At 68.3% G+C, this 57,671-nt stretch carries 49 protein-coding genes (2 of these 49 running past the window's edge); 31 read left to right on the forward strand and 18 right to left on the reverse strand.

Annotated features, from left to right (window positions below; translation table 11 throughout):
- The 4 genes in view from ING98_16595 to ING98_16610 are tightly spaced (at most 35 nt apart) and all read left to right on the forward strand, a layout consistent with a single transcriptional unit that may run on beyond the window.
- A protein-coding gene (locus tag ING98_16595) for an MdtA/MuxA family multidrug efflux RND transporter periplasmic adaptor subunit (GenBank protein ID MCA3103487.1) crosses the window boundary here: on the forward strand, positions 1–59 show its 3' portion. 1,363 nt of this gene lie to the left of the window's left edge; only the last 59 of its 1,422 coding nucleotides appear in the window; the start codon falls outside the window, past its left edge; the stop codon is at positions 57–59.
- A complete protein-coding gene (locus tag ING98_16600; GenBank protein MCA3103488.1) occupies positions 56–3,142 on the forward strand; it encodes an MdtB/MuxB family multidrug efflux RND transporter permease subunit in 3,087 nt (1,028 codons plus the stop codon). Before ING98_16595 ends, ING98_16600 begins: the two co-directional genes overlap by 4 nt.
- Before the next feature lie 11 nt (positions 3,143–3,153).
- The gene (locus ING98_16605; GenBank protein ID MCA3103489.1) at positions 3,154–6,285 is read left to right on the forward strand and encodes a multidrug efflux RND transporter permease subunit; all 3,132 of its coding nucleotides are present in this window, start codon (positions 3,154–3,156) and stop codon (positions 6,283–6,285) included.
- A 35-nt stretch (positions 6,286–6,320) separates the two neighbouring features.
- On the forward strand, positions 6,321–7,784 hold the full coding sequence (locus ING98_16610; protein ID MCA3103490.1) for an efflux transporter outer membrane subunit: 1,464 nt from the start codon (positions 6,321–6,323) through the stop codon (positions 7,782–7,784).
- On the opposite strand, the gene ING98_16615 is transcribed toward ING98_16610, so the two are convergent.
- The gene (locus tag ING98_16615) at positions 7,781–9,079 is read right to left on the reverse strand and encodes an Hsp70 family protein (protein ID MCA3103491.1); all 1,299 of its coding nucleotides are present in this window, start codon (positions 9,077–9,079) and stop codon (positions 7,781–7,783) included. The two genes, ING98_16610 and ING98_16615, sit on opposite strands and share 4 nt — an antisense overlap.
- Before the next feature lie 208 nt (positions 9,080–9,287).
- Here ING98_16615 and ING98_16620 point away from each other — a divergent pair, with 208 nt between their 5' ends.
- Both ING98_16620 and ING98_16625 read left to right on the forward strand, forming a co-directional pair.
- On the forward strand, positions 9,288–9,659 hold the full coding sequence (locus tag ING98_16620) for a TraR/DksA C4-type zinc finger protein (protein MCA3103492.1): 372 nt from the start codon (positions 9,288–9,290) through the stop codon (positions 9,657–9,659).
- Entirely contained in the window at positions 9,656–10,525 is an 870-nt protein-coding gene (locus tag ING98_16625; protein MCA3103493.1) for an alpha/beta hydrolase, read from the forward strand. Before ING98_16620 ends, ING98_16625 begins: the two co-directional genes overlap by 4 nt.
- Before the next feature lie 10 nt (positions 10,526–10,535).
- Here the strand turns inward: ING98_16625 and ING98_16630 are convergent, their stop codons facing one another.
- Both ING98_16630 and ING98_16635 read right to left on the reverse strand, forming a co-directional pair.
- Positions 10,536–11,324, reverse strand: a complete 789-nt coding sequence (locus ING98_16630) for a phosphosulfolactate synthase (protein ID MCA3103494.1) — start codon at positions 11,322–11,324, stop codon at positions 10,536–10,538.
- Positions 11,321–12,715 (reverse strand): arylsulfatase, encoded by a 1,395-nt coding sequence (locus ING98_16635; protein MCA3103495.1) that lies wholly within the window; start codon positions 12,713–12,715, stop codon positions 11,321–11,323. The genes ING98_16630 and ING98_16635 overlap by 4 nt, the downstream gene beginning before the upstream one ends.
- A gap of 81 nt (positions 12,716–12,796) precedes the next feature.
- Here ING98_16635 and ING98_16640 point away from each other — a divergent pair, with 81 nt between their 5' ends.
- The gene (locus ING98_16640; GenBank protein ID MCA3103496.1) at positions 12,797–13,783 is read left to right on the forward strand and encodes a tripartite tricarboxylate transporter substrate binding protein; all 987 of its coding nucleotides are present in this window, start codon (positions 12,797–12,799) and stop codon (positions 13,781–13,783) included.
- Here the strand turns inward: ING98_16640 and ING98_16645 are convergent.
- From ING98_16645 to ING98_16670, 6 genes are all read right to left on the reverse strand, one after another.
- Positions 13,770–14,390 carry a restriction endonuclease gene (locus ING98_16645; GenBank protein ID MCA3103497.1) on the reverse strand — a complete coding sequence of 207 codons (621 nt, stop codon included), beginning with the start codon at positions 14,388–14,390 and terminating at the stop codon, positions 13,770–13,772. The genes ING98_16640 and ING98_16645 overlap by 14 nt on opposite strands.
- Positions 14,391–14,496: 106 nt before the next feature.
- The gene (locus ING98_16650; protein ID MCA3103498.1) at positions 14,497–15,876 is read right to left on the reverse strand and encodes an acetyl-CoA carboxylase biotin carboxylase subunit; all 1,380 of its coding nucleotides are present in this window, start codon (positions 15,874–15,876) and stop codon (positions 14,497–14,499) included.
- Between the two features lie 14 nt (positions 15,877–15,890).
- On the reverse strand, positions 15,891–16,112 hold the full coding sequence (locus ING98_16655; protein MCA3103499.1) for an acetyl-CoA carboxylase biotin carboxyl carrier protein subunit: 222 nt from the start codon (positions 16,110–16,112) through the stop codon (positions 15,891–15,893).
- A 103-nt stretch (positions 16,113–16,215) separates the two neighbouring features.
- The gene (locus tag ING98_16660) at positions 16,216–18,396 is read right to left on the reverse strand and encodes an acetate--CoA ligase family protein (GenBank protein ID MCA3103500.1); all 2,181 of its coding nucleotides are present in this window, start codon (positions 18,394–18,396) and stop codon (positions 16,216–16,218) included.
- A 4-nt stretch (positions 18,397–18,400) separates the two neighbouring features.
- Positions 18,401–19,939: a methylmalonyl-CoA carboxyltransferase gene (locus tag ING98_16665; protein ID MCA3103501.1), complete on the reverse strand. Its 1,539-nt coding sequence runs from the start codon at positions 19,937–19,939 to the stop codon at positions 18,401–18,403.
- Positions 19,940–19,974: 35 nt separating this feature from the next.
- Complete coding sequence (locus ING98_16670) at positions 19,975–21,132, reverse strand: dipeptide epimerase (GenBank protein MCA3103502.1); 1,158 nt, start codon at positions 21,130–21,132, stop codon at positions 19,975–19,977.
- A 364-nt stretch (positions 21,133–21,496) separates the two neighbouring features.
- On the opposite strand from ING98_16670, the gene ING98_16675 reads away from it, so the two are divergent.
- Positions 21,497–22,495 (forward strand): LysR family transcriptional regulator, encoded by a 999-nt coding sequence (locus ING98_16675; protein MCA3103503.1) that lies wholly within the window; start codon positions 21,497–21,499, stop codon positions 22,493–22,495.
- Here ING98_16675 and ING98_16680 read toward each other — a convergent pair.
- The gene (locus tag ING98_16680) at positions 22,492–24,105 is read right to left on the reverse strand and encodes a gamma-glutamyltransferase (GenBank protein ID MCA3103504.1); all 1,614 of its coding nucleotides are present in this window, start codon (positions 24,103–24,105) and stop codon (positions 22,492–22,494) included. The two genes, ING98_16675 and ING98_16680, sit on opposite strands and share 4 nt — an antisense overlap.
- 169 nt (positions 24,106–24,274) lie before the next feature.
- Here ING98_16680 and ING98_16685 point away from each other — a divergent pair, with 169 nt between their 5' ends.
- Both ING98_16685 and msrA read left to right on the forward strand, forming a co-directional pair.
- A complete protein-coding gene (locus ING98_16685; GenBank protein ID MCA3103505.1) occupies positions 24,275–25,051 on the forward strand; it encodes an aspartate/glutamate racemase family protein in 777 nt (258 codons plus the stop codon).
- Positions 25,052–25,088: 37 nt separating this feature from the next.
- Positions 25,089–25,637: a peptide-methionine (S)-S-oxide reductase MsrA gene (gene msrA, locus ING98_16690; protein ID MCA3103506.1), complete on the forward strand. Its 549-nt coding sequence runs from the start codon at positions 25,089–25,091 to the stop codon at positions 25,635–25,637.
- A gap of 73 nt (positions 25,638–25,710) precedes the next feature.
- Here the strand turns inward: msrA and ING98_16695 are convergent, their stop codons facing one another.
- From ING98_16695 to ING98_16705, 3 genes are read right to left on the reverse strand one after another with little or no spacing between them, the layout of a single operon-like run.
- Positions 25,711–26,766, reverse strand: a complete 1,056-nt coding sequence (locus ING98_16695; protein MCA3103507.1) for a 2-oxoacid:ferredoxin oxidoreductase subunit beta — start codon at positions 26,764–26,766, stop codon at positions 25,711–25,713.
- Positions 26,767–26,776: 10 nt separating this feature from the next.
- Positions 26,777–28,672, reverse strand: a complete 1,896-nt coding sequence (locus tag ING98_16700; protein MCA3103508.1) for a 2-oxoacid:acceptor oxidoreductase subunit alpha — start codon at positions 28,670–28,672, stop codon at positions 26,777–26,779.
- Positions 28,672–30,519, reverse strand: coding sequence for an FAD-dependent oxidoreductase (locus tag ING98_16705; protein ID MCA3103509.1), 1,848 nt, complete (start codon positions 30,517–30,519; stop codon positions 28,672–28,674). Before ING98_16705 ends, ING98_16700 begins: the two co-directional genes overlap by 1 nt.
- On the opposite strand from ING98_16705, the gene ING98_16710 reads away from it, so the two are divergent.
- The 8 genes from ING98_16710 to ING98_16745 all read left to right on the forward strand — a co-directional run bounded on the left by ING98_16710 (position 30,425) and on the right by ING98_16745 (position 39,041).
- Complete coding sequence (locus ING98_16710) at positions 30,425–31,747, forward strand: transporter substrate-binding domain-containing protein (protein MCA3103510.1); 1,323 nt, start codon at positions 30,425–30,427, stop codon at positions 31,745–31,747. The genes ING98_16705 and ING98_16710 overlap by 95 nt on opposite strands.
- A 32-nt stretch (positions 31,748–31,779) precedes the next feature.
- Positions 31,780–32,517 carry an amino acid ABC transporter permease gene (locus ING98_16715; GenBank protein ID MCA3103511.1) on the forward strand — a complete coding sequence of 246 codons (738 nt, stop codon included), beginning with the start codon at positions 31,780–31,782 and terminating at the stop codon, positions 32,515–32,517.
- A 9-nt stretch (positions 32,518–32,526) separates the two neighbouring features.
- Positions 32,527–33,210, forward strand: a complete 684-nt coding sequence (locus ING98_16720) for an ABC transporter permease subunit (protein ID MCA3103512.1) — start codon at positions 32,527–32,529, stop codon at positions 33,208–33,210.
- 40 nt (positions 33,211–33,250) lie between these two features.
- Entirely contained in the window at positions 33,251–33,979 is a 729-nt protein-coding gene (locus tag ING98_16725; GenBank protein ID MCA3103513.1) for an amino acid ABC transporter ATP-binding protein, read from the forward strand.
- The gene (locus ING98_16730; protein ID MCA3103514.1) at positions 33,976–34,632 is read left to right on the forward strand and encodes a hypothetical protein; all 657 of its coding nucleotides are present in this window, start codon (positions 33,976–33,978) and stop codon (positions 34,630–34,632) included. Before ING98_16725 ends, ING98_16730 begins: the two co-directional genes overlap by 4 nt.
- Entirely contained in the window at positions 34,629–35,702 is a 1,074-nt protein-coding gene (locus ING98_16735; protein MCA3103515.1) for a hypothetical protein, read from the forward strand. Before ING98_16730 ends, ING98_16735 begins: the two co-directional genes overlap by 4 nt.
- A 13-nt stretch (positions 35,703–35,715) precedes the next feature.
- Positions 35,716–36,801, forward strand: a complete 1,086-nt coding sequence (locus tag ING98_16740; GenBank protein ID MCA3103516.1) for a trypsin-like peptidase domain-containing protein — start codon at positions 35,716–35,718, stop codon at positions 36,799–36,801.
- A 170-nt stretch (positions 36,802–36,971) separates the two neighbouring features.
- Positions 36,972–39,041 carry a fused MFS/spermidine synthase gene (locus ING98_16745; GenBank protein MCA3103517.1) on the forward strand — a complete coding sequence of 690 codons (2,070 nt, stop codon included), beginning with the start codon at positions 36,972–36,974 and terminating at the stop codon, positions 39,039–39,041.
- A 259-nt stretch (positions 39,042–39,300) separates the two neighbouring features.
- Here ING98_16745 and ING98_16750 read toward each other — a convergent pair whose 3' ends face one another.
- From ING98_16750 to argE, 5 genes are all read right to left on the reverse strand, one after another.
- Positions 39,301–40,029 (reverse strand): phosphoribosyltransferase, encoded by a 729-nt coding sequence (locus tag ING98_16750; protein MCA3103518.1) that lies wholly within the window; start codon positions 40,027–40,029, stop codon positions 39,301–39,303.
- Positions 40,026–40,901 carry an ABC transporter ATP-binding protein gene (locus ING98_16755; protein MCA3103519.1) on the reverse strand — a complete coding sequence of 292 codons (876 nt, stop codon included), beginning with the start codon at positions 40,899–40,901 and terminating at the stop codon, positions 40,026–40,028. The genes ING98_16750 and ING98_16755 overlap by 4 nt, the downstream gene beginning before the upstream one ends.
- Before the next feature lie 11 nt (positions 40,902–40,912).
- On the reverse strand, positions 40,913–41,767 hold the full coding sequence (locus ING98_16760; protein MCA3103520.1) for an ABC transporter permease: 855 nt from the start codon (positions 41,765–41,767) through the stop codon (positions 40,913–40,915).
- A 7-nt stretch (positions 41,768–41,774) separates the two neighbouring features.
- Entirely contained in the window at positions 41,775–42,896 is a 1,122-nt protein-coding gene (locus tag ING98_16765; GenBank protein MCA3103521.1) for an ABC transporter substrate-binding protein, read from the reverse strand.
- Positions 42,897–43,114: 218 nt separating this feature from the next.
- A complete protein-coding gene (gene argE, locus ING98_16770) occupies positions 43,115–44,341 on the reverse strand; it encodes an acetylornithine deacetylase (GenBank protein MCA3103522.1) in 1,227 nt (408 codons plus the stop codon).
- Between the two features lie 160 nt (positions 44,342–44,501).
- Between argE and ING98_16775 the strand changes: the two genes are divergently transcribed.
- From ING98_16775 to ING98_16835, 13 genes are all read left to right on the forward strand, one after another.
- Positions 44,502–46,088 (forward strand): ABC transporter substrate-binding protein, encoded by a 1,587-nt coding sequence (locus ING98_16775; protein MCA3103523.1) that lies wholly within the window; start codon positions 44,502–44,504, stop codon positions 46,086–46,088.
- Between the two features lie 31 nt (positions 46,089–46,119).
- The gene (locus ING98_16780) at positions 46,120–47,103 is read left to right on the forward strand and encodes an ABC transporter permease (protein MCA3103524.1); all 984 of its coding nucleotides are present in this window, start codon (positions 46,120–46,122) and stop codon (positions 47,101–47,103) included.
- Positions 47,100–47,999, forward strand: coding sequence for an ABC transporter permease (locus tag ING98_16785; protein MCA3103525.1), 900 nt, complete (start codon positions 47,100–47,102; stop codon positions 47,997–47,999). Before ING98_16780 ends, ING98_16785 begins: the two co-directional genes overlap by 4 nt.
- A 17-nt stretch (positions 48,000–48,016) precedes the next feature.
- Positions 48,017–49,015, forward strand: a complete 999-nt coding sequence (locus tag ING98_16790; protein MCA3103526.1) for an ABC transporter ATP-binding protein — start codon at positions 48,017–48,019, stop codon at positions 49,013–49,015.
- Positions 49,012–50,013 (forward strand): ABC transporter ATP-binding protein, encoded by a 1,002-nt coding sequence (locus ING98_16795; protein MCA3103527.1) that lies wholly within the window; start codon positions 49,012–49,014, stop codon positions 50,011–50,013. Before ING98_16790 ends, ING98_16795 begins: the two co-directional genes overlap by 4 nt.
- Positions 50,003–50,389, forward strand: coding sequence for a hypothetical protein (locus tag ING98_16800; GenBank protein ID MCA3103528.1), 387 nt, complete (start codon positions 50,003–50,005; stop codon positions 50,387–50,389). The genes ING98_16795 and ING98_16800 overlap by 11 nt, the downstream gene beginning before the upstream one ends.
- 129 nt (positions 50,390–50,518) lie before the next feature.
- The gene (locus tag ING98_16805; protein ID MCA3103529.1) at positions 50,519–52,063 is read left to right on the forward strand and encodes an altronate dehydratase; all 1,545 of its coding nucleotides are present in this window, start codon (positions 50,519–50,521) and stop codon (positions 52,061–52,063) included.
- A gap of 40 nt (positions 52,064–52,103) precedes the next feature.
- Positions 52,104–52,946 carry a 23S rRNA (adenine(2030)-N(6))-methyltransferase RlmJ gene (locus ING98_16810; protein ID MCA3103530.1) on the forward strand — a complete coding sequence of 281 codons (843 nt, stop codon included), beginning with the start codon at positions 52,104–52,106 and terminating at the stop codon, positions 52,944–52,946.
- A gap of 232 nt (positions 52,947–53,178) precedes the next feature.
- Positions 53,179–54,183: a tripartite tricarboxylate transporter substrate binding protein gene (locus ING98_16815; protein ID MCA3103531.1), complete on the forward strand. Its 1,005-nt coding sequence runs from the start codon at positions 53,179–53,181 to the stop codon at positions 54,181–54,183.
- A 40-nt stretch (positions 54,184–54,223) separates the two neighbouring features.
- A complete protein-coding gene (locus ING98_16820) occupies positions 54,224–55,108 on the forward strand; it encodes an isocitrate lyase/PEP mutase family protein (GenBank protein MCA3103532.1) in 885 nt (294 codons plus the stop codon).
- A 66-nt stretch (positions 55,109–55,174) separates the two neighbouring features.
- Entirely contained in the window at positions 55,175–56,173 is a 999-nt protein-coding gene (locus ING98_16825) for a Gfo/Idh/MocA family oxidoreductase (GenBank protein ID MCA3103533.1), read from the forward strand.
- Between the two features lie 120 nt (positions 56,174–56,293).
- Positions 56,294–57,313, forward strand: a complete 1,020-nt coding sequence (locus ING98_16830) for an amidohydrolase (GenBank protein ID MCA3103534.1) — start codon at positions 56,294–56,296, stop codon at positions 57,311–57,313.
- Positions 57,313–57,671 carry the 5' portion of an FAD-dependent monooxygenase gene (locus tag ING98_16835; GenBank protein ID MCA3103535.1) on the forward strand. Its footprint extends 895 nt past the window's final position, so 359 of the gene's 1,254 nt are visible here — the first part of the coding sequence; it begins with the start codon at positions 57,313–57,315; the stop codon falls past the right edge of the window. The genes ING98_16830 and ING98_16835 overlap by 1 nt, the downstream gene beginning before the upstream one ends.

Here is a 57,671-nt window from a genome sequence, read left to right on the forward strand (position 1 = left end):
GCACCGCCGCAACCGCGCCTGCCGCCGGCACCGGAGCCGCCCCCGGCGCCGCGAAGTGAATCCGTCGCGGCTGTTCATCCAGCGCCCGGTCGCGACCTCGCTCGCGATGCTGGCGATCCTGCTGTGCGGGCTGGTCGCCTGGCGGCTGCTGCCGCTGTCGGCGCTGCCGCAGGTCGACTATCCGACGATCCAGGTGGTCACGCTCTATCCGGGGGCCAGCCCGGACATCGTCGCCTCGGTCATCACCGCGCCGCTGGAGCGGCAGTTCGGGCAGATGCCGGGGCTGGACGAGATGTCATCCAGCAGCTCCGGCGGAGCGTCGGTGATCACGCTGCGCTTCTCGCTCGGGCTGGATCTGTCCATCGGCGAACAGCAGGTGCAGGCGGCGATCAACGCCGCATCGAACCTGCTGCCGCAGGACCTCCCCGCCCCGCCCATCTACAACAAGGTGAACCCGGCCGACACGCCGATCCTGACCCTCGCGGTGACCTCGCCGACGCTGCCGCTGCCTCGGGTGCGCGACCTGATCGAGACACGTATCGCCCAGCGCATCGCGCAGGTGCCAGGCGTGGGCCTGGTGTCGATCGCCGGCGGGCAGCGACCGGCGGTGCGCGTGCGCCTGAACCCGGCGGCGCTCGCCGCCTACGGCCTGAACCTGGACGACGTGCGCACCGCGATCGCCGCGTGGAACGTCAACCAGCCGAAAGGCAGCTTCGACGGACCGCTCGAAGCCTCGACGATCGACGCCAACGACCAGTTGCGCAGCGCAGACGAGTACCGAAACCTGACGCTCGCCTTCCGCAACGGAGCGCCGATACGCCTGCGCGAGGTCGCGGACGTGGTCGACGGTGCCGAGAACACCCGGCTCGCGGCGTGGAGCGGCTCGGCGCCGGCGATCATCCTGTCGGTGCAGCGCCAGCCCGGCGCAAACGTGATCCAGGTGGTGGACGCGGTGAAGGCGATGCTGCCGCAGGTCAGCGCCGGATTGCCCGGGGCGGTCGAGGTGACGGTGTTGACCGACCGTACCGTGACCATCCGCGCCGCGATCGCCGACACCGAGTTCGAACTGATCCTGGCGATCGTGCTGGTGATCCTGGTGATATTCCTGTTCCTGCGCAGCCTGCCGGCCACGCTGATCCCCGGCCTCGCGGTGCCGCTCTCGCTGGTCGGTACCTTCGGCGTGATGTACCTCGCCGGCTTCTCGATCAACAACCTCACCCTGATGGCGCTGACCATCGCCACCGGCTTCGTGGTCGACGATGCGATCGTGATGATCGAGAACATCGCGCGCCATGTCGAGGAAGGCAAGTCACCGATGGAAGCGGCACTGATCGGTGCAGGCGAGATCGGCTTCACGATCATCTCGCTCACGTTCTCGCTGATCGCGGTGCTGATCCCGCTGCTGTTCATGGGCGACGTCGTCGGCCGGCTGTTCCGCGAATTCGCGATAACGCTGGCGGTCGCCATCCTAATCTCTGCCGTGGTTTCGTTGACGCTCACGCCGATGATGTGCGCACGGCTGCTCAAGGAAAAGGCCGGGCAGACGCCGGGCAGGCTGTTCCGGGCGAGCGAACGATTCCTCGATGCCATCGTCGCCGGCTATGGCCGGGCACTGACCCGCGTGCTGGAACACCAGGCGCTGACCCTGCTGGTCGCCGCGATCACGCTCGTGCTCACGGTACTGCTGTGGATCGCGGTGCCGAAAGGCTTCTTCCCGGCACAGGACACCGGCCTGCTGCAGGGGATCACCCAGGCACCCGCATCGGTGTCGTTCCAGGCGATGTCCGACCGGTCGCAGCGCCTGGCGGCGGTAATCGAAAAGGACCCGGCGGTAGCCAGCCTGACCAGCTTCATCGGAGTCGACGGTACCAACGCCACCCTGAACACCGGCCGCCTGCTGATCAACCTGAAGCCACTCGAGGAACGCGGCGAGCGGGCGCCAGCCGTGATGGCGCGGCTGCTCGCGCGCGCGCGCGAAGTCGATGGCATCGAGCTGTCGCTGCAGCCGGTTCAGGACCTGTCGATCGAAGACCGCGTCAGCAAGGCGCCCTACCAGTTCACGCTGCAGGACAGCGATCCGGCCAAGGTCGCCGAATGGGTGCCCAGGCTCACCGAGCGGCTGCGCGCGCTGCCCCAGCTCGCGACGGTCGGCAACGACCTGCAGGACGGCGGCCTGCAGGCCTATGTCGACATCGATCGCGACACCGCCGGACGGCTCGGGATCTCGGTGCAGCAGGTGGGCAATGCGTTGTACAACGCGTTCGGCCAGCGGCTGGTCTCCACCATATTCACCCAGTCCAACCAGTACCGCGTCGTGATCGAGGTCGATCCGGCGCTGGCACGCGGCCCGCGCGGCATCGACGCGATCCACCTGGTGCAGCCCGGCGGCGGTGCGCTGCCACTGTCGGCGATCGCACGCGTGTACGAGCGGCAGACGCCGCTGGTGATCTCGCGCCTGTCGCAGTTTCCGTCATCGACGATCTCGTTCGCCGTGGCACCCGGCCATTCGCTCGGCGAAGCCGTCGAGGCGATCCGGGCGGCACAGGCCGGAATGGGCCTGCCCGCCAGCATGACCAGTGCCTTCCAGGGTGCCGCGCGCGCGTTCGAGGCCTCGCTCTCGAACACCCTGCTGCTGGTGCTGGCGGCGATCGTCACGATGTACATCGTGCTGGGCGTGCTCTACGAGAGCTTCATCCATCCGGTGACCATCCTGTCGACGCTGCCCTCGGCGGCGATCGGCGCGCTGGCAGCGCTGATCCTCGCCGGCTCGGAGCTGTCGATCGTCGCGATCATCGGCGTGATCCTGCTGATCGGCATCGTCAAGAAGAACGCGATCCTGATGATCGACTTCGCGCTCGACGCCGAACGCCGGCATGGCATGGCGCCCCGCGAGGCCATCTACCAGGCCTGCCTGCTGCGCTTCCGACCGATCATGATGACCACCCTCGCAGCGCTGTTCGCGGCGCTGCCGCTGATGCTCGGCAGCGGCACCGGCTCAGAACTGCGCAACCCGCTCGGCATCGTGCTGGTCGGCGGCCTGCTGGTGAGCCAGGTACTCACGCTGTTCACCACGCCGGTGATCTACCTGGCGTTCGACCGGCTGTCCTCAGGGCGGCGCGGCGACGTGCACCAGCCCGCATGAAGCCGGTCGGGCTGAACCTGAGCGCGCCGTTCATCGCGCGGCCGATCGCCACCACCCTGCTGACGCTGGCGATCCTGCTGTCGGGCCTGGCCGCCTTCACGCAATTGCCGGTGTCGCCGCTGCCGCAGGTGGACTTCCCGACCATCGTGGTCAACGCGGGGCTGCCCGGCGCGAGCCCCGAGACGATGGCAGCCACCATCGCCACCCCGCTGGAGCGTACGCTCGGACGGATCGCCGGGGTCACCGAGATCACCTCCTCGAGCTCGCTCGGTTCGACCCGGATCACGATCCAGTTCGACCTGTCGCGCAACATCCACGATGCCGGCAACGACGTGCAGGCGGGCATCAATGCCGCACGCCCGCTGCTGCCAACCGGCATGCCGAGCAACCCGACCTGGCGCAAGGTGAACCCGGCCGACGCGCCGATCGTGATCCTCGCGCTGACCTCGCCGACGCTGTCGCGGGGCCAGATGTACGACGCGGCCTCGACCGTGCTGGCGCAACGGCTGGCGCAGGTCGATGGCGTCGGCCAGGTCACCGTCGGTGGCAGCGCGCTGCCGGCGGTACGCATCGGGCTGAACCCCGATGCGCTGGCGCGCCAGGGCATGGGTACCGAGGAGATCCGCGCGGCGATCGCCGCGGCCAACGCGAACCGCCCCAAAGGATCGGTCGACGACGGCGAGCGAACCTGGCAGATCGGCGCAAACGACCAGGCGCGCACTGCGGCCGACTATGTTCCGCTGATCGTCGGCTACCGCAACGGCAACCCGATCCGGCTCGGCGACATCGCGAAGATCGAGGATTCGGTACAGGACCTGCGCAACGCCGGGCTCGCCAACGGCAGGCCGGCGGTGCTGCTGGTCGTCAACCGCCAGCCCAATGCGAACATCATCGACACGGTCGACCGGATCTACGCGCTGATGCCCCTGCTGCGCGCGTCGATCCCGGACAGCATCCAGCTCGACATCGTGCAGGACCGCACCCCCAGCATCCGCGCATCGCTGCGCGAGGTGTGGCACACGCTGCTGATCGCGATTGCGCTGGTCATCGGCGTCACCTTCGTATTCCTGGGGCAGTGGCGTTCCGCGCTGATCCCGGCCGTCGCGGTCCCGGTGTCGCTGGTGGGGACGCTGGGCTTCATGTACCTCGCCGGCTTCTCGCTGAACAACCTGTCGCTGATGGCGCTGACCATCGCCACCGGCTTCGTTGTCGATGACGCGATCATCGTGCTGGAGAACACCACACGGCACATCGAGCAAGGGATGGCGCCCATGCGTGCCGCGCTGGTCGGCGCGGGCGAAGTCGCCTTCACGGTGCTGTCGATGACCCTGTCGCTGATCGCGGTGTTCATCCCGATCCTCTTCATGGGCGGGCTGATCGGGCGCCTGTTCCGGGAATTCGCGATCACGCTGTCGGCCGCGGTGCTGGTCTCGCTGGTGGTGTCGCTGACCGTGACGCCGATGATGTGCGCCCGGCTGCTGAAGGCGCGCGTCGCCGGCACGGGCCTCGCCGGCCTGCCGCGCCGCCCCGGCATTCTGCTGCGCGGCGTATCCCGCGCCTGGCGCGGCGTGGTCGACGGCTACGCGTCGAGCCTGTCCTGGGTGCTCGACCACGCATGGCTGATGCTGCTGATCCTGTTCGCGACCATCGGCCTGAACGTGTGGCTGTACACGATCGTGCCCAAGGGCTTCTTCCCGCAGCAGGACACCGGCCGGCTGGCCGGCGGGCTGCGCGCCGACCAGAGCAGTTCGTTCCAGTCGATGCAGGGCAAGCTCGAGGCCTTCGTCGCTATCGTCGGCAAGGACCCGGCGGTCGAGACCGTCGTCGGCTTCACCGGTGGCGGCGCGCGCAACTCGGGGTTCCTGTTCATCACGCTGAAGCCACTGTCCGAGCGACACCTGTCCACCGACCAGGTGATCGCCCGACTGCGGCCGCAGCTCACCCAGGTACCGGGGGCACAACTGTTCCTGTCGGCCGTGCAGGAACTGCGCGCAGGCGCGCGCGAATCGAACGCCCAGTTCCAGTACACGATCCTGGCCGAGGAACTGTCGGCGCTCCGGACCTGGGAGCCGAGGTTGCGCAATGCGCTTGCCGCGCTGCCGGAACTGGTCGACGTCAGCACCGACATCCAGGACCGCGGCGAACAGACGACGATCACCTTCGACCGAGACGCCGCCGCGCGTCTGGGCCTGGATATGCGCCGGATCAGCGCGTCGCTCAACAATGCGTTCGGGCAGCGCCAGGTGTCGACCATCTACAACCCGTTGAACCAGTACCGGGTGGTGATGGAAGTCGAGCCGCGCTACTGGCAGAGCCCGGAGATCCTGCGCGATTTCAACTTCGTCACCGCCGATGGCCGCACGGTGCCATTGACCCGTATCGCAACCTTCGGCCCGGCCAACACCCCGCTGTCGATCTTCCACCAGGGCGGCTTCGCGGCTGCCACCGCTTCGTTCAACCTGCCACCGGGCGTATCCCTGTCGACCGCACAGGCCGCGATCGACCGCACGTTCGCCACCATCGGTGCGCCGAGCAGCCTCTACGGCGGCTTCCAGGGCACCGCGCGACTGTTCACGCAATCGCTCGACAGCCAGCCGCTGCTGATCCTCGCGGCCTTCATCGCGATGTACATCGTGCTCGGCATGCTCTACGAAAGCACCCTGCATCCGGTCACGATCCTGTCCACGCTGCCGTCGGCTGGCGTCGGCGCGCTGCTCGCGCTGATGATCGCGCAGAGCGATTTCAACCTGATCGCCATGATCGGCGTGCTGCTGCTGATCGGCATCGTGAAAAAGAACGCAATCATGATGGTCGACTTCGCGCTCGCCGCAGAGCGCGATCGCGGCGCAGGCCCGCGCGAGGCCATCGAGGAGGCCTGCCGCCTGCGACTGCGGCCGATCCTGATGACCACGCTCGCGGCGCTGTTCGGTGCGCTGCCGCTTGCGCTGGGCCAGGGCGACGGCGCGGAGCTGCGCCAGCCGCTCGGCATCGCGATCGTCGGCGGCCTGCTGGTCAGCCAGGTGCTGACGCTCTACACCACGCCGGTCGTCTACCTGCACCTCGACCGCCTTCGTCACTTCTTCATCCGCCGCCGCGCCAGCCGCAGCGGTGGCGGGCACCCGGACCGGGAGGTCCCTGCATGACGAGACCCGATCGCGCCGCGCCGCCCGGCGCTGCCCTGACGCGCACGACGACCGCGTGGGTGCGCCCGTGTCTGGCCGCGCCGGCCCTGGCGCTGCTGCTCGGCGGATGCATCGCGGTGGGACCGGACTACCGCCGCCCGGAAGCCCCCGTGTCGGCGGACTGGAAACAGGCCGGCCTCTGGAAGCCGGCGACGCCGCAGGACCTGTCGCGCAACGATGCCTGGTGGACTGTGTTCGGCGACCCCCGGCTCGACACGCTGATCGCCGCGATCGAACCGTCGAACCAGAACATCCGCGCCGCGGAAGCGCAGTACCGGCAGGCGCTGGCGCTGATCACCCAGGCGCGCGCCGGCCTGTTCCCGACGATCACGGCCAACGCGCAGGCCACGCGCAGCCAGTCGCCGGCGACGACCAACCCGCGCACCGGCATCACCACCGCGGGCGGTAACGCGACCGTACAGGACGGCGGGGTCAGCGTCAGCTGGGAGGTCGATCTGTGGGGCCGCATCGCGCGCACCCTGGAAGCCGGCGAGGCGAGCGCCCAGGCGAGCGCAGCCGATCTCGCGGCCGCACGGCTGTCCGCGCGCGCCGCGCTGGCGCAGGCCTACTTCCAGTTGCGCGTGGCCGAACGTCGGGCGCAACTGCTGGCCGAGACCGTCGAGGCGAACCGCCGCGCATTGCTGATCGCCGAGAACCGCTACGCCGCCGGCGTCGTGCCGCGCTCCGACGTGATCCAGGCCCGGAGCCAGCTCGCTTCGGTCGAGGCGCAGCTCATCGACACCCAGGTGCCGCAGGCGCAGTTGCAGCATGCGATCGCACTGCTGATCGGTCGACCACCGGCCGCGCTGACGATAGCGCCAGGGACACTGCCACCGCTGCCGTCGCCACTGCCGCTGGTCCTGCCCTCGGCACTGCTCGAGCGGCGCCCGGACATCGCGGCTGCCGAGCGGCGGGTCGCCGCAGCCAATGCGCAGATCGGCGTGGCCGCCGCCGCCTGGTTCCCTTCGCTCACGCTGTCCGGCGCAGCCGGGTTCCGGTCGACCGACCTGTCCACCTGGATCACGGCTCCGGCCCGCTACTGGTCGCTCGGCCCGTCGCTCGCGCTGCCCCTGTTCGATGCGGGCCGCCGCCGCGGCGTGGTCGAGCAGAACGTGGCGGTCTACGATCAGCGCGTCGCGCAGTACCGGCAGACGGTGCTGGCTGCGCTGGTCGAGGTGGAGGATAACCTGGTCGCATTGCGGGTACTGTCCGACGAAGCGGCAGTACAGGCGCGCGCCGTCGACCTCGCACGCCAGACGCTGCAGATCACGCTGAACCAGTACAAGGCCGGGCTGGTCGGCTTCAGCAGCGTGGTGATCGCGCAGACGTCGCTGCTGTCGGCCGAACAGGCCGCACTCTCGGTGCTGGGGCGCCAGTTCGACGCATCGGTGGTGCTGGTGCGGGCGCTGGGCGGAGGATGGTCCGGCGGCGAGTCCGAGCCTGCGACCGGCGGGCGCTAGCCGAATCGCCTCGATGCATCCAGCGCAAGGCCGCTCACCACGCTGGTGAAGCGGTCACCCTCGACCTGCGCCGCATCGGGCACTACCGCGGCGATCGCCGTGGCGAGCGAGGCGAGCGCTGTCGAGCCGCCGGTGAAGTACAGTGCATCGATCTGCGACGGCGACAGCCCCGCCTGCTCGATGGCCTGCCGCGCGGCGCCGGCGATCCGGCCGATGGACTCCGACAGCGCGGCCTGCTGGCGTCCGGCGTCGAAGCTGCCCGCCAGTGCGTCCTCGACCATAGACAGGTCGATCTGCGCATGGCCGTGCATCGAGACGTCGATCTTCGCGGCTTCGGCCATCGCGGCCAGCCCATGCCCGAGCCGGCATTCGAGCACCGTCATCAGCCGCCGGTGCAGGCGCTGGTCGACATAGAGGCTCGCCATCTGGCGCAGCTCGATCAGCCGGTTCGGCAGGTATACCGTGTTGATCAGGTGCCAGGTCGACAGCGCATGGTAGATCGCATTCGGCACGCGGATGGACGCGCCCGACTCGCTGCGTCCCTCGGAACCGAGGCCGAGCAGCGGCATGATCGCCGCCAGGTTCACCTCGCGGTCGAAGTCGGTGCCGGCCACGTGCACGCCATGGTTCGCCAGCACGTCGGCGCTGCGGTCGACCCGTCTGCGCAGCTTCGGACCCACGCGCACCACCGAGAAGTCGGAGGTTCCGCCACCGATATCCGCGACGAGCACCAGCGTCTCGCGCGAGACGGTGCGCTCGAAGTCGAGCGCAGCGGCGATCGGCTCGAACTGGAACGCGACCTCGGTGAAACCCGCCGTGCGGGCAGCGGCAGCCAGCGTGCGCTCGGCCGCTGCGTCGCGCGCCGGGTCGTCGTCGACGAAGAACACCGGACGCCCGATCACCGCACGATCCACCGACTTGCCGGCGGCCTGCGTGGCGCGCTGGCGCAGGTGGCGCAGGAACGCGACCACCACGTCCAGGTACTTCACCATGAAGCCGGGACCGACCTCGGTGGTACGGTCGATCAGGTCGGAGCCGAGGATGCTCTTGATCGAGCGCATCAGCCGGCCTTCATGGCCCTCGACGTGCGCCTGCACCGCCGCACGCCCGAACGCGCGCGATCCGTCCTCGCCGCTGAAGAACACCGCGGTCGGGATCGCTGTTTGCGTATCTTCCAGCGAGACCAGCCTGAAGGCTTCATGCGCCGTGATGCCCCCAACGGCACCCAGCAGAGCCACGGAGGAATTGGAGGTACCGAAATCGATAGCACACCCTGCCGTTGACACCCTGACCACTCCACTCGAAACAGGCGCCACGCAGCGCAGACAACGCGAGTCTAGCAGCCACCGGGCGCGTGGCGGCGTGCATCCGCTTGCGGACGGCAGGATCGGAAACGACTCGAAGCAGTCAACGGAGCGACTCGGTATTGCGCTACAGTCGCGGGTTTTCCGAATCCAGGCAACGACGGAGTACCGATACGTGTCAGAACTCACCGATCAGCAGATGGACCAGTTGCGCGCCGCACTCGAGAAGCGGCATGCCGAGCTCGCCCGCGACATCCGCGAAGACCTCAAGGCGACCGGCTCGGAGCGTTACGCCGATCTCGCCGGCGAGGTGAACGACTCCGGCGACGAATCGGTCGCCGACCAGATGGTCGACATCAATGCAGCGATGATCGAACGCGAACTGGTCGAGCTCAAGGCGGTGGAAGGTGCGCGCAAGCGCATGGAAGAAGGCGACTACGGCGACTGCATCGACTGCGGCGTCGACATCCCGTTCGCCCGCCTGTTCGCCTATCCGGCAGCCACGCGCTGCATCGCCTGCCAGAGCCAGCGCGAGAAGACCTACGCCCAGGGACGCAGCGCACCAGCATGACCAGAAGGCAAGACCGGTCGCGCTGGCTGGCAGTCCACGGGCTCGACCTGCATGTGCGCGAGTGGGGTACCGAAGGCGCGCCGAAGCTGTTCCTCCTGCACGGCTGGATGGATGTTTCGGCGTCCTTTGCCTTCCTGGTCGACGCGCTGCAGCGCGACTGGCATGTGATCGCTCCCGACTGGCGCGGCTTCGGCCTGTCCTCGTGGGCTTCACACGGCTACGAGTTCCCGGATTACTTCGCAGATCTCGATGCATTGCTCGATCGGCTGTCGCCCGATGAACCAGCGCGGGTGGTCGGCCATTCGATGGGCGGCAACGTGCTGATGTCCTATGCCGGCCTGCGCCCGGTACGCCTGTCGCGGATCGTGTCCCTCGAAGGTTTCGGCGGACACCGCTACGATGCCACGCGCGCCCCGGAGCATTTCGTCCGCTGGCTCGACCAGCAGCGCAAGCCGGCGACGTTCCGGCCCTACCCGTCGCTCGACGACGTCGCGCGACGGCTGCGCAAGAACAACCCGCGCCTGACAGCGGAACGCGCAGCCTTCCTGGCGCCCCACTGGGCCCGGCCGGCCGTCGGCGGCGGTTTCGTGCTGCGTGCCGACCCCCGGCACAAGCAACTGCATGCACAGCAGACCCGCCTCGACGAGGTCTACGCCTGCTGGAACCGGATCGCCTGCCCGGTGCTGTGGGTGATGGCCAGCGACCCTGCGAAGCAGGGTTTCCGGCTCGACACGCCCGAGCAGTTCGCGCAGCGCTGCGCCGCGGTCCCCGGCATGCGGCTGGAACGGCTCGAGGAATGCGGGCACATGCTGCACCACGACCAGCCGGCGGCCGTCGCGCAGCTGCTGGAGTCGTTCTTCGCCTGAGCGGCCGCGGTCAGCGCTGGATGATCGAGTAGTCCACCGCCCGCCCGATGCCGAGGCGGAACCCTTCCAGCCGCAGCACCTGCCCGGGCGTGATGTTCGCGAGGTTCACTTCGGGCCCGAACGTCTGCACCAGTTCCGCACACTGCTTCGGGAAGCGGTAGGGATCGGCCTCGATCAGCAGGCGGTCGAACCACGGCTGTTCCTGCAGTCGGTCGATCGCATCGGCGCGCGCGGCCACCAGCATGTCGAAGTCGGACTGTTCGACGATCACATGCTCGATGCCCTGTCGGCCCACCGCCTCTACCACCGAGCCGAGTTCGTCCAGCGACAGCGGCTCGGTCGGCGACTTGCGACCGAATTCATACTTGATGTAGATGCCGCGCTTCTGGAAGCGCTCGATCATCCGCGCCCGCTCGTCCGGCGTGAGCTGGACGTAGTTCTCGGAGATCTCGAGCCCGCCGATCTCGAGGTCGGCCAGCAGTGCCTCCAGGCCGTCGAGCTCGTTGCGCTGCCAGGCGTACTCGAAAAGGATGCCGCCGGCGAACGGCACGACGTCGTGCTCCCGGTAGCAGCGCGCCGCCGCCTTCACCACGTCGCGCGGCAGCAGCAGCGCATTCATCGCATAGATCTTCGCGAAGTCGATGTAGTCGCCGCAGGCCTGCAACAGCGGCTCGATGCCGCCGACCGCTCCGGTCCAGCCGAAGGTGTCCGGCCCGAAATCGATCATCGAGGTCAGGCCGCGCGTACGCGGCTTGCGGCTGCGCGGCGGCAGCGCGAGCGGCTTCACGGGTTCATTCATGGCGCATCCTTCTTCGGCGCGGGCCGATAGTCGTCGGGAGAACCGGGCGGGATCGGAGGGTTGGCCTTCAGGCCCTGCTGGAATGCGACGACCATCCGGCGGATCGGCCCGCGTGCCCAGCCGTCGCCGGTGCTGTTCAGGTCGGTCTCTTCCTTCGGGTCACGTACCAGGTTGAACAGGTACGGTGCTTCGAGGTGGTTGGTGCCGGTGTTGGGCTCGGGTTCCCAGACGAAGTGCATCTTCCAGTCGCGCCACTTGGCGGCACGCAGTTCGTCCTTGATGAAATAGACGAAACCTTCGCGATTCGACCCGGTGGACGGGTCCAGCAGGAAGGCCAGCTGGTCGATGCCGTCGATCGGGCGATCGTCGGGCACGGTGGCGCCGGCCACCCGCGACAGCGTCGGGAACAGGTCGGTCACATGCACGATGGCATCGCTGACCGCCCCCGGGGGCACATGGCCCGGCCAGCGCACGATGAACGGGACGCGCAGCGACCCTTCCATGGACGTGTGGTACGTGCCGGTCCACGGGCCGGCGGTGCCACGCCACGGGCGGCGGAACTCGGGGCCGTTGTCGCTGGCGAAGATCACGACAGTGTCGTCCGCGATGCCCAGGCGGTCGAGCGCATCGAGCATCTGCCCGGTACGGAAGTCCATCTCGACCATCGAATCGGCGAAGTCTCCCGCGCCGGTGCGGCCGGAGAACTCGGGATGCGGCAGCGTCGGATAGTGCAGGTGGGTCAGCGGCACGTAGGCGAAGAACGGCTTGCCGGCGGCCACCTGCCTCGACATGAAGTCGATCGCATGGTCGGCCAGTTCGCTGTCGATCCGGCGCCGCGCATCGAGGTCGTATACATGGTGTTCGATGGCGGCCTCACCCGCACGCCCGGCCATCACGTACGGCATCGGCACCACCGAGGGATCGAAGCCCGGCGTGCTGGTGAACAGACTCTCGTTCGTCGTACGCGGGATGCCGTACCACTCGTCGAAGCCGCGGTCGTGCGGATGGCGCCCGGCGCGATCGCCGAGATGCCACTTGCCGAAGCAGCCAGTGGCATAACCCTGGCGGCCGAACTGCTGGCCCAGCGTCACCTCCCACGGGATCAGCCCCTGCGGGAGCCCTGCCGGCACCGACTGCAGCGCACCGGTGCGGATCGGATGGCGGCCGGTCATCAGCGCAGAGCGGGTCGGCACGCAGTCGCTCTCGACGTTGAAATTGGTCAGGCGCAGGCCCTGCGCGGCCAGCGCGTCGATGCGCGGGGTCGGTGCGCCACGCAGCACGCCCCCGCCGTAGCAGCCGAGCTCGCCCCAGCCGAGGTTGTCGGCGAGGATCAACAGCACGTTCGGTGTCGCCGGTCGGGCTCCGGTCCTCGCGTTTCCTGAAACAGCCATGCGGTGTGTCCTCCGGGTTGCGGCAATGGTCAGGATACTTCACGATGCCCGACTCGACATTGCAAGACCGGAGTCCTGCTGATGCGCGCATCCCGCTTCTTCCTGCCCGTGCTCGGGGCCTTGTCCGTGGGCCTGCTCACGGGCCCGTTCGCGCCGCCCGAAGCGGCGGCGCAAGCGTGGCCGGCCCGGCCCGTCCGCATGATCGTCCCGTTCGCACCCGGCGGCGCGGCCGACCTGGTCTCGCGCGTGGTGGCCGAGCGCCTCAGCGCCTCCTATGGGCAGCAGTTCATCGCAGACAACCGGTCCGGCGCCGGCGGCACCATCGGCTACGAACTGCTGGCACGCGCAGCCCCCGATGGCTATACGCTGGGCACCGCCAGCGATTCGTCCACGCTGCTGCCGTTCACCTACCGCAACCTGCCCTGGGATCCGCGCAATTTCACCGGCATCAGCCTGCTGACCACCCAGCCGCTGGTGCTGGCCGTGCACACCGCGGTGCCGGCCACCAGCCTGAAGGAACTGGTCGCCCATGCCCGTACCGTGCCGGGCAAGCTGTCCTTCGGCTCGTCCGGGCACGGCCATCCGCAGCACCTGGCGGGCGAGATGATCAAGCTCGCCACCGGCATCGACATGACCCACATCCCCTACAAGGGCGGTGGCGCGGCGATCATCGACCTGGTGGGCGGCCAGATCCCGATCGTGGTGCTCGGCTCCTCGCCGGTGATCCCGCACCACCGCGCCGGCAAGGTACGCATCCTGGCGGTGGTCTCACCGGCGCGTTCCAGCGCATTGCCGGATATCCCGACCCTCGACGAGGCCGGCGTCAAGGGCGTCGACCTCGCGCAGTGGATGGGCCTGGCGGGCCCGCCGAAGCTGCCGCGCGACCTGGTGAAGAAGCTCAATGCCGAGGTGGCGGCCATCCTTGCCAATCCGGGCAGCCGCAAGACGCTGGAAGGCGCCGGTTTCGATCCGTCGCCGAGCACACCCGAGGCGTTCGAAGCGAAGATGCGCGAAGGCGTGGCGCGCTGGGAGAAGCTGCTCCCGAAGCTGAAGATCAGGTTCGACTGAGGCCAGGCGTGGCGCCGCCGCTAGCGCCCCCCATCGGCAACCCGTGCAGCGCATGCGCGACCTCGCCCGCCTGCCAGATCGTGATGCCCTTCTCGTCGGCGAAACGGCGCGCACCCTCGGACACTTCGTTGATGCAGACGTAGATCGCGCCCGTAGCCCCGCGCGCCTCGCGCACGGCCTGCAGCGCACGCAGCGGTTCGATGCCGGTACGCGCGGCCTTCCAGCGCCGTGCACTGACCAGCACCTTGCGCCCGGCATGCTCGGTGCCGGGACGTTCCAGTTCGAAATCGAAGGCGTCGGTATTGGACCGGGCGATGGTGCAACCATCGCGCCGGAACGACGACTCGAGCAGCGCGGCGAACGCCGGCCAGGCCATCGCGCCTGCCGCCTCGGTGATGCGCGCCACCTGCGCCGCGCCGGGACGCCCCCATTGCCTGCGCAGCGCGATCGCCCCGATTACGGCGAACGGAAGCCCGGCGACGATGCCCATCAGCCGGAAGGTATCGGGCAGCAGCACGAACGACAGCAGCACCAGTGCGGCTGCGATCGCAAAGCTGATCCACCAGCGCGCGCGCAGCAGGATCGCGAACAACGAATTCTCGGCCATCTTCACCGTCGGGCTACTCCCTTGCACTTGCGGCATCTGCGCAGAGGGTAGCGACTCTACCCGAACGGAGCTCGACCGCGACCGGAAGGCCAGGACTGCCGCACGCTCACTTCGCCAGCAGCACCGCCTTGTGTACATCGATGAAGCCGGTGAACACCTCGCCCGCCCGGAACGATGGATGGTCGAGCGTGCGCTGCAGGAACAGCAGGTTGGTCTCGACGCCTTCGATACGCACCTCGCCGAGCGCGACGAGCAGGCGGTCGATCGCCTCCCCGCGACTGGCCCCGTGGGCGATCACCTTCGCGATCATCGGGTCGTACCAGTGGCTGATCGCATCGCCGGCGCGCACGCCGGCATCGACGCGCAGGCCATCCCCGGCCGCTGGCATCTCGAAGGTCGCCAGCGTGCCGGTTGAAGGCAGGAAGCCCTTCAGCGGACGCTCCGCGTACAAACGTACTTCGATCGCGTGGCCGTTCGCGGCAATGCCAGCCTGTTCCTGCACCGGCAACGCGGCACCGCCGGCCAACAGCAACTGCATCGCCACCAGGTCGGTGCCAGTGTTCATCTCGGTCACCGGATGCTCCACCTGGATGCGGGTGTTCATCTCGAGGAAGAAGAACTCGCCGGTGTCGGCGTCGACGACGAACTCGACCGTACCGGCGCCGCGATAGCGCTGCTCGCACGCGAGCGCCGTCGCCGCTTCGCACATCGCCAGGCGGGTCGCCTCGGACAGGCCCGGCGCGGGGCTTTCCTCGATCACCTTCTGGAAGCGACGCTGCGTCGAACAGTCACGCTCGTACAGGTGCACGGCGCGGCCATCGCCGAAGCCGAACACCTGCACTTCGACATGGCGAGCGCGCGGCACGTAACGCTCTAGGTAGACGGACCCGTCCTTGAATGCGCGTGCGGCGAGTGCCTGGGTCGACGCGACGGCAGCGGCGACGCCGGACGCATCGTCGACCCGGCGCATGCCGATGCCGCCCCCGCCGGCCGCTGCCTTGACCAGCAGCGGATAGCCGACCGCCGCGGCCGCGGCTTCGAGCCTCGCTGCATCGGGCGGCGCATCGCCCGGCGCGAAGCGCTCGCTGCCCGGCAGCACCGGCACGCCGGCGGCGCGGGCGATCGCGCGGGCGCGTTCCTTGTCGCCCATGTCGTCGATCGACTGCGGCGTCGGCCCGACCCAGATGAGGCCAGCCGCCTCGACCGCCGCGGCGAAGGTCGCGTTCTCGGCCAGGAAACCGTAACCGGGATGGATCGCATCGGCCCCCGTCGCGACGGCTGCGGCGAGCACCCGGTCGGCGAGCAGGTAGCTCTCGGTGGCGGCGGCAGGTCCGATCGCCACCGACTGCCCGGCCAGCGCGACATGGAGCGCGTCCGCGTCGGCCTCGGAATGCACCGCGACGGTGTCGATGCCGAGCGCCTTCGCGCTGCGGATCACGCGGCAGGCGATCTCTCCGCGGTTGGCGACCAGCAGCTTGCGGATCATCGCGTCACCGTCGCTCAGACCTGCAGGCGGGCGACGACCGCGCCTTCGCTGCAGGTACTGCCTTCGGTCACGCAGATCTCGACCAGCGTGCCGGTCTCCGGCGCGGTGACCGGGATTTCCATCTTCATCGACTCGAGGATCATGATCGGCGCCTCTTCCTCGACGACGTCGCCGACCTGGGCCACGATCTTCCACACGTTGCCGGTGATTTCACTCTTCACATCGATGATCGGCATCTGCTGCACTCCTGAGCGGGTTCGTGTTGCGATTGTCGCCTATCCGGCCGGCCCCGGTCCGCGGGCAGACCCTGGGGTCTGACCCCGGGGTCTGACCCCGGGGTCAGACCCGACCGCGCGCGGCGAGGCGATGTTCGAGCTTCGACACTGCGGCCAGTGCATGGCCAGCGTCGGCGATCTCGTCGAACACCGCGATGCCTGCAGCGAGCGCGCGGCGACGGTACTCGCGGCGCGCATCGTCGAGTTCGCGCGAGCCGTCGGAGCGCAGCACCAGCATGAAATGCAGCTGGCCCGGGCGCGCCCGCCCGACCTGCTCGGCGATGCCGATCAGCGTCTCGACCGGGTCGCCGGCGCTGCGGCCGACGAACGCGGCGAGGTTCAGGTGCATCACCAGCGCATCGGCGCCGCTCGACACGTAGACGATGTCGAGGATCTTCCCCGCCACCGCGCCGCCGCTCTGCAGCAGCGTGCCGACCGGCGTGTCGATCGGGTTGACGATGCCGGTGCCTGGCGGCAGCTTCAGCGCGCGCATCGCCTCCACCGCCGTCTCGTCCATCGGCAGGATGTCCAGGCCGACCGACGAGAAGCAGTCGGCGGCCAGCACGCTGGTGCCACCCCCGTTGCCGAACAGCACGACGCGCCGGGTCGGCCGGGACGGGCGCAATTCCAGTACCTGCAGCGCGAGCAGCCCATCGACGAAGCGGTCGACGGTGTCGACCATCACGCACGGCGTCTGTTCGCACAACGCCTCCCAGGCGCGCAGGTCGCCGGCGAGCGAGCCGGTATGCGAGGCCGCCGCCAGGTGGCCCTGGCGGGTGCGGCCACCCTTGAGCAGCACCACCGGTTTGGCACGCGGCGAGCGCAGCAGGTCGAACAGCGCCCGGCCGTCCTTGGCCGACTCCAGGTACAGGCCGAGCGCCCGCGTACGGTCATCGGCCATGTAGAAGCCAGCCAGTTCGGCCGCGCCGACATCGGCGCTGTTGCCGATGGTCACCAGCCCCGAGAAGCGCACGCCGCGCGCCTGGCCGCGCTTGACGATGTCGGTCGACAGCCCGCCGGATTGCGCCAGCACGCCAATGCTGCCAGTCTCGCGCGGCGCGTCGTCCGGGAAGGTGACCCCGCCGCGCGGAGAATACAGCCCGAGGCAGTTCGGCCCGATCACACGGAAGCCGCCGTTGCGCGCGACCTCGACCAGCCCGTGCTCCAGGTCGCGGCCCTCCTCGACCTCGCCGAAGCCGCTCGAGATCACCTGTGCGAAACCGAGCCGGCCGGCACCGGCCGCGAGCGCATCGGCCACCCTTGCGGCGCTGATCGCGACATACGCATAGTCGACCGGGCCAGGCGTCTCGGCGAGGCTGCGGAAGGCGGGCAGCCCCTCGACCTCGGGCGCAGACGGATGGATCGGCCAGATGGAACCGGCATAGCCGAACTTCTTCATCCGGCGGATGAAGGTATTGGCGATCGAGGTCTCGGTCGCGGACGCGCCGAGCACGGCAACCGACTTCGGCGCGAACAGCCGAGCGTAGTCCAAGGCGGCCGCCGCGCGCGCCTGCATCGCGCCCGCCGCGCCGGCGGCAGGCGCGAGGATCACCCGCGCATCGACCACCACCGCCGCATCGGCGGACACGATCACCGGGTTCAGGTCGAGTTCCGCGATCGAATCGCCATGCCGGTGCAGCAGCCCGCCTTCGCCGCCGACCGTGAGCAGCAGGTCGACCAGCGCGGCGCGCGACACCGGGGCACGGCCGCGCGCACCGTCGAGCAGGGCACGGCCCTGGAGCGCATCGATCATCGACTCGGCCTCATGGCGCGCGACCGGCACCAGCCGGAACGCAACATCGCCGAGTACCTCGACGAACACGCCGCCGAGGCCGACCATCACCATCATGCCGAACTGCGGGTCGCGCACCGCACCGATCACCATCTCGACACCGGGTGCGGCCATGCGTTCGACCAGCCAGCCGTCGACGCGCGCGGCCTGCACCGCCGGTTCGGCCGACATCGTCTCGACCGCGACACGTACCGCATCGGCGTCGGCCAGCCGGATGCTGACCGCGCGTGCATCGCTCTTGTGCAGGATGTCCGGCGAGACCACCTTGACCGCGAACGGCCCGGGCAGCCGTGCCGCGATCGCCGCGGCCGACGCGGCATCGGCCGCCACCTCGCCGGCCGGCACCGCGATGCCCATTGCAGCCAGTGCCTGCTTCGCCTCCGGTTCGGACAGGCTGCTGCGTCCGTCGCGGCGGGCCTGCGCGAGCAGGCTGTCGAAATCCACGGTCGCCATGGCGTCAGAAGCTCGTCGGCCAGGTGCGCATCAGGTGCTGGCCGATGCCGCCGGTGCGGCGCCGACGGTAGACGTCGAGCATGCCGATCAGGTGGTCGCGCGTCTCCTGCGGCTGCACCACGTTCTGCACCGCGTACATCGAGGCCATGTCCCAGACCTCGCTGTCCTGCGAGATGTGGGCGAATGCCTCGTCCCAGCCGGGTTGCCCGGGCGACACGCCGTGCACGATCTGGGTCGACGCGGCCGGGTCCATGAAACTGATCTCGGCGGTCGGCCAGGCGATCAGTTCGTCGTTGTTGCGCCCGCCGCCCATCGCCACGTAGGCACGACCGTAGGCCTTGCGCACCAGCACGGTGATCGTCGGCACGGTCACCAGAGAGGTCGCGTTCATGAAGTTCATGATGAAACCAGGTGCGCCGCGGCGCTCGGCTTCGAGCCCGACGACGAAACCGGGCGTGTCCATGAAGCGAACCATCGGGATGTTGAACGAATCGCACATCACCGTGAAGTCGAGGATCTTGCGGATCGCATCCACGGTCAGTGCGCCCCCCGAGGCTGCGGGATTGTTCGCCACCAGCCCGACCACCTTGCCGCCGAGGCGGGCCAGCGCGACCACCGCCGACTTGCCGAAACGCGGCTTGAGCTCGAACATCGATCCCTGGTCGGCGATCACCTCGAGGATCTTGCGGATGTCGTAGACCTGGGTGCGCTTCTCCGGCAGCAGCCCGAGGATCCTGTCCTGGCCCTCGCCCGAACCCGGCGTCACCTCGGCCACCGGGGGCAGTTCGCCGTTATGGCTGGGCATGTACGACAGGAAGCGCTTGATCGCGTCCATCGCCTCGGCATCGGTATCGACCACGCGGTCGATCAGCCCGGTGGTCTCGGCATGCAACCGCCAGCCGCCGAGGGCCTCCAGGTCGACCTTCTCGCCGATGGCGATCGACACCAGCTTAGGGCTCGACACCGCCATGATCGAACCCTTACGCATCACCGCGAAGTCGGCGCAGCAGCACATCCAGGCCGAGGACCCGAACGCGGTGTCGAGCGCCGCCGCCGCCCACGGGTTGTCGCGGGTGCGCCGGAACTGGTGCGGATCGTTGCCGAGCAGGTTGCCCATGCCCTTCGAGCCCATGGTGTCGGGCATGCGTGCACCGGTCGACTCGCCGATGTGGATGAACGGCATGCCGCACTCGATGGCGGTGCGCCGTACATGGCCCATCTTCTTCGAGTTGGTGGACGAGGTCGACGATCCCTTGACGGTGAAGTCGTTGATCACGACGCCGCAGTCGCGCCCGCCGACCTTTCCGAAGCCGACGATCTTGCCGTCGCGCGGGGTCTTGCCGCGGTCGGACTCGAACACGCCGGATTCGCCGAGCAGGCCAGACTCGCGGAAGGTCCCCGCGTCGACCAGCAGCGCGAGCCGCTCCTCCGCATTGAGCTGGCCGGCGGCCTTGCGTTTTGCGAGCTTGGCGGGCCCGCCCATGGCGCGGGCCTTCTCGCGGCGGTGTTCGAGTTCTTCGAGGGCGGTGGAAGGTAGGGTCATGTTTGCAGGGTCCTGTCAGTCACTGGTCGACGCGGTCAATCGAACCGGTAGGCAGCCAGCTTGTCGGCGTCGAGTTCGACGCCGAGGCCGGGTCCGCCGGGCAGCGGGATCGACCCGCCGGTCAGGTCGAGCTTGCGGGTGACGATGTCGTCCGCGGTCTTCAGCGGGCCGACGCATTCCAGCCCGTCGATCACCGCGGCGCTGGTCGCGGCCATCATGATTTCGGCGACGGTATTCACGCCCAGGCCGAAGCCATGGCCGATCACCACGCGCAGGCCCGCCGCAGACGCGGTCTCGAGCATCCGGCGCGCGCGCAGGAAGCCGCCCTGCTTCATCACCTTGAGCTTCACCAGGTCGGCGGCATCGGCACGGATGATCGCCAGCAGGCTGGCATGGTCGAGCACCGACTCGTCGGCCATCACTGGCACGCCACCGCCTTCGCGCCGCACTCGGGCCATGCCGGCGAGGTCGTCGGCCGGTGCCGGCTGCTCGAACAGTTGCAGGTTGGCGCCGGCGACCATGTGCGCGAGGCGGATCGATTCATCGGCCGGATAACCGGCATTGGCGTCGATGCGCAGTTGCATGCCATCGCCGACGGCAGCGCGCACCGCAAGCACCCGGTCGCGATCGGCTTCGATGCCACCACCGACCTTGATCTTCGCCGAGCGGAAACCGCGGTCGTACCATCGCTTCGCCTCGGTGGCCGCCTCGTCCGGCGACAGGATGCCGATCCACGCATTGAACGACACCCGGTCGCGCACCGCGCCGCCGAGCCAGGTGTGCACCGGCAACCCGCAGGCGCGCGCGACCAGGTCGGTGCAGGCCATCTCGATCGCCGCCTTTGCATCGAGGAAGGCTGGCTGGACGGCATCCATCCGGTCGAGCAGTACATGCGCGTTGGACGCATCCATGCCGGTCACCGCCGGCACCAGCACGTTGCGGATCACCGCCAGCGAATCCTCGACCGTCTCTTCAGAGTAGCCCGGCGACGGATCGATGTTGCCCAGGCCGACCGCGCCGCCGGCCGAGGTCATCCGGACGATCACGCTCTTCTGCACCCTCTTCGTGGTGTAGGCGTTCTTGAAGCCCTCGCCCACCAGCGGTACCGCGACGCCGAACGCCTCGATGCGTTCGATACGGAAATCGCGAACGTTACCTGCGGCGCTGGCAGCCTTCGAAGCGTCGGTATCCATCGGATCGTCCTCCTGGTTCACGAGCCGGGGCACCGCGGTCGGATGCCGGGTTCGCCCTGCGGTGATGCGGTGCGCTGCGCTCGTGGCTGCTGCGTGTTGCGTGTTGCCCGACTCGCGTCGCTTGCTGCGCTGGCGGCGACTCAGGCCGCCGCTCTCAGGGCGGCATTCATGGAACGCTCTTCCGCCATGAGTCTGGGAGGCACGAGGCTAGCTGAAGCGATAGATAAGGTAAACAATCACTTTTTCCGATCTTTTTATCCGTTTGTCTTATCCTTTTTTCGGTCCTTGTTTTTCAGTCCACATTTTCCGGTCCAGCATGCCTCCCCGCCCTCCCGTCCCGGTCCCCGGTCTCGTCCCGCCTGCCATGCCTGCTGCGTATCCGCCCTCCGCAGCCACCAGCCAGCTCTCCCTCCGGCAACTCCGGCTGGTCGAGGCGATCGCGCGGCTGGGCTCGGTGCATCGCGCGGCCCGCGCGCTCGGCATCAGCCAGCCCGCAGCGTCGATGCTGCTGCGCGCGGCCGAAACCGCGATCGGCCATCCGCTGTTCTCGCGCGACCGGCGTGGCGCAGTGCCGACCGTATTCGGCCGGATGTTCATCGAGCGGCTTTCGATCGCGCTGGCCGAGATCGATGCCATCGACGGCAGCGCCCGCGAGGGCGGACAGCCACTGCTGCGCCTGGGCACCATCCCGCGGGCGATGCAGGCCCTGCTGCCCAGGGTGCTGGCGCGGGTGCTCGCCGATGATCCGGCCCTGCGAATCAGCGTGCAGGAGGCCCCGGCCGCGCAACTGCTCGCATCGGTCGCCGGCGGCCTGCTCGACGCGGCGATCGGGCGCGAAGTTCAACAGTCTGGCGGCCCCGAGGCTTCGCGCATCGACGACCTGGTGTTCGAGCGCCTGTTCGATGAACGTACGGTGATCGTCGAACGGGCGGCTGCCAGCGGCCGGCGCCGTGCCGGCGCGGGCGGTACGCGCCCGCCGGTCGCACTGGCCAGCCTGCAGGCACGCGACTGGGCGCTGCCGGCACGCGGCAGCTTCGCGCGCGAACTGATCGACAGCGCGTTCACCACGGCCGGATTGCTGCCGCCGCTGCCCAGGGTCGAGTCTGCGGTCTATGCCTCGAACATCGAACTTGCCGCCGAAGGTTCGCTGCTGACGCTCGCGCCGGCGACCGCGGCCGAGGCGATGCGCCGCGCCGGCCGCATCCGCATCGTCGAAGTCAAACCACCGCTGCCGGCAAGCCCGGTGTTCCTGATCTACCGGGCGCGCAGCCGACCGCTGGCCGCGCTGGCCGCGCTGCGAGCTGCGCTGCTGGAGGCAGCGCCGGAGCGTACCGCCGGTCGCGCCAGTCTCCCGAAGGCCTAGGCTTCCTCTTCGCTCACCGCACCCGACCATGGCGACAGCACGTCGGTCGCGCCGAAACAGTTGCCGGTGACCGGATCTTTCAGCACCGCGCTCGGGCAGGCGAAGTTGGTAGGATAGACCACCAGTTCGGTCGCCTTCACCGGGAACTTCGCCTCCAGCGCCTTGCGAACGCCGGCCGGCAGCCGCGGATCGACCCCGACATGGTCGCTGCCGCTGGCGTCGATGCGCGGCTGGTGGAACGCCTTCTCGAGGTCGAGCCCATGGTCGATCATCAGCGAGGTGAGCTGCATCACCGCCGGCATGATCTTGCGCCCGCCGGAGGCCCCGACGGCGAACCACGGCTTGCCGTTCTTGCGGGCGATCACCGGGCACATGTTGGTCAGCGCGCGCTTGTTCGGCGCAAGGGAATTCGGCAGGCCCGGTCGCGGGTCGAACCAGTTGATGCCGTTGTTCATCAGAATGCCGGTACCGGGCAGCACCACGCGGCTGCCGAACACCGACAGCAGGGTCTGCGTCAGCGCGACCATGTTGCCATCGCGGTCGATCACGTTCAGGTGGGTCGTGCAGGATGGCGACCGGATGTCGGCCTGTTCGACGATATCCACCGTCGCCTCGCCCATCGTCGCGAGGCGATCGCTGTAGGCCTCGCGCAGCGCCTGCGCATAGGCAACGAAGCTGTCGGCCGTCGGCGGACCCTTGACGAACTTCTGGTCGACCAGCTGCTGCAGCGCGCGCGCCATCGACGGACCGGCGGTGAGCCCGGGGGCAAGCGCCAGACGCGCACCACGGTAATCGATCTCGAGCGGCTCGAGGAACCGGGCACGGAAGCCGGCAAGGTCGTCGGCATCGAGGATGCCGCCGAGCCTGCGCGTGTCTTCGGCGATCGAACGGGCCACCTCGCCTTCGTAGAAGTCGCGCCGGCCGTTCTTCGCCAGCGTGCGCATGGTGTCGGCCAGGCCAGTGAGCTTCAGGCGCGCGAGTTCGGCGCCCGGCGCCGTGACCGGAGGCAGCCCGTCGGGCATCCAGATCGCCTTCGTCGACGCGTAACGCTGAAGGTCGCGCGCCGCCGTGGCGATCTTCAGCGTGAGATACCAGTCGACGGCGATGCCCTGCTCGGCGAGTTCGATCGCCGGCGCCATCATCGCGCCGAAACTGCGCGTGCCGAACTTCTCGAGCGCGAGGCCGAGGCCGTCGACATGGCCGGGCACTGCGAACGACCAGGGACCGTGCACATTGCGATCGTCCTTCACCGCCGGCCAGGTGAACAGGTCGGTGGTGGTACCTCCGGTCAGCGGATAGTCAGCAAGATCGACGCGCCCGGGCGACTTCGGCCCGAAGTCGACCACGTACACGCGGTCTTCGGCGGCGATGTAGACCATCATGAAGCCGATGCCGCCCAGCCCGCTGTTCCAGGGCTCGCAGGCGGCCAGCGAGAAGCCGGTCGCCACAGCGGCATCGACGGCATTGCCGCCGTCGGCCAGTACCCGCGCACCGACCTGGGCGGCGATCCGGTTCTGCGATGCGACGATCCCGCTGCGGGAGCGCGCCAGCGGTTTCGACACGACCCAGTTCTGGACAAGATGCTCGCTGGCGGTCGGTTTCGAAGACATCGTGGCGGTCGCAATGCAGTGGATTCGGGAGGCGCCGATGATAACCGAGCACGACAGGCGCCGACGTGGCGTCCGGCGCGCGCCCCGAGGCGACCGATTCGGTATCCTGCGGCATATGGAGACTTCCCGAGGCTCGATCGGTCGCGATCCGCGCCGGCCCGCGCAGCGCATGCTCGGCGTGCTCGGGGGCATGGGCCCGCTCGCCGGTGCCGACTTCGTCGCCAAACTGATCCGCGCGACGCCAGCGGCCAGCGATGTCGACCATATCCCCGTGCTCCTGTGGTCGGTGCCGCAGGTACCCGACCGCCTCGCGGCGATCGAAGGACGCGGACCGTCTCCGGTGCCGATGCTGGTCGAGGCACTGCGCAGCCTTGCCGGCTGCGGCGTTGATCGGGTCGCCATCGCCTGCAACACGGCGCACTTCTGGTACGACGAACTGGTCGCCGGCGGCGGCCTTCCGATCCTGCACATCGCAGACGCCGCGGCGCAGGCGCTCTCGCTGCCGCCGGGCGCGTCGGCGTCGATCACCGGCGGCGGCTACCGGCGAATCGCGCTTCTCGCAACCCGCGGCACCCACGCAGCCGGCTTCTATCCGCACAGGCTGGCCATGTTCGGCCATCGCGTGCTGCCGCACGACGAGGCCCTCCAGCGGCACTACGTGGATCCCTCGATCGAAGCGGTGAAGGCATGCCATCTCGATGCCGCCGGGGCGCTGCTCGCCGGCGCGCTCGACACGCTCGCTTCGTCGTCTGCACGCGCGGCCCGGGAAGGACGCGATGATGAGATCATCGACGCGGTGCTGCTGGGCTGTACCGAGCTGCCGCTCGCCCATGCCGCGATGTCGCGCCCCGGAACGCTGCCGGTGGTCGATGCAACGCAGGCCCTGGCGCAGGCGTGCGTACGCTCCTGGTTCGGCACGAGCGCAACCCCGGCCGCAGCAGGCTGACCGTTCCAATGCTTCTTTCCGATAGAACGAGACACCCATGACCACGTCCGAACTGCAGGTGACAACCCTGGGAGGCGGCTGCTTCTGGTGCCTGGAGGCCGTCTTCGACGATCTCGCGGGCGTCGAGTCGGTCGAGTCCGGCTACATGGGTGGCCATGTCGATCAGCCCACCTACGCCCAGGTCTGCGGCGCGAAGACCGGGCATGCCGAGGTCGTCCGGATCACCTTCGATCCGGCCAGGGTGACCTTCCGCGACATCCTCGCGGTGTTCTTCACCATCCATGACCCGACGACCAGGAACCGACAGGGCAATGACGTGGGCCCGCAATATCGCTCGGCGATCTTCTGCCACGGCGACGGCCAGCAGCGGGAAGCCGAGGCTTTCATCACCGAACTCACGGTAAAGCAGGTCTTCCAGGCGCCGATCATCACCGAGGTCACGCCGGCCGCACGGTTCTGGATCGCCGAGGACTACCACCAGGAGTACTTCGTGCAGCACGGGCATGAACCCTACTGCCAGTACGTGGTGGCGCCCAAGGTCGCCAAGTTCCGAAAGGTGTTCGCCGACCGGCGCAAGACGGCCTGACCCGCAGGCCCACTGGGCTGCCGCCGGTCAGGCGACCGCGGTGCCGGTAGCCCCGGCACCGCCAAGCCCGCCGCTAGCGCAGGGCGGCGTTGATCGACGCCAGCGTCGCGGCCCCCGGCGACAGTTCCGCTGCGCCCAGCGTGAACAGGGGCGCCTCGACCGTGTTCAGGTGCTGGTGCAGGTCCTCCGGATCCGGGTCGACGTAGAGCAGCCCGGTGACTACCTCGCCCTGCGCCGAGCGCATCTGGATCAGGTTCATCGCCTGCACCCGGTCGGTCGGATCGTAGGCGGCATCGAGTTTGCGCAACCGCATCACCGAGCCGTCATGCTGGGCGATGTCGATCGCCTCGCCCGGCGGGTAGTCGGCGGTGATCGCCTCGCGCGAGGGCCAGAAGTCGAGCCGGTTGACTGCCTCGTTGTGCTCGCGCACGAAGTCGTAGCTGCGCGTGCTGCCCGCGTGGTTGTTGAACGCGACGCACGGGCTCACGACGTCGATGAACGCAGCCCCCGGGTGCGCCATCGCCGCCTTGATCAGCGGCACCAGTTGCTGCTTGTCGCCGGAGAAGCCGCGCGCGACGAAGGTAGCGCCCAGCTGGAGCGCGAGGCTCACCATGTCGATCGGCGAGTCGGTGTTGGCCACGCCGCGCTTGGACTTCGAGCCCTGGTCGGCGGTCGCCGAGAACTGCCCCTTGGTCAGGCCGTACACGCCGTTGTTCTCGACGATGTAGGTCATGTTGACCCCGCGCCGCATCACGTGCGCGAACTGGCCGAGGCCGATCGATGCCGAGTCGCCATCGCCGGAGACGCCCAGGTACAGCAGGTCGCCGTTGGCGAGGTTGGCGCCGGTCAGCACCGAAGGCATGCGCCCGTGCACCGTATTGAAGCCGTGCGAATTGCCCAGGAAATAGTCGGGCGTCTTCGACGAGCAGCCGATGCCGGACAGCTTGGCGACCCGGTGCGGCTCGATGTCCAGCTCCCAGCAGGCCTGGATGATCGCCGCCGAGATCGAGTCGTGGCCACAGCCGGCACACAGCGTCGAGATCTTGCCCTCGTAGTCGCGGCGCAGGTAGCCGACACGGTTGCGCTCGAGCGAGGGGTGGTGCAGCTTCGGTTTCGCGAGATAGGTCATGGTCTTCTCCTCAGGCGCGCGCAGCCGGGCTGGACGGTGCTGCCGGTGCCGGCCGGCCGCCGATCGCGCGCAGGTGGTCGCCGATCGCACGGGTGATGAAGCGCGCCGTGATCGGCGTGCCGTCGTAGTGCAGCACCCGCATCAGCTTCGCCGGGTCGGTGTCGAGCTCGTTCACCAGCAGCGTGCGCAGCTGTGCATCCCGGTTCTGCTCGACCACGAACACCAGGTCGTGCGACGCGATGAACGCGCCGACCGCATCGGCGAACGGGAAGGCCCGGATGCGCAGCAGGTCGACCTGCAGTCCCTGCGCTTCCAGTGCGACGATCGCCTCGTCCATCGCGGGCGTCGTGGAGCCGTAGTAGATCGCACCGATCCGGGTCTCCTTCGCCGCCTTTCGCTCGACCGGCGCCGGCACGATGGCGCGCGCCGAATCGAACTTGCGCAGCAGCCGCTGCACGTTGTACAGATAGTCGTGCCCGGCTTCCGAGTAGCGTGCATACGCATCGCGTGTGGTGCCGCGGGTGAAGAACGCGCCTTTCGTCGGGTGGGTACCGGGATAGGTGCGGAACGGGATGCCGTCGCCGTCGACGTCCAGGTAGCGGCCGAAATCGCGCCCGGCCTCCAGCATCTCGTTCGTCATCACCTTGCCACGGTCGTAGCCGCGCGAATCGTCCCATGCGAACGGCGCGGTCAGCCGCTGGTTCATCCCGATGTCCAGGTCGGTCATCACGAACACCGGCGTCTGCAGCCGGTCGGCGAGATCGAGCGCCTGCGCGGTCATCTCGAAGCACTCGTTCGGGTCCATCGGGAACAACAGCGGATGCTTGGTGTCGCCATGCGAGGCATAGGCACAGGCGAGCACGTCGGCCTGCTGGGTGCGTGTCGGCATGCCGGTCGACGGGCCACCGCGCTGCACGTTGACGATCGTGGCCGGAATCTCGGCGAAGTAGGCCAGGCCGATGAACTCGGTCATCAGCGAGATGCCCGGCCCCGACGTCGCGGTGAATGCACGTGCGCCGTTCCAACCGGCGCCGACCACCATGCCGATCGAAGCCAGCTCGTCCTCGGCCTGCACCACGGCATAGCGATGCCTGCCGGTCTGCGGGTCGACCCGGTACTTTGCGCAGTAAGCGAGGAAAGCCTCTGCCAGCGACGAGGACGGCGTGATCGGATACCAGGCGCAGACCGATGCGCCGCCGTACACGGCACCCAGTGCCGCAGCCGAGTTGCCGTCGATGAAGATGCGGTCGCCGACATTGTCGGCCCGTGCGACCCGGATGCCCAGCGGGCAGGCCAGGTTGTCGCGCGCCCAATCGCGCCCCAGCCGCAGCGCCTCGATGTTCGGCGCGAGCAGCTTCTCCTTGCCCTTGTACTGCTCGCCGACCAGTTTCTCGCATTCGGCCAGGTCGATGTCGAGCAGCGCGGCCAGCGCGCCCAGGCAGACCATGTTCTTCAGCAGCTGGCGCTCGCGCGGCACGCTCCAGCGCGCATTGGTCATCGCGGTCAGCGGCACGCCGATGACGTGCACGTCGTCGCGGAACTTCTCCGGCGGCAGCGGCTTGGTCGAGTCGTAGAACAGATAGCCGCCGGGCTCGATCTCCTTCAGGTCCTGGTCCCAGGTCTGCGGGTTCATCGCGACCATCATGTCGACGCCGCCGCGCCGGCCCAGCCAGCCATCCTCGGTCACGCGCACCTCGTACCAGGTCGGCAGGCCCTGGATGTTCGACGGGAAGATGTTGCGCGGCGAGACTGGCACGCCCATGCGCAGGATCGAGCGCGCGAACAGTTCGTTGGCCGAGGCAGACCCGGAGCCGTTCACGTTGGCGAACTTGACCACCAGGTCGTTGACCGCCTCGATGCGCGGCTTCTGCTTCGCCTGCTGCAGGTTCGGCAGGATCGTATCCATCAGGCGGCCCTCCGCTCGGAATCCCGCTGTGCTTCGTCGCGCCCCCGGCAGGCGGGGCCTGCGTGGGTCTTCGTATAGAGGAATTTCTGCATGTCCCACGCACCGGTCGGGCAACGCTCGGCGCACAACCCGCAGTGCAGGCAGACGTCCTCGTCCTTCACCATCGCCCGGCCGGTCTTCAGGCCCTCCTGCACGTACAGCGCCTGGGCGAGGTTGAGCGCCGGCGCGGTCAGCCGCCCGCGCAGGTCGGCCTCCTCGCCGTTGGGCGTGAAGGTGATGCAGTCCATCGGGCAGATGTCGACGCAGGCATCGCATTCGATGCAGGCCTTGGGCGCGAACACGGTCTGCACGTCGCAGTTCAGGCAGCGCTGTGCTTCCTTGAAGGCAGTCGCCGCATCGAAGCCCAGTTCCACCTCGATGCGGATGCTGGCCAGCGCCTTCTGTGCATCGGCCCAGGGCACCTTGAAGCGGGCCTCCGGCGCCACCGCATTGTCGTAGCTCCACTCGTGGATGCCCATCTTCTGCGACATCATCGACACGCCCGGCGGCGGCCGGTCTTCCAGCGCCTCGCCTTCCAGCAGGCGGTCGATCGACACCGCTGCATCGTGACCGTGCGCGACCGCCCAGATGATGTTCTTCGGCCCGAACGCCGCGTCGCCGCCGAAGAACACCTTCGGATGCGTCGAGCGGAAGGTGACCGGATCGACCACCGGCATGCCGTGCTCGTCGAAGTCGATGCCGCAGTCGCGCTCGATCCAGGGAAAGGCGTTCTCCTGGCCGACCGCGACCAGCACGTCGTCGCACTCGACGAACCGGTCGGGTTCCCCGGTGGGCACCAGCCGGCGGCGGCCGCGCGCATCGTATTCGGCACGCACCGCCTCGAAGGTCATGCCGACCAGCCGACCGTCGCGGTGCTCGAAGGACTTCGGCACCAGGTAGTTCAGGATCGGGATGCCTTCATGCTGGGCGTCTTCCTTCTCCCACGGGCTCGCCTTCATCTCGTCGAACCCGGAGCGTACGATGACCTTCACATCCTCGCCGCCCAGGCGGCGCGAGGTGCGGCAGCAGTCCATCGCGGTATTGCCACCACCGAGCACGATGACACGGCGGCCGATCTTCGTGGTGTGGCCGAAAGACACCGAGGACAGCCAGTCGATGCCCAGGTGGATGTTCGCCGCCGCTTCCCGGCGGCCGGGCAGGTCGAGGTCGCGCCCGCGCGGTGCGCCGGAGCCGACGAACACCGCGTCGAAGTCCTGCGCGAGCAGGTCGCGCATCGAGCGGATCTCGGTGCCGCCACGGAACTCGACGCCAAGGTCGATCACGTAGCCGACCTCTTCGTCGATCACCGACTCCGGCAGCCGGAAGCGCGGGATCTGCGAGCGGATGAAGCCACCGGCCTTGGGATCGCGGTCGAACACCGTGACCGAGTACCCCAGCGGCGCGAGGTCGCGTGCGACGGTGAGCGAGGACGGGCCCGCGCCGACGCAGGCGATCCGGCGGCCGTTCTTCTTCGCCGCCGGCGCCGGCAGCATCGCGCGGATCGCGGCAGCGTCCTTGTGGTCGGCGGCGACACGCTTGAGCCTGCAGATCGCGACCGGCTCGGGCTTGTCCTGGTTGGCTTCCTCCACCCGTCCACGCCGGCAGGCCGGCTCGCACGGTCGATCGCAGGTGCGCCCCAGGATGCCGGGGAAAACGTTGGAATCCCAGTTGACCTTGTAGGCCTCGGTGTAGCGCCCGGCCGCAATCAGCCGGATGTATTCGGGTACGGGCGTGTGCGCGGGGCACGCGTACTGGCAATCGACAACCTTGTGGAAATACTCCGGATCACGGACATCCGTCGACTTCAATCGTCTCTCCTCCAACGTTTCGGGCCCGCGTTCCTGCCGGCAGGCGGCGCGCGGCGCAAGGTCCCCGGTCGCCGCCGCCGTGCGGCGATCGCCAGGGATCCGTCGACTGGCGCTGTCGGTCCCCCGCAGGGCCCGCAGACCAGTCTGTTCTGGTTATGTGCAAATCGTACTCCGACTCCGCGTCGAAGGCATCGGCAGCGCCCGGTCGGGTCACTCGCATGACCCGACCGGGCGCGCATCGGTGGGCGGTGTGGACAAGAATCGCCGCCTGTGGCTTCATGTAACTGTAATAGACAGGACTTTCTTTCCCGCCGTTCAACCGGAGACGCCCTTGAAGCGACTTGCATCGACTGCGATCGCCGCTGCGATTGCCCTTGTGTCGGCATCCGCCACTGCCCAGAACCTGACCGGCACCCTCGCCAAGATCCGCGACACCGGCACGATCACCATCGGCCACCGCGAAGCCTCCGTCCCGTTCTCGTATCTCGACGACAAGCAGCAGGCCGTCGGCTATGCGATGGACATCTGCGCGCGGGTGGTCGATGCGATCAAGGCTGAACTCAAGCTGCCCAACCTGAAGGTCGTGCTGCAGCCGGTCACCTCGGCCAACCGCATCCCGCTGCTGCAGAACGGATCGATCGACCTCGAGTGCGGCTCGACCACCAATTCGGTCGAACGCCAGAAGCAGGTCGCATTCGGGCCGACCTACTTCGTGATCCACGTTACCGCGGCGGTCAAGGCCAACTCCCCGATCAAGACGCTCGCCGACCTGAACGGGCGCACGATCTCGACCACCGCGGGCACCACCTCGGTGCCGCTGCTGAAGCGGTACGAGCGCACCAGCGGCATCGACGTGAAAGAGATCTACGGCAAGGATCACTCCGAGTCGTTCCTGCTGCTGGTCGACGACCGGGTCTCCGCATTCGTGATGGACGACGTGCTGCTTGCCGGACAGATCGCCAATGCCCGCAACCCGGCCGAGTTCCGGATCATCCCGGAGTCGCTTCGCACCGAGCCCTACAGCGTGATGCTGCGCCGCGATGACGCGCCCTTCAAGGCACTGGTCGACCGCACGATCGGCGGCCTCATGAAGTCCGGCGAGATCGAGAAGCTGTACGCGAAGTGGTTCCTGAGCCCCATCCCGCCACGCAAGGTGAACCTGAACTTCCCGGTCACTCAGGCGCTGCGCGAGGCGTTCAAGGACCCTAACGACCAGGGCGTGCAGTAGCAGCCAGCCGAGGGCTCCCGCAAGCGCGCGCGATGGGAATCAGCCTCGACTGGTCGGTATTCCTGCAGGAACTGCCGGAAGGCGGCGTCTTCTACTGGGAGATGCTGCTTTCCGGGCTCTGGTGGACGCTCGGCGTCGCCGCCTGCGCCTGGATCATCGCGATGCTGTTCGGGTCGGTGATCGGCACGCTGCGCACCAGCGACAGCCGCATGCTGGTGTTCCTCGGCAATGCCTGGGTAGAACTGTTCCGGAACATCCCGCTGCTGGTGCAGATGTTCCTGTGGTACTTCGTCGTGCCCGAGTTCGTCCCGCCGCTGAAGGCCTGGGTGGTCGCCGCCGAGCCTTCGCATGCGCAGTTCCTGTCGGCCACGCTCTGCCTCGGCCTGTTCACCTCCGCGCGCATCGCCGAGCAGGTGCGCGCAGGCATCCAGTCGCTGCCGCGCGGCCAGCGCCATGCGGCGCAGGCGATCGGCCTGACCACCACCCAGATGTACCGCTTCGTGCTTCTGCCGATGGCTTTCCGGATCATCATCCCGCCGCTCACCAGCGAGACGATGAACCTGATCAAGAACACGTCCATCGCGCTCACCATCGGGCTTGCCGAGCTGACGTTCCGAACGCGCGAGATGGGCGAATACACGTTCCGCTTCTTCGAGGCATTCACCGCCGCCACGCTGGTCTACATCGCGATCGCGATGACCGCCAACCGGGTGATGGCGCTGATCGAGCGGCGCACCGCCGTTCCCGGCTATATCGCCGGCGGGAAGTAGGGAGCGACGATGGATTTCGACTGGTCGGTGATCGGCGGCTCCCTGCCCTACCTGTGGAAGGGCATGCAGTACACGCTGCATCTCACCGCGATCGCGGCACTCGGCGGGCTGTTCTTCGGCACCCTGCTGGCGCTGGCGCGGCTGTCGCCGATCAAGCCGCTGTCGATGTTCGCCGCCGGCTACGTGAACCTGATGCGTTCAATCCCGCTGGTGCTGGTGATCTTCTGGTTCTTCTTCCTGGTACCGGTGATCCTGCAGGTGGCGATGGGCTATGAGCGGCCGCCGCAGGTGGGCGCGGAACGCACCGCAATCATCACCTTCATCATGTTCGAGGCGGCGTATTTCTGCGAAATCATGCGCGCAGGCATTCAGTCGATCCCGCGCGGGCAGATCTATGCCGCACAGGCGCTCGGCCTCAACTACAACCAGACGATGCGACTGGTGGTGCTGCCGCAGGCCTTCCGCAACATGATCCCGGTGCTGCTCACCCAGACCATCATCCTGTTCCAGGACACCTCGCTGGTCTATGTGATCTCGGCCACCGACTTCGTCGGCGCGGCAGCCAAGATCGCGCAGCGCGACGGCCGGCTGATCGAGATGTACCTGTTCGTCGCGGTCGTCTATTTCATCATCTGCTTCACGCTGTCGCTGGCTGTCCGGCAACTGCAGCGCAAGATCGCCGTCATCCGCTGATGCACCGCGCGTACGGCCCACGGAGAACCACAGCATGCCGATGATCGACATCCAGGGCATCTCGAAGTGGTATGGCAGCTTCCAGGTGCTGACCGACTGCACGACCAGCGTCGAGAAAGGCGAGGTTGTCGTGGTCTGCGGCCCGTCCGGTTCCGGCAAGTCGACCCTGATCAAGTGCGTGAACGCGCTCGAGCCCTTCCAGAAGGGCGACGTGATCGTCGACGGCATCTCCTGCGCCGACCCGAAGACCGACCTGCCGAAGCTGCGCGCCCGCGTCGGCATGGTGTTCCAGAACTTCGAGTTGTTCCCGCACCTGTCGATCACCGAGAACCTGACCCTGGGCCAGGTGAAGGTGCTCGGTCGCCCGGCCGACGAGGCGAAGGCGCGCGGCCTGAAGCTGCTCGACCGGGTCGGCCTGATCGAACAGAAGGACAAGTTCCCCGGCCAGTTGTCCGGCGGGCAGCAGCAGCGGGTAGCCATCGCGCGTGCGCTGTCGATGGACCCGATCGCGATGCTGTTCGACGAGCCCACCTCGGCCCTCGACCCGGAGATGGTCAACGAGGTGCTGGACGTGATGGTCGAGCTGGCGCACGAAGGCATGACGATGATGGTCGTAACCCACGAAATGGGCTTCGCGCGCAAGGTCGCCGACCGGGTGATCTTCATGGACCGCGGCGAGATCGTCGAGGACGCGACGAAGGAGGCCTTCTTCGGCAGCCCGCGCTCGGAGCGGGCGCAGCATTTCCTGGCGAAGATCCTGCAGCATTGAAGCGCCGGCGCGCCCTCGGCTGCCTGCTGTCATCGCTCGCCGCCAGCGCGGGCTGCACCAGCCCGGGCACCGCCAACGTCGAACGCGGATTCGACCCCGCGCGGGCGGGCTCCTCCGTGGTGGTGTTCTCCGGCACGGTCACCGACGGCTTCGTGAGCGCGTTCTGGTACCAGATCGAGAGCGCGACCGGGCGCGACCGGCCGGCTGTGTCTGTTCCCGTGACCGGTGCCGGGATCGCACTCGACTGGTCCGGCGCCGGTAAGGACGGCGCCACGTTCAGCGGTCGCCTCGCCGTAGTCGAGTTGCCGGCCGGGACGCATGTGCTGCGCCGGGCGGTCGGCACGCAGGGCGGGGTGGGCTGGTTCGGTTTGCCGCTGGGCGATGCGGTGTTCCGGACCGAGCCAGGCGAGGTGCTCTACCTCGGCAGCCTCCAGGCCACGCTTTCCGCCACGGGACCTGCCCGACGCGTCGTGGCACGCATCGACGTGGTCGACGAGCGCGGCCGGGATATTGCTATCATGCGCAAAGCGCAGGGTGCGGCGCTCGCCGATCGCGCTCGCGTCGCGCTGCTGGCTTTCACGCAGGCGTCAGATGGCGGGTCCAGCCGACGCGAGACGACCCTCGACGAACTGAAAGGGCTGATCGGGAAATGAGGACGCCCGGCCGCTGCGCACCGCTGACATGGCCGTTTGCGCTGGCGCTGGCGATAGCCATCGCCGTTTCGCCGGTATCCGCCACCGCCTGGGCGCAGCCGGTGCCGACGCGCGCCCTCGCGCCCGAGGACGCGGCGGCGATCCGCTCCGTGCGCGTGGTCAGCGCGGTGCCGAACCTGAGCCTGCTCGACAATACGCGTGCCAACGTCAACCGGGCACTGAGCGGAACCTACATCCCACCGGGCGCCGGCGCGGCCGGCCTGCTCGGCGTGGTCATCGGCGCGGCGATCGGCGAGGCGATCCTGCGCGCCAAGTTCGCCCGCACCATGGAGGAATTCGCCCTGGAGCTTCCCCGGCTGCTCGACGCCCTGGGTACCTTCGATCCGAACGCCGCACTGAGCGATGAACTGGAGGCTGCCTTCGCCGGCCAGACCCGCTTCCCTGTGGGCGGGTTCGAGCACGTGCAGGGCAAGGCGGCCGGGGACCCTGCGCCGACCGGTGCCGCGAAGGCGCCGGCCGGACAGGCGACACTCGTGATCGAATCGACGATAGCATTCTCGGAAACGGTGGACGTGTTCACCATACAGAGCGTCGCCCGCATGGCCCGCCCGGGCGGCAGCGCGGACGCCTATGCCCGCGGCTTCATCTTCGAATCGCCGCCGCTGGGCACCGCGAACATCCGGGCCTCGATGGACGCCTGGTCGGCAGACGGCGCGGCGCTTTTCCGCGGCGCGGTCGCGATGGGCGCCGCGAGCCTGGCGCGGATGGTGATGCTCGACCTGCTGGACCCGAAGGCCCCAGCGCCGCCAGGCCGGAGCGTGCCGGCCTCGGAGGTGGGGCGCACCGGCGGCCTGTTCGACGGGTCTGTGGGCGCGTTCGTCGGCGAGTCTGGCAGCGTGGTGTTCGTGCGCGCGGGCGACCTCCTGCGGGCCTACCTGCGGTCGGATCGTTTCACGGCGAAGCATGCGCAGGAGGGCCTCGAGATGCGGCTTGCGCGAGATGGACAGGGCGCAGCACCCGCACGCCCGCTGACCCTGGAGGACCTGAGTGGGCTGCTTGCACCCCGTTGAAGCGGCAGGCGGTATGACCCGCCGCTTCCGGCCGCACCGAGGCCTGGCCCTCGCCGCCGCGATGACCCTCGCGGCATTGCTGCCCGCCCTGGTCCACGCCCAGGCGCTTGCGCCGACCGCCCTATTCGAGAAGCTGTCGCCCAGCGTGTTCATGGTGATCACCTATGCGAGCACCGAGTCCAAGGCCCAGCCGCTCGCGACAGGCAGCGCAGTCGTGATCGGGCCTGAAACCGTCATCACCAACTGCCACGTGCTGCGCAAGAGCCAGCGCGTCGAGGTGGTCAACGGCCCGGTCGTGCTGCAGGCCACTCTCGAGTTCCCCGACGTCGAGCGCGATCTGTGCCAGATGCGGGTGCCCGGGCTGACGGCGCCAGCGGTCGTGCTGGGTTCGAGCGCCGAGCTGCGGATCGGCCAGCGGGTCTATGCGATCGGCGCGCCGCGGGGCCTGGAACTCACCCTGAGCGACGGGCTGATTTCCTCGTTGCGCACGCTCGTCACCAAGGACCGCGTCGAACCCTGGATCCAGACCTCCGCCCCGATCGCGGGCGGCTCCAGCGGCGGTGGACTGTTCGACGAGCAGGCCCGCCTGATCGGGATCACCACCTTCGGCATCGGCCGGGGCGGCGTCGTGGTGGGCAACCTCAACTTCGCCGTCCCCGCCGAGCAGGTCCGCGAAGTACCCGAGCGCGGTCGGCTTGCCCTCGCCGCGGATGCGACAAGGCGCGCCGAAGCCGCCGCAAAGCTGAAGGAATCGGAGGCGACCGGCAAAGGCCAGCGGCTTGTCGGGGATACCCTAGCGCAGCACTTCACCGCGTCGCAGCGTACCTACGTCTATGTCCGCGGCAGCAACCGGATACACTCGTTCGTCCTGCGCGGCGTCAACCTGACCTCTTTGGAGAACAGCTTCAGCTCGACGAGTGGCACGGTGCGGATCGACCCTGCACGCGACGTCGTATGCTTCGCCCTGAAAACGTTCTGGTGGCCTAGCCAACGCTCAGTATCGATGAACGAATGCTTCGAGGTGTGGGACATCGGATCCGGCGAGTTCGAGATGCGGTTGCCGGGCAGGCCAGGCGGGATGGTCTACCGGATCCAGTGACCGCACCGGAGTACCGGCGCGCCCCCCTCCGCATCCACCACAGCGCGCTGCTTTTCGAGGCGCGGGGGTGGCCTCTCCCGGTCAACGATATGCGGGCACCCGCGTTTCGCGGATAATCCGCGGCTTTGCCGTGCCCCCTGCGGCGTTGCCGCGCCACAACCGAGCCGCCGATGTCCGCACCCGCCCAGCCTGTCACGCCCGCGCCGACGCTGTCGACGTCCGCGATCCTCCCCTACGCCGGCACCATCTTCCTGTCGGCTTTCCTGCTGTTCCTGGTGCAGCCGATCATCGCCAAGCAGATCCTGCCGTGGTTCGGCGGCTCGGCCGCGGTCTGGACCACCTGCCTGGTGTTCTTCCAGAGCACCCTGCTCGCCGGCTATGCCTATGCCGACCTGACCACCCGCCTCGGCCAGAAGCGGCAGACCTGGCTGCACATCGGCCTGATGGTGCTGTCGATCGTGACGCTGCCGATCCTGGCTTCCGAGGCCTGGAAGCCGATCGGCGACGAAGAGCCGATCCTGCGCATCCTGATACTGCTCACGCTGACCATAGGCCTGCCGTACTTCCTGCTGTCGACCACCACGCCGCTGCTGCAGACGTGGTACTGGCAGCGCTTCCGTACCGGCGTGCCGTACCGGCTGTTCGCGCTGTCGAACTTCGCCTCGCTGCTGGCGCTGCTCGGCTTCCCGGTGCTGTTCGAACCGTGGCTCAACCTGAACGCGCTGGGCTGGGGCTGGTCGGTGATCTACGCCGGCTTCGTCGTGGTCTGCGCGACCACCGGCTGGATCTCGATCAAGGCCGCGCGCGACAACCCGATGCCGGCGCAGACCGCTGCCGAAGCCTCCGACGCTGCGGCGAGCAAGCCCTCCATCGGCGCACAGGTGCAGTGGCTGTCGCTGTCGGCGATGGGGTCGGTGATGCTGCTGGCGATCAGCAATCACATCACCCAGAACATAGCCAGCGTGCCGTTCATGTGGGTGGTGCCGCTGTCGCTGTACCTGATCACCTTCATCCTGTGCTTCGACCATCCGCGCTGGTATGTGCGCTGGCTCTACATCGGCCTGCTGATCCCGGGTCTGCCGCTGATGGCCTGGAAGATCCCGTCGCTGTCGCTGTCGGTCGCAGCACCCCTGTACCTTGCGGGCCTGTTCGTCGCCTGCATGTTCTGCCACGGTGAGCTCGCCCGCCACAAGCCCGACCCGCGCCACCTGACCCGGTTCTACCTGATGATGTCGGTGGGCGGCGCGCTCGGCGCGGTGCTGATCGCGATCGTCGCCCCGCTCACGCTGAACGGCTATTTCGAGCTGAACATCTCGCTGGTCGCGCTGGCGCTGCTGCTGATGCTGCAGCTCGAGGGCAAGCAGCTGCTGATCGGCATCGCAGTGGTGTTCGCCACGTCCTGGTATGCAACCAAGGGCGCACAGGAGTACGCCGACGACATGCGCGTGATGGAGCGCGACTTCTACGGCGTGGTGCGCATCCGCGACCGCGAGTACGACGGCACCACCTACCGGGCGATGCTCCACGGCAGCATCATCCATGGCGGGCAACTGCTGGGCGAGAAGTTCAAGGGCGTGCCGAGCGACTACTTCAGCGCTACCTCCGGTTACGGCCGGATGTTCGCGGCGATGAACGAGATCGCGCCCGGCCCCCGGCGCATCGGGGTGATCGGCCTGGGCGCCGGCGTGGTGGCCGCGTACGGCCGCCAGGGCGACGACATCGTCTTCTACGAGATCAGCCCGAAGGTGATCGAGATCGAGAAGCGCGAGTTCAGCTTCCTGAGGGACACGCCGGCGAAGACCTCGGTGATCATCGGCGACGGACGCCTGTCGCTCGAGCGCGAGACACCGCGCCGCTACCATGTGCTGGGCATCGACGCCTTCTCGGGTGATTCGATCCCGATGCACCTGATCACCCGCGAGGCGATGGCGCTGTACGTCAAGCACCTGGATCCGGACGGCGTGATCATGTTCCAGGCGACCAACCGGTACATCGACCTGATGCCGGTCATCAAGCGCCTGGCCACCGAGTTCGGCATGGAGGCGGTGCTTGTGTCCGACAGCCCGTCCAACTCCGGCGGCGCCAGCTACTGGAATTCCTCGACCGACCAGGTGATCGTCACGAAGAACAAGGCACTGCTGGCCCATGCGCGGCTGAAGGACGCCGAGCAGATCGCGGACCGCAAGGAGCTGCCGACGTTCACGGACTCGCACCACAACCTGTTCCGGATCCTGAAGTAGGAGGGTTGTCGGCGCGGTATCTGATCGAGGGGATCCACGTATAGGGGGTGGGGGTCAGGTCTTGAGTTTTGCATTTTTCGCAAAACTCAAGACCTGACCCCCACCAGCTACACTGACCCCCACCAGCGACAGCACGATGGGAGCGTGGACGCCGGGATGGGGGTGCCCCTTCCGCTCGTGTCCCCCGCCTTTACCTCGCTCCAGGGGCACCCCCATCCCGGCGTCCACGCGGGTCCACGCGGGTCCACGCGAGACCAACCTACCCTTCCGGATACCACCCGTCCCCGCCCCAGCGCAGCCGGGGTGTATCGAACACGCCGAGCACAGGCACCTGCAGGGCCTCGGCGACCGAGCGCCAACCGTTGCCCTGCCGCATCGCCACCACCACGCCGCACAGGTGGGCCCCGGATGTGGCAAGCAGGCGCGCCACCGCAGCCAGCGTCGTGCCGTTGGAGACCGTGTCGTCGACGATGACGACGCGCCGCTCGGCGACCAGCGGCAGCTGGCCTGGATCGAGGTAGACCTTCTTGCCCTGGCCCGGCGTGGTCATCGAATGCACCGCCTCGGCGAGCGTGTCGCGATACCAGAACTTGCGCGAGTAGCCGAGCGGGACGTATCGCTCGAAGCCCAATGCCTCCGCCACCAGCGGCGACAGCGCCATGCCCAGGGTCGGTGGGCCTACCACCGCTTCGGGAGCCAGCGGACGGGCCAGGCCGGCCATTGCGTCGGCAAGCGCGCGCACCACCGGGAACGCGGCCTGGTTGGGGATCAGCGAGGCCAGCGCGCGGTCAGGCTCAGCCTCGAGCGCGCGGATGGGCAGTTCGAGCCAGCGCCCGTCCGGAAGGCAGACCGGGTAGCGCCAGCGGTACGGGGCCGCGAGCGCGCACGCCAGTTCGCCATGCGCTTGCAGGCGTTGCCAGCAATCCGTGGTCTGTTGCAGGAAGCGCCCGGCGCCTTCGCCGGTGGCGGACGATCCTGCCCCGCTCATTCCACGGGGGCCTGCGCGGCACTTGCATAACCCGCCTGGATCTGGTCGCGCAGCCACGCACAGATACGGTTGAACTCCGGCGTGTCCTGCACGGTGACGTCGCGCGGACGCGCGAACGGCAGCCGCAGGTCGGCGACGATGCGCGAGGGCCGTGCGGTCATCACCAGCACCCGGTCGGCCAGGAATACCGCCTCGCGGATCGAGTGGGTCACGAACAGCGCGGTCTTCTGGTAGCTGTCCCAGAGGCGCACCAGCGCGAGGTTCATGTCGTCGCGCGAGATCGCATCGAGCGCGCTGAACGGCTCGTCCATCAGCATCAGCCGCGGATCGTTGATCAACCCCCGGCACAGGGCGACGCGCTGGCGCATGCCACCGGAGAGTTCGCGCGGCCGCTTCGCCTTGAACTCGCCCAGCCCGACCCGCTCGAGCAGCCGGTGCGCCTCGGCCTCATAGTCGGCCACCGGCCGCTTCTGGGTGCGGATCGGGAACAGCACGTTGTCGAGCACGCTCTTCCACGGCAGCAGCGTCGGGTCCTGGAAGATGTAACCGAAGTCGCGCCGCGGCCCGGTGACACGCGCGCCTTCAATCCAGATTTCGCCCTTGGTCACGGTCTCGAGCCCGCCGACCATCGACAGCAGCGTGCTCTTGCCGCAGCCGCTGGGCCCGAGGATCGACACGAACTCGCCCGCGGCGATGTCGAGGTTGGCCATGCCCACCGCCTCGACGTCACCCGTCCGCGTCTGGTACACCTTGCGCGCATGGCGCAGCGACAGGTAGGCGGCGTCTCGATCGGGTGCGATCGACTGCGGATGGCGCCACGCAAGGGCGGGATCGTCGCCGGCCGAAGGCACGGCATGGGCTGCAACATCCATCACGGGCTCCTTCATCGGGGCCGGTCTCCGAAGCGTTCGATCGTCCAGCGTTCGCACAGTGCGACCACTCCGTAGAAGGCCAGCCCGAACACGCACAGCACGCTGATGGCCGCGAGGATCAGCGCGGTCTCGGCCTGGGCCGAAGCGAACAGGATCAGGTAGCCCAGCCCGGCCCTGGACGTGATGAATTCCCCGACGATCACGCCGATGATCGCGAACGTCGACGCGATCTTCATCCCGCTGAAGATGTAAGGCACCGCGTGCGGCAGGCGCACCGACACGAAGGTCTGCCAGTTCGATGCAGTCAGCGCACGGCACAGCCGCAGCAGGTCGCGTTCGACGTTGTCCAGCCCGGCCAGGGTGGCAATGACGACCGGGAAGAAGCTCACGAACACCGAGAAAGACAGACGCGCCTCCGGCCCGAGCCCGAACCAGACCACGAACAGTGGTGCCAGCGCGATCTTCGGGATCAGCTGGAAGAACACCACGTTCGGGTACAGTGTCTCGCGGATGATCGTCGACGCCGACAGCAGCGAGGCGAGCGTGATGCCCAGCACCGTGGCAATCGTGAAACCGGCAAGGCTCTGCCAGATGGTCGGCCACGCGTGCTTCATCAGCAGCGGAAACGCGTTGACCAGCCGGTCGAGTACGGCAGAGGGCGGCGGCAGCAGCACCTCGGGCACCTGCGCCCAGCGCGTACCGACCTCCCACACTGCCAGCACCAGCGCAGCCGCGAGTACCGGCAGTACGATCCGGCGCAGTGCCAGCAGGTTGGCACGGCGCCGGGCCGCAGCCGCCGAGGCCGCCTGCGCGGCACCCGGCATGGCAGCGTCGGCCGGTGGATTCACCACGGATGCCGTCTGCATCGCCGGCTCAGGTCGTCAGCAGCTTGCGGACCTTCTCGGTATTGCGCCGGATGGCCTCCCACTCGGCACCCGACAGCTTCGTGCGGCCGGCGAAGCGGTTGGTGACCACCTGTTCGGCGGTGAACGGCTTGCCATCGCTGACCGCGAACTTCAGGGTGGCATCGACCATACCCTGCACCTTCTTCAGGTCAGCGACGCCCAGCCCGCCCTTGATCGCCTCGTCGGCGACCATGGTGTGGTGGGCCAGCGCCTGCGCCAGCGCGAAATTCTCGCGTCCGTTCTTCACGGCGGCGATCTCCGGCTGCTCGCGCACGATGATGTCGATTGCTTCTTCCGGGTTGCGCAGCGTGAATACAACCGACTCGATGAAGGCGTCGACCATCGCCTGCACGAGCGGCGCGTCCTTCTCGACCATCTCGGGCCGGCAGATGAGTTGCCCCGAATAGAAATCGAGCCCGGTCTGCGCCCAGCCCATGAAACGGGTGTCGAAGCCCAGCGACTGGAACAGCGGCAGGCTGGACGTCCCGATGCAGGTGATCGCATCGACCTGCTTGTTGATCAGCGCGCGCTCGATCAGCTGGCTGTCGAGCGTCTGCCGGGTGATCTTCTTGCCGTCGACCTTGTTGCGGTCGAGCCAGGCGTTGAAGAACGGCGCTTCGGCCGAGGTGAGCACCATGCCGACGGTACGGCCCTCGAGGTCGGTCGGCTTGCGGATCGGCGAGTTCTCGGGCACCGCCACGCCCATCAGCGAGTCGTAGCCGACAGTGGCCACCGCGGTGGTGAACAGGCCGCGCGCCGCATTGACCACGATGCCGGGCGTGAACACGAAGCCGAAGTCGAACTTGCCGTTGGCGACGGACTGGGTCGCCGCCGGGGAACCGAAGCCGCGCGAGACCTCCAGGTCGATGCCGCGGCTCTTGAAGTAGCCGCGGCTGCGCCCCACCACCGACCAGAAATTCGACCCGTTGACGATCCACGGCAGGGTCATCGAGACCTTGCGTGGCGTCTGCGCATGCACATTGGAAAAAGGTGAAACGAGGGCGGCGGCGCCGGCTGCGGCGGTACCGGCGACGATGCGCCGGCGGTTGGCATCGGGTTGGGCCGAGGCAGTGACGAGGGGACGCGACATGGGATCTCCGGGCTTCAGGGTGGGGGGCAAGCGGCGGCCAGCACCCTGGCGGCATCGCCGGGGTGCATGCTGTTGTCGGTCACGCCCTCTGACGGGGCATTGACCCTCCCTGAAGAGACATCGGCCCGCGCAACGCCGACGTCCCGTCCTACGAATGTCTTATTTTATGCAAATGGCGTGCCGGACGTGCGGCGCGATGACTCGGTCGCGAAGCGGACTCAATTCGATACCCGGTCGATCACCCCGTCGATGAACCGCTCGCACTGCGCGACCTGGTCGAGCGCGATCCACTCGTTCGGTTTGTGCGCCTGCTCGATGCTGCCGGGGCCACAGATCACCGACGGAATGCCGGCCTGCTCGAACAGCCCGGCCTCGGTGCCGTAGGACACGGCACCCGTATCCGACAGGCCCGACAGCGCACGGGCCAGCTTGACGATCTCGTCGTTTGCATCGACGTTGAGCCCGGGCATCGAGGACAGCAGTTCCCAGGTGAAGCCGGTGCCGGGCTGCACCCGGTGCATCTCGGGCAGCAGCGTGCCCTCGGCATACCCCTTCACGGCGTCGAACAGCGCGTCCGGGTCGGCACCGGGCAGGAATCGGAACTCGAAATCGAACGTGCACTCGTGCGGCACGATGTTGAGTTGCGTGCCGCCACGGATCACGCCGGTATGCACGGTGGTGTGCGGCACGTCGAACTCGGGCAGGTACGGACCCTCGTCGCGGAACTTGCGCTGCAAGGCCTTCAGGAACGCGACGATCTCGCAGGCGGCCTCGACCGCGTTCACGCCCCGGGGCGCGTAGGCCGAGTGGGAGGCATGTCCGCGGACCTTGCAGCGCCAGGAGTGCTTGCCCTTGTGCGCGACGATCGGCCGCATCAGGGTCGGCTCGCCCACCATGCAGGCGGACGGCTTCACGCCGACAACGGCCAGGTCGGCGATCAGCCGCCGCACGCCGATGCAGCCGATTTCCTCGTCGTACGAGAACGCGAAGTGGACCGGCGTCTTCAGGTCGCGCTTCATGAACGACGGCAGCCTGGACAGCACCACGCCGACGAAGCCCTTCATGTCGGCTGCGCCTCGGCCGAACAGACGCCCGTCGCGCTCGACCATGGTGAACGGATCGGTGTCCCACGGCTGCCCTTCGACCGGCACCACGTCGGTGTGGCCGGACAGCACCAGGCCGCCGCGTCCGCCCGGCGCTCGCGGACCGAAGGTCGCGAACAGGTTGGCCTTGCGCTTGTCGTCGTCGAAGGTGAGCCGCACGTCATCGACGCCATTGGACTTCAGGTAGTCGCGGACGAAATGGATCAGTTCGAGGTTGGAATCGCGGCTGGTCGTCGGGAAACCGATCAGCTGCCGGATCATCTCGATCGACGCGTCCGAGGGCCGTGCATGCGGGTGCGGGGAGCGACCGTCGGCGGCGGAAGCGGAAGGATGGGCGGTCATGGGTGTCACTCCGGTATCGAGGAACAGGATAGGCAGCCGTTGCAGCGGCTGTCAAACGACCGTCCTTTTCACCGCTGCGGTGCGGCTGTCCGGACGCACGGCTTCGATAATCGCGGGCGTTCGGCTATCCTGCCTGCGTCCACAACCGGGGAACCGACCGATGCCATCGTTGCGCCGCGTGACCACCATTGTCGTCCTGCTACTGGCCGCAGCCCTCATCGCCGGGCAGCCGGCGCCGGCGCGCGGGCAGGAACTGTCGATCGGCCTGTCCGCGGCGATCACCTCCATGGACCCGCACTTCCACAACCTGTCTCCGAACAACAACGTGATGGAGCATCTCTACGAGACGCTCGTCGCGAAGGATGGCAGCTACCGGTTGCGCCCCGGCCTTGCCGAATCCTGGCGCACGGTCGACGACCTCACCTGGGAGTTCCGGCTGCGCAAGGGCGTGCGCTTCCACGACGGCTCCGACTTCACTGCAGCCGACGTGGTCGCCTCGCTGCGCCGCGCGCCGAACGTGCCGAAGAGCCCGTCCTCGTTCGGGATCTACACCCGGCAGATCGCCGACGTGCAGGTAATCGATCCGTTCACCATTCGGGTACGCACGAAGACACCGTACCCGCTGCTGCCGAACGATCTGTCGACCATCTACGTGATATCGGCAAAGCACGAGAAGGCGAGCACCGAAGACTTCAATGCCGGCCGCGCGGTGAACGGCACCGGCCCGTGGCGCTTCGTGCGCTGGCAGCTCGACGACCGGATCGAACTCGCGCGCAACGACTCCTACTGGGGGCCGAAGCCGGCCTGGGAGCGCGCGACGCTGCGCATCATCGCGAAGGATCCGACGCGGGTCGCGGCGCTGCTGGCCGGCGACGTGCGTGCAATCGAGAACGTCCCCACGGCCGACATCGCCCGCCTGGCGCTGAACAAGGAGCTGACGCTGGCGCGCGGCATCTCGAACCGCTTCATCTACCTGCACATGGACAGCGCACGCGACCGCTCGCCGTTCATTGCCGATGCCAGCGGCAAGCCGATGGAGAAGAACCCGTTGAAGGACGTGCGGGTACGGCGCGCGATGTCGATGGCGGTGAACCGGCAGGCGCTCGCCGACAAGGTGATGGAAGGCGCAGCGGTACCCACCGGCCAGCTGCTGCCGCCGGGCCTGTTCGGCTACGTGCCGGGCATCCGTCCGCCCGCCTACGACCCCGATGGCGCACGCCGGCTGCTTGCCGAGGCGGGCTATCCGGACGGCTTCACGATCACGCTGCATGCACCCAACGACCGCTATGTGAACGACGAGCAGGTCGCGCAGGCGGTGGCCGGCATGCTGTCGAAGGTCGGCATCCGTACCCGGGTCGAGGCGATGCCCTCGGCGGTTTTCTTCAGCCGCGCCAACAACCTCGAGTTCAGCTTCCTGCTCGCCGGCTGGGCTGCGGCCACCGGCGAAGCGTCCTCGTCGCTGCGCTCGCTGCTGTCCACCTTCGACCGGGACAAGGGGCTGGGCGTCTCCAACCGCGGCCGCTACTCGAACGCGAAGGTCGACCAGCTCACCGAGAAGGGCCTCGCGACGCTGAACGACGCGGCACGCGAGAAGCTGTTCCAGGCCGCCACCGAGGCAGCGATTGCCGATGTCGGGCTGATCCCGCTCTACCACCAGGTCGGGGTCTGGGGCATGCGGCGCGGGCTCGGTTACACGGCGCGTACCGACGAGGCGACCTGGGCGCACGAGTTCAGCCTCGAGAAGTAATCCGCCCTCCAGCGCCAGGATACCGCCCACCGTGCTCGCCTTCATCCTGCGCCGCCTGATGCAGAGTACCGGCGTGCTGTTCGTGATGTCGCTGCTGGTGTTCTTTGGCGTGTATGCGATCGGCAACCCGGTCGACATCCTGGTCAACCCGAACGCCGACCAGCAGGACATCGCGCGGGCGATCGCCGAACTCGGCCTCGACCAGCCGCTGCACCTGCAGTACTGGCACTTCCTGACGAGCGCGCTGTCGGGCGATCTCGGTCGCTCGTTCTCGACCGGCATCCCGGCGCTGGAGCTGATCTTCCAGCGCATGCCGGCGACGCTGGAGCTGGCGGCCGCATCGATGGCGATCGCCATCGTTTTCGGCATCCCGCTCGGGCTGTATGCCGGCCTGCGCCCGGAATCGAGGATCGCCAAGGGCATCATGGCCGGCTCCATCCTGGGTTTCAGCCTGCCGACGTTCTGGGTCGGGCTGATGCTGATCATGGTGTTCTCGGTCTGGCTCGGCTGGCTGCCGCCCACCGGCCGCGGCGACACGGTGGAACTGTTCGGCGTGGCGGTGTCCTTCCTCACGCTCGACGGCTGGAGCCACCTGCTGCTGCCCGCGACCAACCTCGCGCTGTTCAACCTCGCGCTGCTGATCCGCCTGACCCGGGCAGGCACGCGCGAAGTGATGGTCCAGGACTACATCCGCTTCGCCCGCGCGAAGGGGCTGCGCGACTCCCGCATCATCGGCGTGCACGTGCTGAAGAACATCCTGATCCCGATCGTCACCATCGTCGGGCTCGAGTTCGGCTCGGTGATCGCGTTCGCGGTGGTCACCGAGAGCATCTTCGCCTGGCCCGGCATGGGCAAGCTGCTGATCGATTCGATCAACCAGCTCGACCGGCCGGTGATCGTGGCCTACGTGCTGCTGATCGTGCTGATGTTCGTGCTGATCAACCTGGTGGAGGACGTGCTCTATTCGATGCTCGACCCGCGCATCCGGCTGGCCGATGCCGGCGCTGCCCGATGAGCACCGCGCCCGGCGTGCCCCGCGCAGAGTCGCCACTGCGCCGCTTCCTCGGCGACTTCGCCGCGAGCCGGGTCGCGCTGGGTGCGGCGGTGCTGCTCGCGGCCATCCTGTTTGCCGCGCTGTTCGCGCCGCTGCTCTCGCCGCAGGACCCGTACGACCTGGCCCAGCTCGACATCATGGATTCGAAGCTGGCGCCCGGCGAGAAGGGCACGGCCGGCAACACCTTCGTGCTCGGCTCGGACGAACAGGGCCGCGACCTGTGGAGCGCGATCCTGCACGGGCTGCGGATCAGCCTCGGCGTCGGCGTGCTGGCCACGGTGGTTGCCATGGCCTTCGGCACGCTCGTGGGCCTCGCCTCGGCCTGGATCGGCGGCCGCTTCGACGCGCTGATGATGCGCCTGGTCGACCTGCAGCTGTCGTTCCCGGCGATCCTGGTCGCGCTGGTGCTGCTGGCCGTGCTTGGCCAAGGCGTCGACAAGGTGGTGCTGGCGCTGGTCATCGTGCAGTGGGCCTACTACGCGCGCACGGTACGCGGCAGCGCGCTGGTCGAGCGCAACCGGGAATACATCGAGGCAGCGCGCTGCCTGGCGCTGTCGCCGGCTCGCATCGTTCTGCGCCACCTGCTGCCCAACTGCCTGCCACCGCTGATCGTGATCGCCACCGTGCAGGTCGCGCATGCGATCGCGCTCGAGGCCACGCTGTCCTTCCTCGGGCTGGGCATGCCGATCACCTCGCCCTCTCTCGGGCTGCTGATCGCCAACGGCTATACCCAGCTGCTGTCGGGAAAGTACTGGATCAGCTTCTTCCCCGGCATCGCGCTGGTGCTGACCATCGTCGCGATCAACCTGGTCGGCGACCACCTGCGCGACGTGCTGAACCCGAGGCTGTCGCGATGAGTGCTGCGGACGCACCCCTGCGCCGGCCGCTGCTGCAGGTCGAGGGCCTGCGCACCGGGTTCCCTTCGCGCAACGGCATGCTGCATGCCGTCGACGGAGTCGACTTCAGCCTCGACCGCGGCGAGATCCTCGGACTTGTCGGCGAGTCGGGATCGGGCAAGAGCGTCACCGGCTTCTCGATCCTCGGGCTGGTCGATCCGCCCGGGCGCATCCTCGGCGGCCGGGTACTGCTCGATGGCGTCGATCTCGCGTCGCTCGACGAGGGCGCACGGCGCGCGATCCGCGGCAAGCGCATCGCGATGATCTTCCAGGATCCGATGATGACGCTCAACCCGGTGCTGCGCATCGACACGCAGATGATCGAGGCAATCACAGCACACGAATCCGTCGGTACGGCGCAGGCGCGCGACCGTGCGCGCGCGGCCCTGGTGCAGGTGGGCATCGCGGCGCCGGACGAACGGCTGCTCGCCTATCCGCACCAGCTCTCCGGCGGCATGCGCCAGCGGGTGGCGATCGCGATCGCACTGGTCAACCGGCCCGACCTGATCATCGCCGACGAGCCGACTACCGCGCTCGACGTGACCATCCAGGGACAGATCCTGCACGAGATGCAGGCACTCGTGCGCGAGTCGGGCACCGCGCTGGTCTGGATCACCCATGACCTGTCGGTGGTCGCGGGGCTGGCCGATCGGGTCTGCGTGATGTACGCCGGGCGTATCGTCGAGGCCGGCCCGGTCGATGCAGTGCTGGATGCACCGCACCATCCCTACACGCGCGGCCTGATCGATTCGGTGCCGGCGATGAACCCGCGCGGCCGGCCGCTGGCGCAGATCCCGGGCAATGCGCCCTCGCCGGGCGACCTGCCGCCGGGTTGCGTGTTCCGGACCCGTTGCACGCGGGCGATCGAGCGTTGCGGGGAGCTGCCGCCACTGGAGGCGCCGGCCGATGCACGCGCCGGGTCGCGTGCGGCACGCTGCTGGAACCCGGTGCCTCTGCCGGCGGCGGGCACGCGATGAACGACGTCCCGCTGCTCGAACTGCGCGGCATCGAGCGCCGCTTCGAGCGTCCGCTCGACCTGGCCGCGCGCATTGCCAACCGCTTCGGCGCCGGCATGAGCGCGCAGGTGGTACATGCGGTCGACCGGGTCGACCTCGCGCTCGCACGGGGCGAGGTGGTCGGTCTGGCCGGCGAATCCGGCTGCGGCAAGTCGACGCTGGCGCGCATCGCTGCCGGCATCCTGGAAGCCGGAAGCGGCGAACGACTGTGGCAGGGCCACTCGATCGCGGCGATGCCGAAAGCGGAGAAGACCGCCACCGAACTCAAGGTGCAGATGATCTTCCAGGATGCGTTCGCCTCGCTGGACCCACGCATGCGCGTGGACGACCTGATCGCCGAGGCACCGCTCGCGCACGGCCTGCTCGACCGGGCCGGCAAGGACGAACGGGTCGACACCCTGCTGCGCCAGGTCGGGCTCGACCCGGCGGCGAAGCGGCGCTGGCCGCACCAGTTCTCCGGCGGCCAGCGCAGCCGCATCGGCATCGCGCGCGCGCTGGCGGTAAGCCCGGAAGTGCTGGTCTGCGACGAGGCGGTGGCGGCACTCGATGTGTCGATCCAGGCCCAGGTGCTGAACCTGTTCATGCAGCTGCGCGCCGACCTTGGCCTGACCTACCTGTTCATCAGCCACGACCTCGGCGTGATCCGGCACCTGGCCGACCGGGTACTGATCATGTACCTGGGCCGCATCGTCGAGTCTGCCCCCGCAGAGCAGCTGTTCGCGGCGCCGAACCATCCGTACACCCAGGCGCTGCTGACCGAGGTACCGACGCTCGCGCTGCGCCGCCGCCAGTACCAGCCGGTACGCGGCGAGATTCCCTCGCCCCTGGCACCGCCGCCGGGCTGCCATTTCCATCCACGCTGCCCGCATGCGATGCCGCGCTGCGCGGTCGAGGCGCCGGCCCTGCGCGAGATCGCGCCGGGGCGCCGGTCGGCCTGCCATCTGAACGATGGAACCTGAGCGCCCCCGGCTCGACGCGCAGTCTCCGCCGGACGACGACCCGTCGGGGCAGGACGCGACGGCACCCGCACGGCCGCCGTTGCTCGATCCTCCGGTCGCGGTCGAAGCGGTGTTCGCGTTCCTGCTGTCCGGGCTGCTGTGCTGGAATGCATGGCCGTGGATCGCGGCCCAGGCAGCCGGAGAAACAGGAACGCCGGGCGGGCCCTCGGCGATCATCGGTGCCGTGCTGCTCTACGGGCTGGCCTGGCCGGCAATAGCGGCCGCGACGATGGGTGCCCTGCACTATGCGCTGCGAGGGCTGGCGCCTCGTCTGAGGTTGACGGTCTCCGGCGGACTGCTCGTCACCCTGCTGATCGGCCTGCTGATGGGCGATTGAGCGTCCCGGCGGCGCCTCCATCGTCGAAGGGTCGGTGTGGACTCCGCAGCGAGGGCATGCCGGCCGCGCGTGGTAGATTCTTGCCCCTGCCCGGCAACACCGCTCCAGACACCCGCCAGAGGATCCGCCATGATCGAAATCAACCAGCGCCCCGCCGCCGGGCCGACCATCCGCCTGCATCCGGAGGACAACGTGCTGATCGCGCGCACGCTGATCGAACTGGGCGCGAAACTCGACGGTGGGCTGACCAGCCGCGGGCAGGTGCCCGCCGGCCACAAGATCGCCGCGCGCGCGATCACCAAGGACGAGCCGATCCGCAAGTACAACGTGACCATCGGCTTTGCCTCGGCCGACATCCCGGCCGGTGCCTACGTACACTCGCACAACATGGAATTCCGCGAGTACCAGCGCGACTACGCGTACACGCGCGACTACAAGCCGGTCGAGATGATCCCCGAAGCCGACCGGGCAACGTTCATGGGCATCGTGCGCGAGAACGGGCAGGTCGCCACCCGCAACTATGTCGGTGTGCTGTCGACGGTGAACTGCTCGGCCACCGTCGCGCACAAGATCGCCGAATACTTCACCCCGGAGCGGCTGGCCGAATACCCGAACGTCGACGGCGTGGTCGCCTTCGCGCACGGCACTGGCTGCGGCATGGAGATGACCGGCGAGCCGATGGACCTGCTGCGCCGGACGATGGCCGGCTACGCGCTGCATGCGAACCTGGCCGGCGCGCTGATCGTCGGCCTGGGCTGCGAGCGCAACCAGGTGAACAAGCTGCTGGCGGAACAGAAGCTCACCGCCGGTGCGCGGCTGCACACCTTCGTGATGCAGGACGAGGGCGGCACCACGAAGACCATCGCCGCCGGTATCGCCGCGGTCAAGTCGATGCTGCCCGAGGCCAACAAGGTCACGCGCACGAAGGTACCGGCCAGCCACATCAGCGTCGGGCTGCAGTGCGGCGGCTCGGACGGCTTCTCGTCGATCACCGCCAACCCGGCCCTGGGCGCGGCGATGGACCTGCTGGTGCGCCATGGCGGCACCGCGATCCTGTCCGAGACGCCGGAGATCTACGGCGTCGAGCACACGCTCACCGCGCGCGCGCGCTCGAAGGAAGTCGGCGAGAAGCTGATCGAACGCATCCGCTGGTGGAAGGACGAGTACACGCCGGGGCGCGACACCCAGATCAATGGCGTGGTCAGCCCGGGCAACCAGTCGGGTGGCCTGGCCAACATCTTCGAGAAGTCGCTCGGTTCGTCGATGAAGGGCGGTACCGGTCCGTTGATGGAGGTCTACCGTTATGCGGAACCGGTGACGCAGAAGGGGTTCGTGTTCATGGATACGCCCGGCTTCGACCCGGTCTCGGCCACCGGCCAGATCGCAGGCGGCGCGAACGTGATCTGCTTCACCACCGGCCGCGGCTCGATGTTCGGTGCCAAGCCAGCCCCATCGATCAAGCTGGCGACCAATACGCCGATGTACAACCGGCTGACCGAGGACATGGACATCAACTGCGGCGGCATCCTCGACGGCACCCACACGCTGCAGCAGATGGGCGAGGAGATATTCCAGCACATCCTGCGCACCTGCTCGGGCGAGAAGACCAAGAGCGAACTGCTTGGCCTGGGCGACCATGAGTTCGTGCCCTGGAACATCGGCGTGACCGGCTGAGCGCGTCGCACGGCGCCGGTCGTCCCGTTACACTGGCCCGATGCTCAGCTATCGCCACGCCTTTCACGCCGGCAATCACGCCGATGTCCTCAAGCACATGGTGCTGGTCGAACTGATCGGCCACCTCAAGCAGAAGGACAAGCCGTTCTGGTACATCGACACCCATGCCGGTGCCGGCATGTATGCGCTGGACACACCGACGGCACTGAAGACGGCCGAGTTCCGGGAGGGCATCGGCCGGCTCTGGACCGAGCCCGGTCTGCCCGTGCCGGTGCAGGCCTATGTCGACCAGGTGCGCAAGGCGAATCGGAGCGGCCGTCTGCTGCACTACCCCGGTTCGCCGCAACTCGCGCTGCAGATGCTGCGTCCGGATGACCGGCTGCACCTGTTCGACCTGCACTCGACCGACAGCCGCATGCTGCAGAAGCAGTACGACGGGGAACGGCGGGTGCGCGCCATGGCTGGCGACGGCTATGCCGGGCTGAAGGCGCTGCTGCCGCCGCCGCCACGGCGCGCGCTGGTACTGGTAGATCCCTCCTACGAAGACCGGCAGGACTATCGGCAGGTAGTCGACGCGGTCGAAGACGCATTGCGCCGCTTCGCCACCGGTATCTACATGGTCTGGTATCCGCTGCTCTCGAAGCGGGAGTCGGTCCGGCTGCCGGTCGCCCTGGCCGCGCTGCGCGAGCGCGACTGGCTGCAGGTCGAACTGAGAGTGAAGGCACCAGCCGAGGACGGAATAGGCATGCACGGCAGTGGCCTGTTCGTGTTCAATCCGCCGTGGACGCTGCCCGCGATGCTGGAAGAGGCCCTGCCGGCGCTGGTCCGGCTGCTCGGCCAGGATGCTGCCGCAGACCACCTGCTGCGCCACACCATCGCCTGAGCAGGGCAGTGGGGCGTCCCTAGCAGTCGTATTCGTCGTAGTCGTTTGCGGGTGCGGCTGTCATGCTGATAAGCTCGATCAGGTGAGCGATGCTCGCAAGCCACCGGGACGGCCGTGGACAAGACATGCGCGGGACAGCGCATGCATCGGCCGCCTGTCGCCCTGCCCGTAGATCAGGGGTGCGGGAAAACACGGCGTCGCCTGCTGGCGGCCCAACGGAGGAGAAACACGAATGACGCGATCACTGTCCGTGCTGCGCCGGGTGGCGCTGCTGTCCGCGATGGCCACCGGCGGGGCAGCCCTGCTCACCGGCGCACTGGTGCCTCTGGCACAGGCGCAGGCCTTTCCGGCCAAGCCGCTGCGCCTGATCCTGCCCTTCCCGCCCGGCGGCCCGACCGACATGCTCGGACGCAGCGTCGGCGCCAAGCTCTCCGAACAGGTCGGCCAGCCGGTCACGGTCGACAACCGGCCTGGCGCTGGCGGCAACCTCGGCCTCGAGGTGGCCTCGAAGGCGCCCGCCGACGGCTACACGATGGTGCTGTCCTCGCCGCTGATCTCGATCAGCCCGTCGCTGTATGCGAAGCTCAACTACGATCCGATGAAAGACCTGGCACCGATCTCGCTGCTGGCGGTGATCCAGAACATCCTGATCGTGCATCCGTCGGTGCCTGCGAAGAACCTGGGCGACCTGGTGAAGATCGCACGCGCCAATCCCGGCCGGCTCAACTACAGTTCGGGCGGCGTGGGAACCACCGGCCACCTGGCGGCCGAACTGCTGAACAGCCTGATGAAGATCCGCACCGTGCACGTGCCCTACAAGGGCTCCGGGCAGGCGCTGGTCGGCCTGATGTCGGGCGAGACCGACATGCTGATCATGGCCGCAGCGGTCGCCGCACCCCAGGTCACCGCGGGCAAGGTGAAGGGCATTGCCCTGCTGTCGGAGAAGCGGGTCCCCAACCTTCCGAGCATCCCGACCGCAGCCGAATCGGGCGTGCAGGGTTTCGAAGTGCCGATCTGGTACGGCATGCTGGCACCGTCCGGCACCCCGCGCGAGGTCATCGGGCGGCTGAACGCGGAGATCGTCAAGGCCCTCGCCTCACCCGACCTGCGCGACAAGCTGGCCGCCTCGGGCATCGAATCACGCACCAGCACCCCGGAGCAGTTCGCCGAGTTCATCCGCAGCGAGGCGGTACGCTATGGCAAGGTGATCCGCGACGCCGGGATCAAGGGCGAGTAGTGCCGACAGTACCAACGCTGCATCGATCGAGGGAAACACCGTGGCCAGGAAAACCATTCGCAGCCTGCTGAAAGAAGAGAAACCCCTGGTTCTGCCGGGCGCGCACGATGCGCTGTCCGCGCTGCTGATCAAGCAGGCCGGCTTCAAGGGCTTCTTCATCGGCGGTTTCCAGACCGCCGGTGCACGCCACGGATTGCCCGACATCGGCCTGTGCCAGCTCGGCGAGTTCGGGGCTGCCTTCCGCGACATGGTTAACGCCTGCGACCTGCCGGTGCTGGTCGATGCCGACAACGGTTACGGCGACGTGAAGAACTGCGTGCACCTGCTCAACAGCTACGAACGCATGGGCATCTCGGCGCTGTTCATCGAAGACCAGGTCGCGCCCAAACGCTGCGGCCACATGGCCGGCAAGCGGGTGGTGCCGACCGAAGAGATGGAAGCCAAGCTGCGCGCGATGAGCGCGAACCGGATGGACCCGGAGACGTTCATCGTTGCCCGCACCGATGCGCGTGCGATCCACGGGCTGGACGAGGCCCTGCGCCGAGCCGAGCGCTACGTGCGCGCCGGCGCCGACGGTGTGTTCATAGAGTCGATGCTCGACGAGGAAGAGATGGCCCGTGCGGTGCGCGAGATCGACACGGTGCACGTGGCCAACATGCTCGAAGGCGGGCTGTCGCCGATCGTCAAGCCGTCGGTGCTGGGCGAGATGGGCTACGGCATCGCGCTCTACGGCATCACCCTGCTGCTGCGCGTGGTGAAGACGATGCAGCTGGCACTGGCCGACCTGCGCAGCGACGAGCTGAAGCTGGTCGGCACGGGCGCCAACTTCGACGACTATCTGAAGGTGGTCGGCATCGACCGCTGGCGCGCGATCGAGGAACAGTTCGGCGAGCAGCACGCCGACAGCGCGAAGACCGGGCACTAGCACCCGGCCCGGGCCGGTTCCACGACAGACGACAGGACCGGCGTACGCGCCGGAAGGAAGGACGCGATGATCCGTGCCGCCGTGATCGGCCTCGGCCGCTGGGGCCGCAACCATGTGCACTCGGTCCAGGGCGGAGACGCTCCACCCAGTGCGCATGTGCGCTTCGTGCGTGCGGTCGTGCAGACGCCGCAGAAATCGGCCGACTTCGCCAGCGAACACGGGCTGACGCTCGGCACCGACCTGCGATCGGTCCTTGCCGACCCGTCGATCGACGCGGTGGTGCTGGCCACGCCGAACTCGCAGCACGCCGGGCAGGCGCGCGCCTGCGCCATCGCCGGCAAGTCGGTGCTGTGCGAGAAGCCGCTCGCGCTCTCGCTCGATGAGGCGCGGGCCTCGGTACAGGCCTGCATTCGCGCCGGCGTCGTGCTCACGGTCGGCCAGGACAAGCGCTACTGGCCGTCGATGCGCAAACTGGGCGAGGTGGTCGCCAGCGGCGTGCTCGGCCCGCTGCTGCATGCCGAGGGCCATTTCAGCAACGAGAACCAGAAGAACTTCTTCACCAGCTGGCGCGAACGGCCGGAGGAGGCACCCGCATCCAGCCTGACCGCCACCGGCATCCATGTGCTCGACGCGATGATCCGCCTGTTCGGGCCAGTGTCCGGCGTGAGCGCGACCACCGTCTCTCAGCCGCCGCCGGACGAGGCACTGGATGCCCTGACGATGGTGTTCCGCTTCGCCCGCCCGATGTCCGCCGTCCTGTGCGGCGTACGCCCCACCCCGCTGTTCTGGCGGCTGCATGTGTTCGGACGCGACGGTTCGGTCGAAGCCATCGGCGACCGCGAAGTGGTGATCCGCCTGAGCGGCCAGCCGATCCGCCGCCTCGACCTGCAGCCTGTGAACGGCATGCGCCTGCAGATGGAAGCCTTCGCCGCTGCGGTCGCCGCCCGTGCGCAACCGACCGCCTGGCCGATCCCGCCGGACGAAATGCTCGGTACCATTGCAGCCGTGGAAGCCGTCGCACGCTCGCTGCGCGACGTCACCCCCGTACAGGCCACCCTGCCCTGAACATGAATGAATGGGGTCTGACCCTGGGGTCTGACCCTGGGGTCTGACCCTGGGGTCTGACCCTGGGGTCTGACCCTGGGGTCTGACCCCAGGGTCTGGCCCCATCGCAAGGAGAACCGTGTGACCCGCAAGACCCCGGTGATCGACGTGCACAGCCATGTGCTGCCGAAGCCTCTGGTGGAGGCGATCGCCGCCCGACCGCGCGAGCACGATATCGAGGTGGTCCGGGACGCGCAGGGCGCCGTGCACCGCTTCAAGCGCAGCGATGGACACCAGACCCCGATTCCTGCCGAGTTCCACGATGCCGGTGCCAAGGTCGCCGGCATGGACCGCAAGGGCATCGACATATCGGTGCTGTCGACCACGCCGTTCGTGTTCTTCTACTGGCTGCCGGCAGACCGTGCACTGGCCGCAGCGAAGGTCACCAACGACGGCATCGCGCAAATGGTGGCGGCCCACCCTACCCGCCTGCGCGGCATGGCGACGCTGCCGATGCAGGACGCCGACGCCGCGATCGCCGAACTGGAGCGCTGCGTGCGCGAGCACGGCTTCCGCGCGCTGGAGGTCGGCTGCACGGTACAGGACCTGCAGCTGTCCGAACCGCGCTTCCGGCCGATCCTGAAGCGCGCGGCGGAACTGAAGGTCGTGCTTTTCGCGCATCCGCATTTCGTCGGCGGCGTGCGCGACCAATTGGAATGCTGGTACCTCGCCAACCTGATCGGGCACCCGCTCGACACCGTGCTGATGGCGAGCCACCTGATGTTCAGCGGCACGCTCGACGAACTGCCCGACCTGAAGATCATCCTGGCGCATGGCGGCGGCTACCTGCCCTACCAGATCGGGCGCCTGGCCCACGGCCACGAGTGCCGCACCGAGACGAAGGCGCAGTCGAAGACCTCGCCGCTGGAACTGCTGCGCCGGTTCTGGTGCGACGCGCTGACCCATGACGCGATGGCACTGAAGTACCTGGTTGATCGGGTCGGTGCCGATCGCGTGGTGATCGGCACCGATGCGCCCTACGACATGGGCGAAGAGAATCCGCTCGGAATGCTGGAACAGCTCACCGGGCTCACCAACCAGCAGCGCGACCTGATCCATGGACTGAACGCGCTCGAACTGCTCGGGGAAGGACAGGCCTGATGGCTCAGCAATCGAAAGGCAAGGGCCGCGCGATCGTCATCGGCGGTTCGCTCGGCGGGCTGTTCGCCGCCAACCTGCTGCTCGCCCGCGGCTGGGACGTGAAGGTGTACGAACGCGCGAGCGACGACCTCGCTACCCGCGGCGCTGGCATCGGTACCCATGAAGAGCTGTTCGCCGTGATGCGCGAACTGGGCATCACCATCGATGAGACCATCGGCGTCGCCGTCAACCGCCGGATGTGCCTGGCGCTGGACGGCTCGCTGGTGTACGAACTGGCCGTGCCGCAAACCATGAGCGCCTGGGCGCGCGTCTACCGCCCGCTGAAGGCAATGCTGCCCGACCGCTGCTATCGACCCGG

Source organism: Rhodocyclaceae bacterium (assembly GCA_020248265.1).
Classification (GTDB): Bacteria; Pseudomonadota; Gammaproteobacteria; order Burkholderiales; family CAIKXV01; genus CAIKXV01.

What these genes read in the sequence shown, in the direction of transcription:
- ING98_16620 (MCA3103492.1), top strand. Translation starts at nt 9,288, where the DNA reads ATGGACCAGTTGCGCGCCGCACTCGAGAAGCGGCATGCCGAGCTCGCC.
- ING98_16625 (MCA3103493.1), top strand. Translation starts at nt 9,656, where the DNA reads ATGACCAGAAGGCAAGACCGGTCGCGCTGGCTGGCAGTCCACGGGCTC.
- ING98_16630 (MCA3103494.1), bottom strand. Translation starts at nt 11,324, where the DNA reads ATGAATGAACCCGTGAAGCCGCTCGCGCTGCCGCCGCGCAGCCGCAAG.
- ING98_16635 (MCA3103495.1), bottom strand. Translation starts at nt 12,715, where the DNA reads ATGGCTGTTTCAGGAAACGCGAGGACCGGAGCCCGACCGGCGACACCG.
- ING98_16640 (MCA3103496.1), top strand. Translation starts at nt 12,797, where the DNA reads ATGCGCGCATCCCGCTTCTTCCTGCCCGTGCTCGGGGCCTTGTCCGTG.
- ING98_16645 (MCA3103497.1), bottom strand. Translation starts at nt 14,390, where the DNA reads ATGGCCGAGAATTCGTTGTTCGCGATCCTGCTGCGCGCGCGCTGGTGG.
- ING98_16650 (MCA3103498.1), bottom strand. Translation starts at nt 15,876, where the DNA reads ATGATCCGCAAGCTGCTGGTCGCCAACCGCGGAGAGATCGCCTGCCGC.
- ING98_16655 (MCA3103499.1), bottom strand. Translation starts at nt 16,112, where the DNA reads ATGCCGATCATCGATGTGAAGAGTGAAATCACCGGCAACGTGTGGAAG.
- ING98_16660 (MCA3103500.1), bottom strand. Translation starts at nt 18,396, where the DNA reads ATGGCGACCGTGGATTTCGACAGCCTGCTCGCGCAGGCCCGCCGCGAC.
- ING98_16665 (MCA3103501.1), bottom strand. Translation starts at nt 19,939, where the DNA reads ATGACCCTACCTTCCACCGCCCTCGAAGAACTCGAACACCGCCGCGAG.
- ING98_16670 (MCA3103502.1), bottom strand. Translation starts at nt 21,132, where the DNA reads ATGGATACCGACGCTTCGAAGGCTGCCAGCGCCGCAGGTAACGTTCGC.
- ING98_16675 (MCA3103503.1), top strand. Translation starts at nt 21,497, where the DNA reads ATGCCTGCTGCGTATCCGCCCTCCGCAGCCACCAGCCAGCTCTCCCTC.
- ING98_16680 (MCA3103504.1), bottom strand. Translation starts at nt 24,105, where the DNA reads ATGTCTTCGAAACCGACCGCCAGCGAGCATCTTGTCCAGAACTGGGTC.
- ING98_16685 (MCA3103505.1), top strand. Translation starts at nt 24,275, where the DNA reads ATGCTCGGCGTGCTCGGGGGCATGGGCCCGCTCGCCGGTGCCGACTTC.
- msrA (MCA3103506.1), top strand. Translation starts at nt 25,089, where the DNA reads ATGACCACGTCCGAACTGCAGGTGACAACCCTGGGAGGCGGCTGCTTC.
- ING98_16695 (MCA3103507.1), bottom strand. Translation starts at nt 26,766, where the DNA reads ATGACCTATCTCGCGAAACCGAAGCTGCACCACCCCTCGCTCGAGCGC.
- ING98_16700 (MCA3103508.1), bottom strand. Translation starts at nt 28,672, where the DNA reads ATGGATACGATCCTGCCGAACCTGCAGCAGGCGAAGCAGAAGCCGCGC.
- ING98_16710 (MCA3103510.1), top strand. Translation starts at nt 30,425, where the DNA reads ATGTATTCGGGTACGGGCGTGTGCGCGGGGCACGCGTACTGGCAATCG.
- ING98_16715 (MCA3103511.1), top strand. Translation starts at nt 31,780, where the DNA reads ATGGGAATCAGCCTCGACTGGTCGGTATTCCTGCAGGAACTGCCGGAA.
- ING98_16720 (MCA3103512.1), top strand. Translation starts at nt 32,527, where the DNA reads ATGGATTTCGACTGGTCGGTGATCGGCGGCTCCCTGCCCTACCTGTGG.
- ING98_16725 (MCA3103513.1), top strand. Translation starts at nt 33,251, where the DNA reads ATGATCGACATCCAGGGCATCTCGAAGTGGTATGGCAGCTTCCAGGTG.
- ING98_16735 (MCA3103515.1), top strand. Translation starts at nt 34,629, where the DNA reads ATGAGGACGCCCGGCCGCTGCGCACCGCTGACATGGCCGTTTGCGCTG.
- ING98_16740 (MCA3103516.1), top strand. Translation starts at nt 35,716, where the DNA reads ATGACCCGCCGCTTCCGGCCGCACCGAGGCCTGGCCCTCGCCGCCGCG.
- ING98_16745 (MCA3103517.1), top strand. Translation starts at nt 36,972, where the DNA reads ATGTCCGCACCCGCCCAGCCTGTCACGCCCGCGCCGACGCTGTCGACG.
- ING98_16750 (MCA3103518.1), bottom strand. Translation starts at nt 40,029, where the DNA reads ATGAGCGGGGCAGGATCGTCCGCCACCGGCGAAGGCGCCGGGCGCTTC.
- ING98_16755 (MCA3103519.1), bottom strand. Translation starts at nt 40,901, where the DNA reads ATGGATGTTGCAGCCCATGCCGTGCCTTCGGCCGGCGACGATCCCGCC.
- ING98_16760 (MCA3103520.1), bottom strand. Translation starts at nt 41,767, where the DNA reads ATGCAGACGGCATCCGTGGTGAATCCACCGGCCGACGCTGCCATGCCG.
- ING98_16765 (MCA3103521.1), bottom strand. Translation starts at nt 42,896, where the DNA reads ATGTCGCGTCCCCTCGTCACTGCCTCGGCCCAACCCGATGCCAACCGC.
- argE (MCA3103522.1), bottom strand. Translation starts at nt 44,341, where the DNA reads ATGACCGCCCATCCTTCCGCTTCCGCCGCCGACGGTCGCTCCCCGCAC.
- ING98_16775 (MCA3103523.1), top strand. Translation starts at nt 44,502, where the DNA reads ATGCCATCGTTGCGCCGCGTGACCACCATTGTCGTCCTGCTACTGGCC.
- ING98_16785 (MCA3103525.1), top strand. Translation starts at nt 47,100, where the DNA reads ATGAGCACCGCGCCCGGCGTGCCCCGCGCAGAGTCGCCACTGCGCCGC.
- ING98_16795 (MCA3103527.1), top strand. Translation starts at nt 49,012, where the DNA reads ATGAACGACGTCCCGCTGCTCGAACTGCGCGGCATCGAGCGCCGCTTC.
- ING98_16800 (MCA3103528.1), top strand. Translation starts at nt 50,003, where the DNA reads ATGGAACCTGAGCGCCCCCGGCTCGACGCGCAGTCTCCGCCGGACGAC.
- ING98_16805 (MCA3103529.1), top strand. Translation starts at nt 50,519, where the DNA reads ATGATCGAAATCAACCAGCGCCCCGCCGCCGGGCCGACCATCCGCCTG.
- ING98_16810 (MCA3103530.1), top strand. Translation starts at nt 52,104, where the DNA reads ATGCTCAGCTATCGCCACGCCTTTCACGCCGGCAATCACGCCGATGTC.
- ING98_16815 (MCA3103531.1), top strand. Translation starts at nt 53,179, where the DNA reads ATGACGCGATCACTGTCCGTGCTGCGCCGGGTGGCGCTGCTGTCCGCG.
- ING98_16825 (MCA3103533.1), top strand. Translation starts at nt 55,175, where the DNA reads ATGATCCGTGCCGCCGTGATCGGCCTCGGCCGCTGGGGCCGCAACCAT.